Raw genomic sequence first — 55,846 nt, 5'->3', positions numbered from 1 at the left:
TCCTGATTCGCGCTCGTGCTCGAGACCGAGAGGCCGTACGAGCCTCCGCCCGACGGGTGCGTGCCGTCGATGGACGGAACCTCCGTGACGTCCCAGTCGACGTCCTTGAGCGTCTCGCGGAAGCCCGCGATGTTGGCCCGGGAGGTGATACCCATCGCCACCTTCCCCGAGGAGAAGTCGTAGGCCGGATCACCGCCGGTGGACGTGTAGCCGCCGGAGCCCGTGCCGTAGAAGGCGATCATCGACTTCCACGCCTCGATGGCCTCCGGTGAGTCGATGTCGACGTCGTTCGTCTCCGGGTCGTAGACCTTCGCACCGTGGGCGACGAGGACGGGGCCCCATTCGACGATCCCCGAGCCGTCCGCGCCCGGAGGCACGGTGCCGAAGATGCTCCCGCCCGACTTGGTCTGGATCTCGGTGGCGACCCGGAGGAAGTCGTCCCACGTCCAGGTCTCGTCAGGGAGCTCATCCACCCCGGCTTCCTCGAAGAGCGTCTTGTTGTAGACGAGCGCCGTGGAGTCGGCACTGACCGGTAGCCCCGTGATCTGGTCCGGGGTCTCCATCGGACGGTACTGGCCGAGGAACTGCGGGAGGAAGAAGTCCTCCTCGAGCCCCTCGCCGTCGTTGAGCCGATCCGCGATGTCGAGCGAGACACCGTTGGTCGCGAACTCGTTCGCGGCGAAGTCCACGTTGAAGAAGATGTCGGGGAGCTTCTTGCTGATGAGCTGGGTGGCGAGAATCTGCGAGTACTTGCTGAAGTCCTCGCTGACCCCGATCACCTTCACCTTCCGGTCGGGGAACTCCTTCGTGTAGGCCTCCGCGTACTGCTCGAACTGACCGAGCAGCGGCGAGAAGGTGCCGATCGTGATCTCGCTGCCGTCGACCTCGCCCGCACCGCCACCCGGGGTCGCGGCGCTGCAGCCGGCGAGTGCGAAGATCCCCACAGTGACGGTTACAGCCGTGAGCCGTCGTGCCGTGATGCCAAACGTCATTGTTCTGGTCCTTGTCTCTTGGACGACATCGGTCCGCAATTTGACCGGTCCATTTTGTCGTTGCAGTGACTATCTCCTGCCGAGCGTGGGCGTGTCAAGAGTCAGGACTATCCGGTTTTGCAACCGTGCGTGCAGCTCCGTCGCCACGCATCCCGCGCCTGACACGTTGACGATGGTCCGGCACTGCCGTACTCTGACGTGAACACATTGAACCGGTCCACATTCAGCGCACGTGTCCGTGCCCTCTCGTAGCCCGGCGCACGCCACTCGACCTGGCCTCGGCCGGACAGGATCTCGATGCAGTCAGAGCAGGCTCGACCACCGCGCGAACGTCGGGGTGTGACGGTTCGCGATGTGGCGCGACTGGCCGGGGTGTCGCATGGCACCGTGAGCAACGTGCTCAATCGTCCCGATCGGGTGGCTGTCGATACCCGCGAACGAGTCGAGGAGGCGATGCGCCTGCTCGCCTTCGTGCCGAACGGCGCGGCACGAGACCTCGCCGTGGGCAGGTCGCGATCGATCGGCCTGGTGCTGCTCGATCTGGAGAACCCCTTCTTCCTCGAGGTGGCGCGCGGGGTGGAGGACACCGCCAGCGAAGCCGGCTACGTCGTGATGCTGTTCAACTCCGCCAACTCCATGGAACGGGAGACCCGCGCTCTGGGCGCTCTCGAGGCTCACCGTGTGAGCGGGGTGCTGATGAGCCCCGTCGCTCGAGTGTCCGACAACCTGAGCCGACTTCGCGACCAGGGCACGCACATCGTGTTCCTGGATCGCCGCGCTCCCCGCACACAGTCGTGCTCCGTCGCCGTCGACGACCACCATGGCGCCGCCGAGGCGATGAGGCACCTCCTCGCCGGCGGCCACACGCGCGTGGCGTTCGCGTGCGGCGCCAGCCACGTCCGCCAGCATCAGTCGCGTCTGAGCGGCATACGCTCGGCCGCATCCGCGGCCGGCCTGGACCCTGGCGAGATCGCCGTCTACCGCGAGGAGATCTCGGTTGCCGGCGGTGAGCGTGCTGCCGAACGCATCCTCGCCGCCGGCGACCTCCCGACTGCCGTGGTCTGCGCGAACGACCAGCTGGCCCTCGGAGTGGAGCGGACGATGATGGCGCACGGACTGCGCGTCCCCGAGGACATCGCGATCGTGGGATACGACAACGTCGACCTCGCCTCGCACGCGAACGTTCCGATCACCAGCGTGAGCCAACCGATGTACGAGATGGGAAAAGCCGCCACGCGACTGCTCATCGATGAGATGGAGAACGAGGAGCACGTGCACGAGCAGGTGCTCTACACGCCCACGCTGATCACCCGCGCGAGCTCCTGACCGCCGAGTCGGACGCGCTTCGACGGGAGACCTGACGGTCACCCGGGGCCATCGCTCGCCGCCGCGAGCAACGGCACCACGACGTCGCTGACCGGTGTCGCGATGCCGTAGGTCCGACCGAGGCGGCGGACGACGCCGTTGCGGATGTCCCACTCGAGCGGTCGACCGGCTTCCCGATCGGTGAGGATCGACGTTCCCATATCGGCGGGGAAGCTCTGGAAGGTCTGGAGGATCTCGGCCGTCACTTCGTCACCCAACACGGCGCCGTCGGCACGGGCCACCGCCAGGCACTCCCCCAAGTACGACTCGGCCAGTTCAGCGATGTCGTCGCGGGCGAACATGCCCGCTCGCCGCCCCGCGAGGACCATGAGTCCGGCGACGGCGTTCTGCAGGAGTTTGCGCCAGGCGACAGTGGCGAAGTCGGTGGTCAGCTCGACCGCACAACGGCTTCCACGAAGGGCTTCGCGCACCCGGTGGGCGCCGGGAACATCGGGCAGGCTCAGGCGCGCATCACTCCTCAGCCACACCGAGCCATCCGCCTGAGCCTGCGCGGGGAACCACACCACCGCGGGTACCACCGGGCTCCCGGGGGTGTGCGGGGCGACGGCCGCCGTCTGCTCGATGCCGTTCTGTAGAACACAGACCACGGTGTCCGGGCGACACAGAGCCGACAGCCACGGCGCCGCCGCGTCGACCTGCGTCGCCTTCACGGCCAGGAAGACGACATCGACGGTCGTCACGACGTGCGCAGGGTCGGTCAGCACGGGGCCCGGGACGATCACCGTATCGTCGCTGCGCCGCAGCTCCAGCTGGTCTCGCGCGGTCCGGCCGCAGAGAATCGGCGTGCGTCCCGCCTCGTGAAGTGCGGCCGCGACGGTGGTCCCGATCGCCCCCGGCCCCACGACGGCAACCGTCTTCACCCCGGGTGTCGCCGCCCGTTCCCGATCGCTGAGCTGTTCCACGAAAATCACGCTACTGCACCCCGGTGACGTGGCGGAGCGCGCTCACGACGGGTCGGGTGAACGCCTCAGCCGCGGGGTGCTGCGGTGGACGCGCGGACGATGAGCTCGGAGGAGAGGGGTGGGATGTCTCCGAGTTCCGTGCCCGAGATCGTCTTCAGCAGAAGGTCGACCGCCAGGGCACCGCATCGCTCGATGGGCATGCGCACGGTGGTCAGTCCGGGGGTGACGGCACCTGCCAGATCGATGTCGTCGATCCCGACGATGCTGATGTCCGACGGGCAGTGCCTTCCCAGCTCGGACATCCCCGCCTCGATACCGAGCGCGACGAGGTCGTTATAGGCGATGACCGCCGTGGCGCCGCTGGCGGCGGCGAGAGCCGCAGCGGCCCGGCCACCCTGGATGGAGGCTGCTTGATGACTGAGACGTGTGAGGCGGGTGCCGTGGCGCTCACAGGCCGCAGCGATGGTCTCGAATCGGCGGGCGTCGGCCCAGGAACCGCGTGGGCCCGAGGCATACGCGATGTGATCGTGCCCGAGCGCGACGAGGTGTTCGATCGCCTGGGCGGGTCCGTGCTCGGTGTCCATGAGCACGCACGCAATGCCGTCGATCTGGCGGTTCACGACGACGACGGGCACATCGCGGACCAGGTCGAGCACGTCGGCGTCGGGCAGTCGCGGAGAGCACAGCAGCATCCCGTCGAGCTTGCGGGCCTGCTCGATCTGCTCATGCTCGCGCCGACGGTCTTCGTCGGCGTCGAAGAGCACGATGCGGTGGCGACCGTGCCATGCCTGCCCCTGGATGGCTTTGAGCAGCATGCCGTAGACCGGGTTGGCGACATCGGGGACGACGACGCCGAACGTGCGGGTGGCGGTTCCCGCCTGAGTGGTGGCATACCCCAGCTCGGCTGCGGCTTCGAGCACACGCTCGCGGGTGGTCGGCGCGAGCCGGTCGGGCTCACCGAATGCGCGGGATGCGGTGGCGATGGAGACGCCGGCGCGCCGTGCCACGTCCGTCAATGTCGCTGCCACATCGCCTCCCCCGTTTCTCCGCAATCCTAGATCATCACTCCCGACCATGTAATGACTTGACAAGTTTGTACAAACCATTCACACTGCTTTACATGACGATCAACGCCGATCTGCGGATCCTGAGCCGGGCCGAATCCACGGCCGCCGTTCCGCTGGTCTCCCCCGCGGGTGCGGGCATCCTTCACCTCGGTCTCGGCAGCTTCCACCGGGCACACCAGGCCGTCTACACCGCCGCCGCGCTCCAGGCCTCAGGCGGCGAGTGGGGCATCATCGGGGTCGCCTCGCGGTCGCGCTCGATCGTCGACGCCCTGCACGCCCAGGACTTCCTCTACTCCGTCGCCACCATCGCGCCCGGCAGCACCTCGCTCATGATCCCTGGGGTGCACACCGACGCGTTCGTCGGCGCCGAGCAGCCCGAGCGCGTCGTCGCGCAGATCGCCGACCCCGGCATCCGCATCGTGACCCTCACGGTCACCGAGAACGGCTACAGCTACTCCCCCGCGACGCAGCACCTCGACCTCGACGACGAGACCGTGCGAGCCGACCTTCGAGGCGGCGCACCCCGCTCGATGATCGGACAGCTCGCCCGCGGCCTCCAGGCTCGCGCCTCCGCCGGCGGAGCCCCGATCACGATCCTCAGCTGCGACAACCTGTCGGCCAACGGCGCCCACACCGAGAAGCTCGTCCGCGAGTTCCTGCATGAGCTGCCCGGCTCCGAGGGTGTGGACGCCCTGGCTTTCCTCGGCCGTGCGGTGTCGTTCCCCTCGAGCATGGTCGACCGGATCGTGCCCGCGACCACCACCGAGATGCGCACCCGCGTCAGCGCGCTGCTCGGTGCCCGCGACGACATCCCCGTGCCGGCCGAGCCCTTCACCATGTGGGCGATCGAGGACCGCTTCGCCGGTGGACGCCCGGCCTGGGAGGCAGGCGGCGCGGTGTTCACGGACGAGGTCGGACGCTACGAGCAGATGAAGGTGCGACTCCTCAACGGCACGCACTCGCTCATCGCCTACCTCGGCGCTCTCAGCGGTGTCGGCACGATCCCCGAGGCCATCGGGCTCGACGGCATCGAGAGCGCCGCCCGCGCGGTGCTGCGCGACGAGTACGAGCCGTCGATCGAGGTCCCGTCCGGCGTCGATATCCGCGCCTACGAGAGCGAACTCTTCGAACGGTGGGCCAACAGCGCCCTGGGTCACCGCACGAGCCAGGTCGGCACCGACGGCTCGGTCAAACTGCGCCAGCGCATCCCCGAGCCCGCACTTCTCGTCCTGCGTGATGGCGGGATGCCGCACCTGATCGCCCTGACCGTCGCCGGCTACCTGTCGTGCATCGCCCCGCTGCCCGGATTCGACCCCGGTCTGCACGCTGCGGCGATGACCGACGGCGCCCGCGAGCGCCTCGCCGGATTCGCGGCGACCGCCCGCAACGGCCGCGAGCTCGCGCAGCGCGTGATCGGCGAGCTGCACCTCTTCGGTGATGAACTCGGATCACAGGATGCGTTCATCGCGCGCGTCGGCGAGCTCGTCGACATCATCCAGCGCCGCGGCGTCGATGCCGCGATCGGCGACGCCGTCTCGTCATCCCGGACCACCACATCATCACGCACCAGCGCAGAGGAGTTGCAGCCATGAAGGCTCTCGCCATCCACGGCAAGGAAGACATCCGCTGGGAAGACCGTGAGGCGCCCACCCCCGGCGACGGAGAGGTCCGCCTGCGCGTCAACTACGTGGGCATCTGCGGATCCGACCTGCACTACTACTTCCACGGCGCCAACGGCGAGTACACGATCCGTGAGCCCCTGACCCCCGGTCATGAGCTCTCCGGTGTCGTCGACCTCGACCCGTCGGGCCGTCTGACGCCCGGCACTCCCGTCACGGTGCACCCCGCGCGCTACGGAGCCGAGGTCCCCGGCCTCGAGGACCACCCGCACCTGCGCCCGGGTGGCGACTACTTCGGCAGCGCCGCGGCGGATCCGCACCGTCAGGGCGGGGCATCCGAGCTGCTGATCGTCGAAGACCACATGGTCCGCGTGCTCCCGGCATCCCTTCCGCTCGAGCGCGCCGCCCTGGCCGAACCGCTGGCCGTCGCGATCCATGCCGTGAGCCTTGCCGGAGACATCGCCGGCAAGCGCGCCCTCGTGATCGGCGCCGGACCCATCGGCCTGCTCGTCGTCGCCGCCGCGATCAAGGCCGGCGCCGCGGTCGTGGGCGCCAGCGATGTGCGCGAAGAGCCCCTCGACCGGGCGAAGTCCCTCGGCGCGACCGAGGTCTCGCTCGTCGGCCGCGACACGATCGAGAACGAGTCGTACGACGTGGTCTTCGAGTGCTCCGGGGTCGGAGTCGCGCTCACCCAGGCAGTGCGCGCAGCCCGCCGCACCGCGACGATCGTCCAGGTCGGGATGCTCCCGAACGCCGACATCGGAGTGAACCTCGCCCCGATGCTCGCCAAGGAGCTGACCATCCGCGGCGCCTTCCGCTTCTCCACCGAGATCGATGATGCCGTCGCGCTGCTGGCCGAGTCCGACGCCCTCGATTCCGTCATCTCCCACGTGCTCCCGGCATCCGATGCCGTCCAGGCGTTCGAGCTCGCCCGCGACTCGTCCGCCTCGGCCAAGGTCCTCCTGGCCCTCTAACGACTCACCCCCACCCGGCGGCTCGCCGCACCGATACACCCACCCTGTTCCTGGTCCGAAGGAGTACCTCCCATGTCCGAACCGCAGACGACGGCCGCGGCCGCCGATCCCGCCGCGAAGAGGTCTGTACGCGACCTCGTGCGCGCCGCCATCTCCGGATGGCTCGGCACCGCCCTCGAGTTCATGGACTACCAGCTGTACTCGCTGGCAGCCGCACTCGTCTTCGCCGATCTGTTCTTCTCCTCCGAGAACCCGGCGGTCGCCGTCGTCGCCGCGATGGCCACGTACGGCGTCGGCTACGTCGCCCGCCCGGTCGGCGCGTTCTTCTTCGCACGCCTCGGGGACAAGACCGGCCGCACGAAGGTGCTGTTCTACACGATCCTCCTGATGGGTCTCGCCACCACCCTCATCGGCTTCCTGCCGACGTACTCGCAGGTGGGCGTGCTCGCACCGATCCTCCTCGTGCTGCTCCGCATCGCGCAGGGCTTCGGTGCCGGAGCCGAGATCTCGGGTGCCGGTGTCATGCTCGCCGAGTACGCACCGGCCAAGCGCCGCGGCATCATCGCCTCGCTCGTCGCCCTCGGCACGAACTGCGGCACGCTGCTCGCCTCGGGCATCTGGGCCATCCTCCTCGTCGCCTACAGCGAGGACGAGGTCATCGCCTGGGCCTGGCGCATCCCGTTCATCGCGAGCGCGGTCATCATGCTCTTCGCGATCTGGGTGCGCTTCAACCTCAAGGAGACCCCGGTCTTCGAGGAGCGCGATGACGTCGTCGACGGCAAGGCCCTCTCCCGCGACGAGGCGATCCAGCTCGCCACCGAGACCAACGACATCCGCACCCTCGAGGCGATGCAGCGCAAGCCCTGGAAGGCGTTCTCGATCGCTCTCCTGCTGCGCTTCGGCCAGGCCGGCAACTCCGGCATGATCCAGACGTACCTGCTCAGCTACATCACCGTCGTGCTGCTGCTCGACCGCTCGATCGGCGTCAACGCGGTGATCGTCTCGTCGCTCGTCGCCTTCATCACCGTGCCGCTCTCGGGCTGGCTCGGTGACCGCTTCGGCCGCAAGCGCATGTACATGGTCTGGTCGATCATCGCGCTGATCATCATCGTCCCGACGATGCTCATGATCAGCAGCAAGGACACCGCACAGGTCTTCGTCGGATACGTCGTGCTGCACAACCTCGCGGTGATGAGCTTCGCGTCACTCGAGAACCTCACGCTCCCGGAGCTCTTCGGATCGCGCAACCGCTACACGTTCACGGCCATGGCGCGCGAGATCGCCGCCATCGTCGCGACCGGCGCGGGCCCCGTCATCGCCGCGGCGTGGGTGTCGGCCGTCACCGGCTCGTTCATCCCGATCATCATCATGCTGTTCATCTTCACGCTGAGCGCGCTCATCGCCTCGATCTGGATGCCCGAGGTCGCCGGTCGCGACCTCACGGATCCGCGCGACGCGATCTGACCTCACGGCTGATCACGACCAGGGGTGCGGGCGCCCGAACGCCCGCACCCCGCACCTCGACCCGCACCTCGCACCGCACCACCAGGAGAACGACATGACCATCGAGATCGTCGACGTCAACATCACCAGCCCCGGACGCAACTTCGTCACGCTCAAGATCACGACCTCCGACGGCATCACCGGGCTCGGCGACGCGACCCTCAATGGGCGCGAGCTCGCCGTCGCCTCCTACCTCTCCGACCACGTCGCGTCGATGCTCGTCGGCCGCGATGAGGACAGGATCGAAGACACCTGGCAGTACCTCTACCGCGGCCCGTACTGGCGCCGCGGACCCGTGACCATGGCGGCGATCGCCGCCGTCGACATGGCGCTCTGGGACATCAAGGCCAAGAAGGCCGGGATGCCGCTCTACCAGCTGCTCGGCGGTGCCAGCCGCGAGGGCGTCCGTGTCTACGCGCACGCCTCCGGCACCGACTACGCCGCCCTCAAGAACGCGATCACCGGCTACGAGGAGCTCGGCTACACCGCCGTGCGCGTGCAGACCGGCGTGCCCGGCCTCGGCCAGATCTACGGTGTCTCATCGACCGGACCGGGCGTGCGCTACGACTACGAGCCCGCCAAGCGCTCGGGTGACCGCCCGAGCGAGGAGACGTGGGACACGCGCAACTACCTCAACCACATGCCCGGGATCTTCTCGCAGATCCGCGAGGACTTCGGCACCGACCTGCGTATCCTGCACGACGGGCACCACCGGATGTCGCCGATCGAGGCCGCGCGCTTCGCGAAGGACATCGAGCCCTACGACCTCTTCTGGCTCGAGGACTGCACCCCGGGTGAGGACCAGACGGCGCTGCGCCTCGTGCGTCAGCACTCGACCACTCCACTCGCGATCGGCGAGGTCTTCAACTCGGTCTTCGACTACCAGACGCTCATCACCGAGCGCCTGATCGACTACGTGCGCTCGGCGGTCACCCACACCGGTGGCATCACGGCCATGAAGAAGCTGCTCGACTTCGCCGCGATCTACGGCATCAAGTCCGGCATCCACGGCCCCACCGACATCTCCCCCGTCGGCATGGCCGCGGCCCTGCACCTCGACCTCGCGATCCACAACTTCGGCATCCAGGAGTACATGCCCCACAACGAGCAGACGCTCGAGGTGTTCCAGACCTCCTTCACCTTCGACAAGGGCTTCCTGCACCCCGGCGACAAGCCCGGACTCGGTGTCGACCTCGACGAGGATGCCGCAGCCGGTCACGAGTACACCAAGGCGTACCTGCCGGTGAACCGTCTGCTCGACGGGACCGTCCATGACTGGTGAGGCCATGACCGGTGAGGTGCGACGGGTCGCGCTGCCGCCGCGAACCGTCGACTCGCGACTGATCGTCGTGGCTCGGGCGAAGCGTGCCGTGGACTACGACGCCGTGCTCGACGTGCTCGTCGACGCCGGCATCCGCAGTGTGGAGCTGACCCTGACCACACCGGGCACGTTCGAGCACTTCCCGCAGCTGCTCGCGCGGTTCGGGGAGGCGATCGACCTCGGCATCGGCACCGTGACGAACTCCGTCGACCTCGCACGGGCGATCGACGTGGGCGCGACGTACCTCGTGACCCCGATCACCTCGAGCGACTTCGTCACCCAGGCGACGGACGCCGGTGTGCCGATCGTGCCCGGAGGACTCACCCCGACCGAGCTGTTCGCATCGTGGTCGGCCGGGGCCTCGGCCGTGAAGATCTTCCCCGCGGGGCAGGTCGGTCCCGGCTACCTCAAGGACCTGCGCGGCCCCTTCCCCGATCTGGTCGCGGTCCCCTCGGGCGGCGTCGACCTCGCGGGCGCTTCGGCGTGGCTGCAGGCCGGCGCGGCGGCCGTCAGCGTGGGCGGTCCACTGCTCGGCGACGCCTTCTCGGGCGGCGATCTGAGCGCGCTGCGTGATCGGGCGACGGCGTTCGTCGAGGTCTGCGCACGCCCCTAGGCACTACGCAGACGCGGCGCCGGGTCTGAACGTCACCGCATATCGGAACGTCGCCGGCAGCATCGCCTGCGCCGGGAGCACCCCCGGCCCGCACGACCCCGACCCCAGGCCGCCCTGTCCCGCGTCGAGATTCAGCCACACCCGGTCGGAAGGCTGCAGATCGTACGGATGCTGGGCGGCATCCAGATCTTCGGAGCGCCACCGCCTCACGGTGAAGTCCACGTGCGGATGCGCGTCGATGCGCAGCAGGCGCTCTCCGTCGCTCAAGCACAGCCAGCGTGCATCGATGCGGTTGCCGTTCTCCTGCGGCATCATGTACGGCGTCTGCATCTCGTCGATGCTGCGCTGCCAGCGACCGATCCGAGCCGCCTGCCTGCTGTCGGAATAGGCCTCGCCGGGCCCCGGTCCGTACCACTCGACATCGGCGAAGCCTGCGGGAAGAGCGAGACGAAGGCCGAATCTCGGCAGCGGAATGTCCCAGTTGCCGAGGGGCTCGGCTTCGACCGCCAGAGAGACGGCTCCTTCCGCCGCCGTCCAGCGCATCGTCGTGGCGTAGCCGAGATCACTGCCGTCGAAGCCGAGGCGTCCGCGCACAGCGATCCCCTCTTCGGAGACCTCCACGGCGTGAACGACGTGTCGCGGGTGATCGAGCCCGATCTGTCGCCAGCGGGACTCGCGCGGCTCCCAGGAGAAATCCCGGTCGTTGTCGATGACCGCGCGCCAGGTGTCGAACGCCGGCGCCTCGATCTCGATGCCGGCGAGTGAGATCAGGTCACCGCTGCGACGGTCGAACAGCGCCTCACCGAGAGCGATACGATCCCCCACGTTTCGAGGGGACTCGCTCGACTCGACGGGTGCACCCGCTGCAGGGACCAGTACGGACTGACCCCACGCCACCTCGTGACCCGCATCGGCCCAGTCGGTGCTCGCGGCCAGGACGGCACGCACCGTCAACACCAGTTCCGCGGTGCCGTCAGACCGAGCGGGAACGTCGAACGCGGGCACATCGAGAGCACCGGACTCGCCCGCAGCGACGTGCCCCACGGCGAGGTCACCGCCGTCGACACGCACACCGTCACGGTGCAGTTCCCACGAGAAGCGGAGGTGCGACAGGTCGCGGTGGTCGTACTTGTTGTGCACGACCGTCTTCCCGCGCACGAACGAGAACGCGACCGGCTGGAACACCTTCTTCAACTCGTGCAGGGCCGGGCTGGGGGTGCCGTCGGGGAAGACGATGCCGTCGGCGATGAAGTTGCCGTCGTGACGCTCCTCACCGAAGTCGCCGCCGTAGGCGAAGTACTCCTCACCATCCGCTCGGTGCGCACGCAGGCCGTGATCGAACCACTCCCAGGTGAAACCGCCTGCCAGCCGGGGATACTGCTCGAAGATCTCCTGGTATTCGAAGAGACCGCCGGGTCCGTTGCCCATCGAGTGCACGTACTCGCACAGGAGGAACGGCATGTTCCGGCGACGGGCATCCAGGTCCGCGTCGGGGAACGGCGCCTCTTGGCGCTGTCCGAGCAGGTTGAGCTCACGGTGCGTCGAATACATGCGGCTGTACACGTCGACGTACTCGCACGACCAGTCGCGTTCGTAGTGCAGAAGCCGTGACGGATCGCGCAGCTTGGCCCATCGGGCCATCGCCCCGAGGTTCTGCCCCGTGCCGCACTCGTTACCGAGCGACCACATGATGACGCTCGGGCTGTTCTTGTCGCGTTCGACGAGCCGCTGCATCCGATCGACCAGCGTCGCCTCCCAGCGCGGGTCCTCGGCGGGGTTGCCCGGCAGCTTGTGGAACCAGTCGACCGGGAAGAAGCCGTGGGTCTCGAGGTCGCATTCGTCCATGACCCACAGTCCGAGCTCATCGCAGAGCTCCAGGAACCGCGCCTGCGGAGGGTAGTGGCTGGTGCGCACGGCGTTCACGTTGAACTGCTTCATCATGACGATGTCCGCGCGCATGCGCTCCTCGGAGATGACGCGGCCGGTGTCGGGATCGTAGTCGTGCCGGTTCGTGCCGCGCAGCAGGATCGGCACCCCGTTGACGCGCAGCTCTCCATCTGCGACCTCCACGCGACGGAAACCGATACGCAACGCGATCGCCTCCCCCTCGGACACGAGTTCGCCCGCATACAGCCGCGGCAGCTCCGCCGACCAGGGGTCGACCGGGATCCGAGCGACCTCTCCGGCCGCGATGTCGATGCCGAGCTCCGGCACTCGCACGCGCGCCGGAGCGCCGCCCGCCACGACGGCGTCCACGCGGAGCTGTCCCTCGCCCGTCGCCGCCTCGTAGTCGGCGTGCACGAAGTGATCCTCGATCGCGCCCACCGGGCGTCCGAGCAGGGTGACGCTGCGGAAGATCCCGGACAGCCACCACATGTCCTGATCCTCGAGGTAGCTGCCGCTGGACCACTGGTGCACCCGGACGGCGAGGACGTTCTCCGCGCCGCGTCGGAGGAGCGCCGTCACGTCGAACTCGTTACGCAGGCGGCTGCCGGCGGCGATGCCGACCTGTTCGCCGTTGAGCCAGATCGTTCCCAGCGAGTCGATGCCGTCGAAGCGCAACAGCACCCGCTCCACGTCCCAGTCCGCAGGAACGGTGAAGGTGCGGCGATAGTCGCCGGTGGGGTTCTCGCGCGGCACGTACGGCGGGTCGACCGGGAACGGATAGACGCGGTTCGTATAGATCGGGGAGCCGAAGCCGTTCAACTGCCAATGTGCCGGAACGGCCAGCGTGCTCCATCCCTCAGCCGATGTCTGCGCGTCGAGGGCATCGCCGAGGAAGTCGACCGGCGCGTCGCCGCCGGGCGAGAACCGGAAGTCCCAGACGCCGTCGAGGCTCAGCTCCGGGGCATCAGACCGGGCGTGCGCCCGCGGCGGCAGCACGTTCCGAGACGGGGACAGTTCTTCCCAGTACTCGAGCGGTCGGTCCATCGACACGAGGGCATGGGTGATCCCGCGCTCGCGGTCTTCTGCGGCCAGATCACAGGCGATCCGGTCATTCATCGCGCTGAGGTTGTTCACTCTTTGACTCCTCCGGTCGTGAGGCCCGATGTCCAGTACTTCTGCAGGTAGAGGAACACGATCACGAGCGGCACGATCGACACGAGCGAGCCCGTGATGACGGTCGAGAACTGTGCGGATGCTCCGCCGCCCGCCTCGCTGGCCGCTTGCAGTTGCGCGAGACCCAGAGTGAGCGGGAAGAGGTCCGGGTCGGTGAGCATGATCAGCGGGAGGAAGTAGTTGTTCCAGGTGTGCACGATCGCGAACAGCAGCACTGTCACGATGCCGGGCGTCATGATCCGCAGTGCGACCTGCCAGAAGATCCGGAACTCGCTCGCACCGTCCAGCCGGCCCGCCTCCAGAAGGGTGTCGGGGATCGCTTCCTCCGCGTAGACACGCATGAGGTACACGCCGAACGGGCTCACCAGCGAGGGCAGGATGATGGCCCAGATCGTGTTCGTCAGCCCTGCTCCGGCGAAGAGCAGGTAGGTCGGGATGGCGAGCGCGGTGGTCGGGATCATGATCGCGCCGAGCACGACGGCGAACAGGAACTTCTTGCCAGGGAAGTCGTACTTCGCGAACGCATATCCGGCGGCGGCCGACAGCAGAGCCGATCCGACACCGGCCACGAGCGCATAGAGCACCGTGTTGCCGATCCACTGGACGAAGACGCCGTCGCGGGTCGTGAACAGGGTGGTGAGGTTGTCGATGAAGTGGTTCTCGCCCGCGAACCACAGGCCGAAGCTGGAGAACAGCGACGAGTTGTCCTTCGTCGAGGCGACGATGAGCCAGAACAGCGGAAGCAGGAAGTAGCCGGCCGACACCCAGAGGACGATGGTGAGGATGCTGCTGCGCTTCTCCCCCGGGACGCGGGACTTCGGGCGGCGGCGGGGTGCGGAACTCGTGACGACGGCACGAGTGGCGTGCGTCTCGACGGTGGCGGTCATGCGCGCGCTCCCTTCTCCCGACGCGCAGCCGAGAGCTGGAACACGTACGAGACGATCATGATGATGAAACCGAGCAGGAACGCGATCGCTGCCGCGTAGTTCATGTCCTGGTTCGTGAAGGCCAGGTTGTAGGCGTAGAGGTTCGGCGAGAACGACGAGCCGATCGCATTCGGGGCGATTTCGTACAGCAGCTTCGGTTCGCTGAACAGCTGGAACGCTCCGATGACGGAGAAGATCGTGCACAGCACGATCGAGTTGCGGATCGCGGGGATCTTGATGCTCCAGGCGATCCGGAACTGACCGGCCCCGTCGATGCGGGCCGCTTCGTACTGCTCGGTCGGGATGGCGCGCATCGCCGAATACATGATCACCATGTTGTAGCCCACGAACTGCCAGGTGACGATGTTGATGATCGAGCCGAGGATGTTGTCCGAGGAGAGCAGCTCGGGAGAGCCGAGCCCGATGGCCCGCATGAACTGTGCGATCGGCCCGAAGTTGTCGCCGTACAGGTAGCCCCACATGAGGGTCGCCACGACACCGGGGACGGCGTACGGGACGAAGATGGCGAGCCGGGCGAACTTGCCGCCCCGCACCCGCGCGCTGTCCAGCGCCAGCGCGAAGAACAACGCAAGCCCCAGCATGATCGGCACCTGGATGAGCAGGAACACGAACATGCGCATCACGCTGACGAGGAATCTCTCGTCGCCGAGCGCGCGGACGTAGTTGTCGAACCAGACGAACGAATCGCCGCCGACGAGCTGCACCTTGAACAGGCTCAGATAGCCCGCATAGAGCAGCGGCAGCAACAACATCGTCGCGAAGAGGATCATGAACGGGGCGATGAAGAGGTACGCCGCGGTGTTCTTGCGGCGCTTGTCACTCCAGCGCTTGCGTCCGAGAGCCGTGGTGCTCATCGACGGGGCCTTTCTGATTCGGTGCGATGGTTCTGCGGGGGCGGATCCCGATGGGCTCCGCCCCCACACGTGCTACGGGGTGACGACGGTGAAGCCCTGGGCCTCGCCGTAGCTGACGAGCTCGTCCTTCCAGTCCGCCAGAGCGGCGAAGAGGTCTTTCTTCTCCGTGATGGCGGCGCCCAGCGTCTCCTTGAAGCTGCTGCTGGCGAAGTCGTTGTACGGCAGCCACTGCCAGTCGCTGTCGACGGTCTGAGCGATGTCGGCGAACACGCCGTTCACCTTCTGCCCGGCGTAGAACTCCATCTCCTGGTCGCGCACCTCCGGCGAGTCGAGGGTCTCGATCCGCGACGGGAAGATGAACTGCTCGGTGGCGAGCGTCTGAGTCGCTTCGGCATCGGTCGCCAGGAACTTGACGAACTCGGCGGCGACGATCTTGGCGTCGGAGTCGGCCGTCACCGTGATGGCCGATCCGCCCTGGTTGCCGGAGGCGGGCTCCGACGCATCCCACTGCGGCATCTCGGTGGCCTGCCACAGACCACTCGTGTCCGCGGCGGTGCCCTGCAGGAACACGGGGCCCCACGCGGCGGCGAGCCAGCTCGCATACTTGCCGCTGGAGATGCTCTGGTACCAGTTGTCGTCCAGCTGCGGTGCGGTGTCGACGAGGTCGGCCTGGATCAGGTCGTTCCAGTAGCCGATCACCTCGGTGACCTCGTCGGAGTCCAGGTCGATCGTGACCGTCTTGTCGCCGTCGTACCCGAACGGACGAGCGCCGGCCTGCCACAGCAGGGCGAGGATCGGCGAGAAGCTGTTGCCGGGGAGGTCGGAGATGTACGAGCCCGTCTTCTCCTTGATGGCGGCGGCGGCCTCTGCGTACTCATCCCAGGTGGTGGGAGCTTCGACGCCGGCGGCTTCGAAGATGTCGGTGCGGTACAGCTGACCGGTCGGGCCGAGGTCCTGCGGCAGACCCCAGACGGCGTCGTCCGTGCCGACCATGGCCCACGCGCTGTCCACGAACTGGTCCGACAGCTCACCGGCGCCGTAGGGCGCGAGGTTCTCGAGGCTTTCCGTGATCGTGAACGACGGCAGGAACGAGTACTCGATCTGCACCGCGTCGGGCACATCGCCGGACTTCACCGCGGCGCGCAGCTTCTGGTACTGCGCCGTGGCACCGCCCTGGTTCGACAGCTTGACCGTGATCTCCGGGTACTTGGCCTCGAACAGGTCGATCTGGTTCTGGATGTCGGGCACCCAGGACCAGAAGTCGATCGTGGTCGGCGTGCTCATCGCCTTGTCGATCTCCGCCTGGGAGACCGTCTCCGCCGATCCACTGCTGCCGGGGGCTGCGGGGGTTCCACAGGCGCTGAGCATGACGGCTGTCGCGGCGACGACGGCACCCGCCACGACCCTGCGGCGACGCTGCACTCTGGTCATTTCTGTCCTCCTCGTTGGGGGCCGGTCTCCTCGGGCACGCCGATCGGCGGCCGGGGATCCGGCGGTGGGGCAAACGCAACCGTCAACTCGGCGAGGACGACCGGGAAAGACGACTCAGTCGATCTCGGCACCTACGACGACGGTGACGCTCTGAGCACGTTATCACAGCAAATCGAGAGAACGTATGCTTTTTGAATCAGCGGGATTCTTCCGGCAGACTTCCGCGCTCGGCAGCGACGGACAGGATGTCGATCTCGTCGAGGGCGGCCACGAGGATCGAGCGCATGATTCCGTATGCGGCATCAGGGTCGCGCCGCTGGATCGCGCCGGCGACGTCGACATGCAGCTGCAGCGCGACATCCGCCGGTCGATCCGGCACCAGGCCATGCTCAGTGCGACTGACGAGCACCTGCCCGATGAGTCCGTCGAGCCGGGAGAACATCGCATTGCCCGACAGGCGAAGAATGAGCGCATGGAACTGCACGTCGAGTTCCAGGAACCGATCGTCATCGCCCTGCTCACCCGCGGCCCACAGCTCGCCGGACAGGGCGATCAGCGCACTGACCTCCTTCGCCGTAGCTCGCGTCGCCGCCAGCCGAGCGGCCTCCGGCTCGATGGCGGCACGCAGCTCCACCATCGCCGACAGCTGTTCCGCGCGATCCGGCGAGTCGAGGCGCCACCGGATGACCTGCGGGTCGTAGAGGTTCCATTCGGACTCCGGCAGCACGACCACGCCGATCCTGCGGCGGGACACGACCAGGCGCATCGACTCCAGCACGCGTACCGTCTCTCGCGCCACCGAGCGGGAGATCCCGCAGCGCTCTTCGATCTCCTCGAGAGTGAGGCTCGACCCGGCGGCGAGCTCTCCCGCGCAGATCGCGAGACCCAGCTCGTCGAGAGCACGAGAATGCAGGCCTGCCAGCGAAACGAGCGGGGTGTCCTGAGGCTTCAGCGTCATTCTTGTAAGTTACCAGCCACCACGTCGCCAAAAGGCATACGTTATAGTGCATCTGAGAAGAAAACTTCCGATCGACGTGTCCGTCGATCGGTTCCGCCGAAACCGATGGGGTTCCCTGTGCAGATCGCACGCATCGAGACATTCCTGATTCCGCCGCGATGGCTGTTCGTCCGCGTAGAGACCGACACGGGCATCGTCGGCTGGGGCGAGCCGGTCGTCGAGGGGCGTGCCGAGACCGTGCGCACCGCTGTCGAGCAGCTGTCAGAGCTGCTCATCGGGCAGGACCCGCTGCGCATTCAGGACCACTGGCAGGTCATGACGAAGGGATCGTTCTACCGGGGCGGCCCCATCCTCTCCTCCGCCGTGTCCGGGCTCGATCAGGCCCTGTGGGACATCGCCGGTAAGAGCGCCGGGCTTCCCGTCCACCAGCTGCTCGGCGGGCCGGTGCGCGACCGCATCCGCGTGTACGGGTGGATCGGCGGGGACGAGCCGAACGAGGTCGCCGACGCGATCTCCGCGCGGCTCGAGCAGGGACTCACCGCCGTCAAGATGAACGCCTCCGGACGGATGGAGCGGATGTCGACCCTGCGCGACCTGGACGGTGTCGTCGCCCGCGTCACCGCCGCCCGCGAGGTTCTCGGTGACACCGGGGACGTGGGCGTCGACTTCCACGGCCGCATCGGCCTGGCGGACGCGCGGCGCCTGATGCCGGCGCTCGAGCCGCTGCGGCCGATGTTCGTCGAGGAGCCCGTCATCCCGGAGAACAGTCATCTGATCGGGCGCATCGCCGACATGACGTCTATCCCGATCGCGACCGGCGAGCGGCTGTACAGCCGACAGGAATTCCTGCCGGTGCTGCAGTCGGGAATCGCCATCGCCCAGCCCGACCTGTCGCACGCCGGAGGCATCTCCGAGACGCACCGCATCGCGAGCCTCGCGGAGGTCTACGACGTGCAGCTCGCGCCGCACTGCCCGCTGGGCCCGATCGCTCTGGCCGCCTCTTTGCAGATCGGCTTCGCCGTGCCGAACTTCTTCATCCAGGAGCACAGCATCGGCATCCATTACAACGAGGACGGCGAGGTGCTCGACTATGTCGCCGACACCTCCGACTTCGACTTCTCGACCGGATTCATCGAGCGGCTGACCAAGCCGGGACTCGGCATCGACATCGATGAGACCGCCGTCCGCGACGCCGACAAGCGGGGGCACGCCTGGCGCGGTCCCATCTGGCGCCATGAGGATGGGAGCTTCGCGGAATGGTGAGCTCCGCAGAACTCGTCCAGCTGCTCCGCGCGGAGCGGGTCATGCCGATCATCCGCAGCACCGCGAGCGAGGATGCCGTCGCCATCGGGCGCACGCTCATCGACGCGGGCTTTCGCGTGCTCGAGGTCTCACTGACCACACCCGGCGCTCTCGATGCGATCGCCGAGCTCTCCGAAGACCCGCGAGCCGAGATCGGTGCCGGCACCGTGCTCACCGCCACCGATGTCTCGGCTGCCACCGCAGCCGGGGCATCCTTCATGGTCACCCCGGCGGTCACCGCGTCGATCGAGGTGTCGGCCGCAGCGGGCATCCCCGTGCTCGCGGGTGCCCTGACGCCGACAGAGGTTCTGGCCGCTCTCGAGCGCGGCGCCACCGCGGTCAAGCTCTTCCCCGCCGAGTTCGGCGGACCGTCCTACCTGTCGGCGCTGCGCTCACCGTTGCCGGATGCGCCGATCATCCCGGTCGGTGGTGTCGACGTCGAGAGCGGACACGAATACCTGCGCCGAGGCGCCCTGGCCGTGGGCGTCGGCTCACCGCTCACCGGCACGGGACCCGTCGACCTCACCGCGATCTCGTCCCGTGCCGCGGCCTTCCGCGCTCTGGCTTCCGCGCCGTAAGACGCGGCCGTCTGGTCATCCGATGACCTTGCCGGGGTTGAGGATTCCGGCGGGGTCGAGGGCGGTCTTGATGGCTCGATGCATGTCGAGGACGGCAGGAGAGAGCTCTGACACGAGTCCTTCCCGCTTGAGCAGACCCACGCCGTGCTCGCCCGTGACCGTGCCCCCGAGCGCGAGGGCGGCATCGATGATCTCCGTGAACGCCTTCTCCGCGCGAGCGCGCGCCTCGTCGTCACCGGTCGGGACCACGAGGAGCGGATGCAGGTTGCCGTCGCCCGCATGCGCGATGTTGGCGATGAGCACGTCGTTCGCGAGCCCGATGGCCTCGATGCGTCCGAGCATCTCCGCAACGGCGGCTTTCGGGACGCACACGTCTTCGGTCAGGACGGGACCGAGGCGTTCCAAGGCCGGATAGGCCAGTCGTCGGGCGGCGAAGAGCGCCTCCCCCTCGGCCTCGTCCGTGCTCCGGTCGGCCCACGTGGCACCGCCGCGCTCGAAGGCGGCCAACAGTGCGGCGGCCTCTTCCTCCCCCGCGGCACCCGGGGTGTCCACGCGCCCGAGCAGCACGACCGCGGCATCGGCCGAGAGCCCCATGTTCTTCCAGTCGTCGACCGCGCGCAGACAGTTCCGGTCGATCAGCTCCAGCGCCGACGGCGTGAGCCCGGCAGCCGCGACCTCGCGCACCGCCTCGCCCGCGTCGGTGAGCGAGTCGAAGAACCCGGCGATCGTCTGCTCGGGCGGGCGCGCCGGCCGCAGTCGCACCGTGACCTCGGTGACGATACCGAGCGTCCCCTCGGATCCGACGAGAAGACCGGTCAGGTCGTATCCCGCGACGCCCTTCGCGGTGCGGCGTCCCAGGCGGACGAGCTCTCCCGTCCCGGTCACGACCTGCATCCCGAGCACGTAGTCCCGGGTGACGCCGTACTTCACGCAGCAGACTCCGCCGGCGTTCGTCGCGACGTTGCCGCCGATGGTCGACCAGGGCGAGCTCGCCGGATCCGGCGGATACCAGAGGCCGTCCTCGGCGACGCGGGCGCGGAGGTCGTCGTTGACCACCCCGGGCTGCACGACGGCGAGGCGCTCGAGCTCGTCCACCTCGAGCACGGCGTTCATCCGCTCCAGGGAGATCACGACGCAGCCGGGGAGCGCGTTGGCACCGCCGGAGAGCCCGGTGCCCGCCCCACGGGCGACGACCGCGGTGTCATGGCGCAGGCATGCCCGGACCACCGCCTGCACCTCCTCGGGGGTGCGCGGTCGCACGAGACAGGCCGGCAGCGACCACTCCGCCCACTCGGCGTCATCGTGCGCGTAGCTCTCGAGCACATCCGGGTCCGTCGTCAGACGGTCGGCGGGCAGCACCGCGGCGAGGTCGGCGAGGAGCGCGGACTCAGTCACGGGCATCGTCGCCGTGGATGGACCCCGAGCGCGTGTGGCAGGTCTTGAGGTAGCTCAGGAACGAGGCCTGCAGCCCGGTGAGGTGGGTCTCGTGCAGCATGGCCCTCGAGACGTCCCCCGCGCGCCCCCTCGCATGCAGTTCTTCCAGGACGGTGAGCAGGTTGCGCCCGATCTCCCGGTAGATGGGAATCTCTCCGAACAGCTCGGCTTCGTTCAGCGTGACGTGCAGCCGCCGAGCGGAGGACGCGGGATCGTGGTCCGAAAGCGCGGCGATCAGGGGGAACACCTGGCTGTCCGTGGCGGCGACACCCGGGCTGCCGGCGCCGAACGTCGCGAACGGAGACGTCGCCTGCAACCAGGCGTACAGGGCGAAGAGACCTCCGTAGGAGTAGCCGAAGAGGCCATGACCGGTCTCGCTCACACGGAACTTCGACTGCAGGAGGGGGTGGAGCTCCTCCGTCAGGAATTCGAGGAAGACGTCGGCGTGGGTGTCCGCCAGCTGGGCGAGGTAGGCGTCGACGTGCTCCGGGGTCATCGCTCCGGAATCTCGGGCGGCCGTGAGTGTCCTCCGCATCTCGTCGCCCACGGGTTCTCCCGGCGGCACGAGGTCGCGGTTGCGAAGCTGGGCCCACTGCGCGGCCTCGTCACCGGCATAGCCGACGCTGACCTGGATGTAGGGGGCGATCGTGAGGTAGGGGTCCGCCTGGGTGACGATGAGCGGGGCGGTGAGCCCGACGGCCCAGTTCCCGTCCGTCACGTAGATCAGGGGCAGGGACTCGGCGGATTCCGCGTAGCCCGGGGGCGTCGTCACCCAGACCGCGTAGCGATGTCCCGACCGTGCCGTGACCTCGAGGTACTCCGTGTCGGCCAAGCAGCTGTTCAGCATCGCGCTCACTGGGTGTCTCCCTTCATGATGCGGCCGGCCTTCACGACGAAGGCGGCCATGTCCGGATCCGCGAAGACGCGGGCATCGTCGAGCGGGTTCCGCTCCCACGCGACCATGTCGGCCGCCATCCCCACGCGGAGCGTCCCGACGGTGTCTCCGATGCCGAGGATGTCGGCATTGACGCGGGTAGCCGAGACGAGCGCCTGCATGGGCGACTCCAGCTCGGCGCGCAGTCGCAGCTCCTCGCCTCTGCGGTATTGCTCGGGTCCGAGGAGGTCGGAGCCGAGGCCGATCCGCACCCCCGCTGCGCGGGAGATCTCGAGCGCGTTCGCCATGCGGCGACGAGCACCGGCCAGACGGTCGCGCGTCGATGGGTCCACGTCGAGGCTCCCAGGGTCCATGATCTGATCGACCACCGCGAAGGTGGGAACGAGCGCCACATCGTTATCCCGCATGAGCTGCGCGGTCGGCTCATCGATGTCCGTGCCGTGCTCCACGCAGCGCACGCCCGCCTGCACCGCATTACGGATGCCGGCGTTGTTGTGCGCATGCACGGTCACGTAGGTGCCGCGCGCGGCGGCCTCCTCGACGGCGACCGCGATCTCCGCCGTCGTGAACTGCGTGTCGTCGAGGCGGTCGTGGCCGCCGACGACACCGCCCGTGACGCACAGTTTCAGGAAGGTCGCCCCGCGCCGGAACGACTCCCGCACATTGCGCCGCAGCTCGTCGGCGTTACCCGACATGAGGGACAGGGCCGTGAGGCCGGGAATGTGGTGCGTCTCCCACAGCTCGGTCGGCTCCCACGCCGCCCCGTAGTAGCCATGTCCGCCGGTCTGGCACTGCACCGGGCCGCACGACAGCACCCGCGGACCGCGCACCTTGCCCTTCGCGATGACGTCGACCACTCCCCCGTCGATGCCTCCGGTGTCGCGCACCGTGGTGAAGCCCGCATCGAGGGTGCGGCTCGCGGTGTGGAAGATGTCGGCGGCGATCTCGGCGGCCGAGAGCTGGAAGCCGAACTGCGCGCGGATCGGGCTCGAGAGGCCGAAGTGCACATGGGCGTCGATCAGGCCCGGCGTCACCAGCATGCCGTCGAGGTCGACGGTGGTCGCGCTCGCCGGAGCCGCTCCGATCCGGGTGATCACGCCGTCCTCCACGCAGACGTCCGCAGGCGAAGGCTCGGCGCCGGACCCGTCGACGATGATCCCGCCTGCGAACCAGATCTCGGTCATGACGCCTCTTCCGAGAACGACTGCGTCCTCAACAGTGGTGAATTGGTTGTGCGCTAACGTACTCAACAGTGGTGAAGAAGTCAACGGAGGCAACATGCGAGCACCGGTGGGCGAAGGAAGGGCGCGCCTCCTGCAGGCGCTGTTCGACGAGTTCGGCGAGAACGGTCCCAGCCCGAACCTGTCGATGCGGCAGGTGGCCGAGCGGCTCGGCGTGCACCACACGCTGCTGACCTACCACTTCGGTTCGCGGCCGGGTCTGCTCAGCGCGGTGCTCTCCGAAGCACGCGGCCGCGACAATCTCATGATCGCGGCGACGAGTGAGGGGCTCGGATTCAGCGAGCTGTTCCGATCGATCTGGGACTTCTACTCGAGCGCAGCGCAGGAGGAGCGGACCCGCGCCTTCTTCCATCTGATCGGCCTGGCCGTCTATGAGCGTGGCGCCTACGACGAGTTCGTGGCCGATCTCGACGATCTGACGCGTCTCCTCGAAGCGGCTGCCCGTCGCGACGGATCCTCGGCGACGGATGCCGCGCAGTCGAGCCTCGTCGCCGTCGCCGGCATGCGTGGGCTCCTGCTGCAGCGACTACTCAGCCCCTCGGCGGAGGTGGATGCCGCCGCAGACCGTTTCATCGCATCGTTCACGAAGGAGTCGACGACATGACCCAGGGCTACTCTCACATCGTCATCGGTGCCGGAGCCATCGGATCCGCGGCCGCCTATTGGCTGGCGCAGGCCGGCGCAGAGCGCGTTCTCGTACTGGAGCAGTTCGAGCTCGGCCATGCCTTCGGCTCCTCCGGCGACCATTCTCGGATCATCCGCCGCGCCTACCATCGCGAGGAGTACACCCGGCTCACGGATGCGATGTTCGCCGCCTGGGCCCACGTCGAGGAGCGGTCGGGCCTGAAGGTCTACACGAAGACCGGCGGGATCGACCTCGCGGCCGCGGGCAGCCCCGGCGCGGCGGAGATCGACGGGTACCGTCGGGCGATGGATGCCGCGGGGATCCCCTACGACGAGCTGACGATCGACGACATCCGCACGCAGTACCCGCAGTGGAACGTGAGCGACGACACGATCGGGATCCATCAGGCCGATGGCGGCATCCTCGACATCCGCCGGTCGGTGTCCGCTCATGTGTCGCTTGCCCGGGCCGCCGGAGTCGAGTTCCGCTCGGGGGTGGTCGTGACCGGCGTGCAGATTACCTCTGCAGGCGTCACGGTCACGACGTCGGAGGGATCGTTCGACGGCGGCCACCTCGTCGCCGCCGCCGGTTCGTGGCTCGGCGACCTCATGCCTGACCTCGGCCTCTCCTTCGAACTCACGCTGAGTCAGGAGCAGGTCGGGTACTTCTCGTCATCGCACCTCGCGGACTTCACTCCGGACAGGTTCCCCATCTGGATCCATCACGCCGACGAGGTGCACTACGGGTTCCCCGTCTACGGCGAAGCGGCGGTCAAGATCGCGCGGGACATGCGCGGCCACTTCATCTCGTCATCGGAGCGGACGTTCGTGCCCGACGACACGGAGCCGCTGCTGCTCCGTGACTTCCTCCGGGAGCACCTGCCTGCCGCAGCCGGCCCGCTCCTGATGAGCAAGACCTGCGTGTACGACATGCCCGCCGACCGGGACTTCGTGCTCGCCACCATCCCCGGCCATCCCCATGTCGCGGTGTTCAACGGCGCCGGCCACGCGGGCAAGTTCGCGAGCCTGATGGGGCGGATCCTCGCCGAGCTGCTGACCGTCGGCCGCACGGAGCACGACATCTCCGCGTTCAGCCTGCGGCGCCCGGCGATCGTCGACCCCGACTTCGTGCCCGTCTTCCGGCTGGGACCGGGCGACGGGGCGGTGGGTGCGGGACCGGGCGGGGTCTGACGCGTCCCGCGGAAGCCCGCTCGGAACACCCCGAGCAAAACCGGCGGCCCGTCGTGGTATCCCTTCCACACCACCCCGGGCCGCCAGCCGCGCAGTGCCCCGTTCCCTCCCCGGGCATCGGCGGCTACTGCAGCGAGCCACGCTAGCCCCGCGCAGAGGAAACCATAAGGGGGTGTCCAAGCCGGGCGTTCGAGGTTAGGTTGTACCGGATCGCAAGTGACAGCGGTCACGGGCCGGCACAGTCCCCAGCTGAGCCAGCCGGTGGTCCCGAGGGTTCCCCAGACCTGGCGGGGCCACCCTCACGGGATTCTCTTGCGAATCACAGATGCGTGTCGGGGTGGGGACGACGTCTCCTGCCGCGTCCTGGATGGCGACGGCGCGTCCTACCCGGGGATGACACTCGGGAGGAGTCGCGGCGAAGGGGGTAGCGGCCCGTGCCGATCGGACGCGCGCAGCCCGTCGATCACGAGCGCCGCGTAGCGGCGCGCGGCACGGGTGCGCTCCGCCTCCGTCGTGCTCGAGAGTCCACGCGCCGCCAGCAGGACGATCAGGAAGTCGTCCACGACGAAGTCGGCACGCAGCGCGCCGGCATCGATGGCACGACGAGCGACCGCGACGATTCCCCGCACCGCCGCCTCGCGCTGTGCTCGGAAGTCGACGGCGTCGGGGTAGGCGGAGAGGAACGCATCGGTGAAGCCCTGATTCCGGGCGTTGAGCACCAATACCCGTTCGATGATGCCGCGGAAACCGCGCCACGGGTCGGGGTCGGCAACGGCGTCGACCACGATCGAGCGACAGGCGTCGAGTTCGTTCACGAAAGCGGCGCGGACGAGATCGGCCTTGGTGGGGAACCGCCGATAGAGGGTGGCCGGCCCCACACCCGCATGTCGGGCTATCTCTCGCATCGTCACGTCGAGGCCCTCGGTCGCGAACAACTCACGAGCCGCGGCGAGCACCCGATCACGGTTCTCTTTCGCGTCGGAGCGCAGGTCCTGAGGCAGAGTCGTGGACATGTGTCTCACTTTAGTCAAGTGGACGCAGGCGTCCGTTACGTTTCCGAAGGCGGGTTCGACCCTCCCGCCACGAAACGGAGTGCACCATGCGCGCAGTGATCATCCGGAGCTTCGGCGACCCGAGCGGGATGGAGTTGACGGACCTTCCCCTCCCGACGCCGGGAGTCGGCGAACTCCTCGTTCGAACGGAGGCGATCGGCGTCGGCGGGGTCGACGTCGTGATCCGCCGAGGCGGCATCGCTGAAGCGACCCGCGACTCGGGGATGATCCCGGGAAGCGAGGCAGCCGGGGTCGTGACGGCGACCGGCGCCGATGTCGACCCCGCCTGGCTCGGTCGCCGCGTCTGGGCGTTCACGGGAATCTCGGGCGGGTATGCCGAGTACGTGATCGCACGCGCCGACGACATCGTCGCACTGCCTTCCGAGCTCTCGTCCGTCGACGCGGTGACCTTCGGTAGCGCGGCACCGGTCGCGCATTTCGCGCTCGAACGCGCCCACCTCGTCGAGGGCGAATCCGTGCTCGTGCGGGGCGCCGCCGGGAGCATCGGTTTGGCCGGTGTCGAGCTGGCCGCTCGCACCGGCGCCGCGACCATCGCCGTCACCACGTCGTCTCGCGAGCGCGGGGAGCGGCTGCGGGCGTTCGGCGCCACGCACGTGCTCGACCGCGCCGGTGCGGGCGATCCAGAGGCCCCGTCCGAGTTCGACGTCATCCTCGACATCGTCGGCGGACCCGATCTTCCCCGGTTCATCGAGCGGCTCGCTCCCAACGGTCGCCTGATCGCCGTGGGCGTGGTCGGTGGATTCCCGCCCGCTGACTTCGGCACCGCGCTTCTGGCTGGCTTCCGCCGATCGATCACCTTCGGAACGCTCAGCCTCGACACCGTGCCACGCGCCGAGCTCATCCGAGTACGAGGCGAGATATTCGATGACGCCGTCCGCGGCATCCTCTCCTCCGTGGTTCACGACACCCTCCCCCTGAGCGCCGCCGCCGAGGCGCACCGGCTCATGGATGCCGGTGAGGTGTTCGGGCGCATCGTGCTCGTGCCCTGAATCCGTCACCACCAGGACACTTCTCGTAGAGTCGATCCATGCCTCACACGTTGACGGTGAACGGTCGTCCGACTCTCGAACATGTCGATCTGGAGCTTCTCGATTCGTACCGTTTCCCGGACGGAGGAGGGTTTCCCGAGTCGTATCGTGCGTTCATCCGGCGTGCGGGCTGGGCTCGACTCTTCGGCCTCTGGCTGATCTACCCACCCGTTCTTCCCGGCTTCGCCGACGGCCTTCAGGGGCGTGGGGAGAATCTCACCGCTCGGTTCCGTTCCGTGTATCGGGAGGGCGAGGAAGAGGAGTTCGAGTGGATGGTCGAGCCCGATGCCGATTGGCCGCGGCCGGTGTCGTTGCGAGTGTTCGGGTGGAGCGAGAACGGTGACGCGCTGCTGTGGGACACTTCGTCGCGCACCCCGGACGGGGAGTTCGTCGTCTGGGAGTCCCGCTCGCTCGATTCGCTCCACCGGCTCGGCGGAAGCCTCTCCGAAGCGTTGCCTCTGATCCAGGCGCGGGCGCGCGGATCATTCGGCGTCCGAGGCCACGACATCGAACCGCTGCCCGCCGTCCGCCTCTGAGATCCCCCGTGGTCCGCTCCTCAGCGCTCGACGGTGAACCAGGCCGTCGGGCCATTGGTGAGCAGCGGAGCATCCTTCGCCCCGAAACGGGATGCGGCGTCCGGCCACGCGACGAAGTTCCTCTCCGCGCGAGGCGCCACGCTCTTCGTCATCGGATCGACGGCGAACACGCCCCTCCCGCCGGTGCGCACCACGCGCATCAGTTCACGGATGTACTCGGCGGTGCGGGTGTCTCCTGTCGGCACGGATGCCCGTAGCTCGCCGTTCCGCAGGCTGTCGTCGTCGGAACGTGACCGCACGAGGCTCGCGAGGCCGGCACCGACGATCGCGTACACCCACCCCTGACCGGACGGGTGAGGCACCACATAGTCACGATGGAAGATGCTTTCGGAGACGATGCTCGTGTCCACGAGGGTGACGTGAGGGCCTGCGCACTCGCTCAGTAACGAGCGAAACGTCGGGGTGAGTGTCTCGGGTTGTTGAGTGGCGTCGACGAACCGCACCGCGGGAAGGCTGGTTCGCACCGCGTCGCTGAACTGTTCTTCATCGGCGGGTGTCATGAAGACGCAGAGCCGGTGGAGCTTCGACGGTGTGCTCATGACACCAGCGGTGACGTGATCTTGGTCGCCCGGTACGACTGCCCATCTTTCGTGGCACGCCACCGGCGCCAGTGCTTCGCCGACAGGCGGAAGGGCAGGTGCTTCTGCACGTGGGCGGCAGCATCGTGCAACCGGTCGTCGGCGGGGAACCCGAGCCAGAGCGAGAGGGAGGAGGCTGTCGTGCCGAACGTGGCACGCACCCCGGACGCGCCGAGGAGACGCCCGTAACCATCCACCGCGAACCCACCGAACGCGTCGGCGTCGATCCCTTCGTACGGCGCGCCTGTCGCGGGGTCGACGAGAGCCACCGGCGCGCTCCAGACCAGCGAGGCCAGCGGGTGCCCATGGGTGGTCACGGCTCCCGAACCCGCACCGCTCAGGGTGTCGAGCGTGGCATCGACGTCATCGGAGCGAACCCGCCACTGGGTGTGTGTACGCTGCCGGTTCTGCGGCCCACCGAGGTGCGCGGCCGCAAACGCTTCGAACCGGCCTGCGATGTCGGGCGGCCCTCCGGCCCAGAGCTGGAAGGACATCTCCGGCGCACCGATGGTCACCACGGCGGCGTCGAGAAAAGCCTGCACGCTCTCGTAGGCAGTGCGGGGATTCTTCGTGCGAAGCGAATGCGCGCCTCCCGCCGAGGCCGGCAAACCGTCGTAGGTCACGACCTCCTGAGTCAACGTCACCCCTCCATTATCCCGACGACCAGGACACGCGCGAAGCGTGCGGTGCGAGCGGGACCGGCCCGGCGCGGCAGAAGCGACGACAGCTCGCACAGCTAATCTGAGTTGTGCGGCGGGGACGACAGCCCGCGGACTCACGGATCAATGGACGAGGACATCATGAGCAAGCGGACCATGGTGCTGCACAGTGCGCACCAGGACCAGTTCGACGTGCCGGACAGGGACCTCGTCTTCTATGACCGGCCCTACGACGCCGAGCAGCTGTCGCGCATCACCGATGTGCACCTGTGGTCTCCGCTGGACGGACCGATTGACCGTCTCCCGGAGATCATCTCGGCGATGACGAGCTTGAAAGCCCTCAGCATCGGCCCGGGGCGGGTCCTCCCCACCATCGTCACCGAACTGCGGCAGGGCGATCTCCCCGAGAGTCTGGAAGACCTCTCGGTGCACATCGGCGATCGGACGCTGGTGTGGCCGGATGTGGTGGTGCCGAACCTGAAGACCCTCTACGTCGGCGAACCCTTCCGCTTCAAGAACGAACACTTTCCCCGGCTCCGGGCCCTCTCCCTCTACCCGCAGAGATCTCTGAACAATGTGCGGCAGGCGCTCGAACTCCCGCTGGAGGAATTGAACCTGTTGAACGTGCCCACTGACGAGGAGATCTTCCGCCTCGTCGAACCGGTCGGGCTTCGCCGGCTCGGGTTGATCGGTGGACGCACGCTGACGAGCCTCACCGGGATCAGCGTGCTCTCCCAGTTGGAATCGTTGCGGCTGAAGAACCTCACTGCCCTGGGTGACATCTCCGAGCTGGCTGCCCTCCAGCGACTCGAGATCGTGAACATCCAGTACTGCAAGAAGATCGTCGGCATCGCCGCCGTCAACGACCTCCCTCGACTGCGCCGGCTCACCCTGGTCGGATGCGGTCACGTCGGCCTCGAGACGATCGAGGCGAAGATGTCGACACTGGAATGGGCCAACACGGGCGCGACCACGTGACCATCTGCCTGGAGAGATGGCTCGGTAGCCTGGCAGCATGACGGAACTCTTCCGACGTGCCACCGGATGCCTGGAGGAAGCCGGGTGGACGGGTGAGCCGCCGCTGTCCACGGAAGACGGAGTTCCCTCCGCGCTGCGAACGGCACCCGACACAGTGATCCGCTGGGTGTCCTCGTTCTCGCAGCTGTCGAACTCGGACGAGACGGTGTGGTTCTTGTCCCGCCACGACTACTCGACCGGCGCGGAGGATGCCTTCGCGTGGAACGAGTTCGAACAGCTGAGCATCCAGGCGGCGACAACGGATGACGAGGTGGTCGCGGTCTCCCGTTTCTGGAAGCGCCACCTACCCATCCTGCTTTCCGTTCGCAACGGATACGAGTACCTGGCAGTGCGCGACGACGGAGCAGTCGTCCACGGAACGGAGCCGGAGTTCGAAGAAGCGGTGGTCGTGTTCCCTCAATTCGAGGATCTACTGAGGTACATCATCGCGCGGCCGGCAGCACGGAACGACGTCGTCGAGAGACTCCTGTTCGACGGCATCAGCATGCCTGACACGACGCTAGGCCGCTAGCTCTCGACCTCCGGGTCCAAGGGCAGATCGTCCGCACGCCCCGCGGCCGCGGCACGCGCATAGCGCTGCGCGTACGCTTCACGTGCGGCGTCGGCGTGCTCCTCGTCGTCCCATTGGTCCGGCAACGGCTCGCCCTCACGGTGGGAGCGTGTCACGCGCGCGAGACCGAACGCGATGGACGTGTTCAGAAATGTGCACCGGGTGAAGCTCGTGCCCGCTGAGAAGGTGGCATCGACGAAAGTGCAGTCCGTGAAGGTGGCATCCGAGAAGTCAGCGCCACTGAGGTCGGCACCGTCGAAGATGCAGCGTTCGAATCGAGTGTTCGGCAACGATCTCACCGTGCGCAGGTTCGCGCCCGAGAAGTCGCACTCGGTGATCTGCGTGCCGATCGCCAGCCCCTTCAGCGACGCTGCCCGGAAACTGCATCGCACGAAGCTGCGGTCGAAACGGGGCTGCCCGGTCAACGACACAGAATCGAACAGGCAGTCGGAGAGCTCGGACTCGAAGAACATCAGGCGGCCTCGCGCACGGCGGAAATCAACGCGGGACAAGGTGACGAACCGGAACTGCAGACCTTCGCGCCCCGACTTCACGCCGCGCAGATCAAGCAGTCCCTCGTCCGTCGCCGGCCAGTCGGTATCGAACCGATGCGGACCCTTCAGGATGCGCGCCTGCTCCAGGATCTGCTCCTGCAGCGCAACCAGCCGATCAGGTGTCCACCGGCGTGACAGCTCGGCATCGCCAGGCGCTTTCACTCGCGCGTCCTCTCGGCAGCAGGCGTCTCCGCAGCGGGAACGGCCTGAGCGTCGACGGTGGCCTCGTCGTCGATGAGGAAGGCGATCTTCGCTCGCTCCGCGTCCGCGTCGAAGGCAGGGTCACGGGCAGCGATGCGACTCATGAGGTCGGCGATCGCCCGGTGGATCGTCTGCCGCAGGAAGGCTACGGGATCAGCCGCGACGCTGACGTCGTCGTTGCTGATCCGGATCTCTCCCGTGGCAGTGCATCGCGACAGGAACACCCGCGGTGTTCGCAACCCGGACGGCCCCGGCACGGGCGTGATCTCGCCGCCGACCGTCAGGAAGAGGTCGAGCTGATACGAGAATTCGACCGTGCGCAGGCGCTGCTTGATCCGCGCGACCTCCTCGATGAAGCCCGTCTGCGGCGAGGGGCCACCCCACACCGTGCGGAACGTGAGCCGGCCATTCGGTACGCCGTCGATTCCGGAGGGATCAGTCATCGTGCGGCCCCACCTGGATCGGGTCGGTGGCGCCGTCCGGCGTCACGACCTCATATTCGACGGTGCTCACCGTGGCAGTTTATCGATCGCGCTTCGAGGGCCGCGAGCGGTGTTGTCGCGTTCGGCTAGAAATCGAGAAAGCCTGCGACGACGTCGCGCACGATCCCGTCCGCGCCCGGTGTGCCGTAGAAGTACACCGAGCCGTATCCCCACAGATACTCCTCGATGAGGTCTTCGAGCTCGCCCTCCACAGGCCACCCGTCCTCATCGATCTGAAAGAGGAAGCGATGCCCGTCGGCGCGCACGGCATCAGCGAACGCAGGCTCGCTCTGGATCAAGACGGGTTCGTCATCGATCCGCACCAGAGCCGGTGTGGAGGCGGCGTCCGGTCGTTGGATCAGCGCTGTCGAACGCAGTCCCGGCCACCCCAGGTCGTCCCGTCCGCCACGCGGCGAGGGGTCATGGACGATCGCCCGCATCGCCATGTCCGGATAGACGACATCCTCGTCTTCGATGCCGAAGCCGGCACGCAGCACCACCGACACCTCGCGTCCGCCAGTCCACGAAGCGCAGCCCGCGGCGAGAGTCAGCAGATACCGATGCGTCTCCAGAAGCGGATGCGTCTCGATCGCCGATGGCGGAGCACCACCCAACCGCGCCCCATCCCCGCGATCCGGCAAGGCGGGGTACAAGAACGCAGGCATGCGCCCAGCCTATGGGCACGCCGACGGGGGTCACCGGACCCCCAGTCGGGACAACGCCCAGCTCGGCGCATCGAGCGTGGCCGCAACCCTTCGGAGGGGGTTCTTGGAGATGGTCGGCGTCCCCCGGACACGCGAGGTGGGGGTCTCTCAACGTATCTAGTTCTCGCTGGGCATGTCTGTAGGGCGAAGAGGGGACATCGCTGCGCCCAGGCAGGTTGATAGGTTGACCGCGAACGCCCTCGGCCGCGGGTCCCACTCCAACTTTTAGGAACTGAAAATGAAGAGAACTCTGGCGCCTCGTCGCGCCCGAATTGGAATGCTGGCGGCGCTTGCGGTTGCAATCGGCGCGCTGACCCCGTTCGTAGCGGAGCCGCCCGCCGCGCAAGCCGCGTATGGCGCGATGGTCCAGCCGGCCTCTGGGAAGATTCTTTCGCGCGTCGACGATGGATGCGGCAACCCACGGGATCACGAAGGCATCGACATCTCCAACAACGGGGGAACACCGATTATCGCTGCCTACGGTGGGACAGTCAGCGCTCGCACGTATAGCAGCGGGTATGGCAATTATGTGGTGATCTCCCACCCCGGTGGATATACGACCCTGTATGCGCACATGGTGTCGCCGGGATCGGTGAATCTTGGTCAGGCTGTAACCAAGGGACAGCAGATCGGCGTCGTGGGGAGCACCGGAAACTCAAGCGGACCTCACCTGCACTTCGAACTGCGCCGCGACGGCGCCAATATCGCAAACCAGGGGTACACGTGCAACACGAACGTCACCCGAGGCAACGCGATTCCCATGGACTTCCCCGGCCTCGGTGCGGGTGGCGGTGGAGGGTACGACATCAACTCAGACGGACACGATGACGTCTTAGGTGGAGACACCGACATGACCGCCTATTACGGAAACGGTGCCGGTGGCCTGACCGGCCAGACGCTCGGCAGCGGCTGGGGTACGACCACTGCGATCGTTCGCGGCGACTTCAACGGGGACGGCAACGGAGACATCGTTACCGTTCGAAACGACGGCAACCAATGGTTCTATCGAGGCAACGGGGCGAGTTCGTTCAACCCGACGCAAGTCGGCCATGGATGGGCCAACATGTCATTGATCACGGGCGGTGCGGACTTCAACAGTGACGGCCGCGCAGATATCGTCGCTCGAGCGGCTGACGGCAACCTCTACGCGTACCGGGGTAACGGCAGCGGGTCTTTCCCCGAACCCCTGAAGATCGGCAACAACTGGTCCGGTATCACCGCCGCCGTGGCGGGCTACTTCAACGGAGACGCGTATGGCGACATCATCGCTCGCAACAGTGCTGGCTTGCTGTTTCTCTATGCTGGCACCGGCTACGGCATCGGAGCGGGAACCCAGATCGGTAACGGCTGGAACGGGATGAGCGTGATCACCGGCGGAGGCGACTACAACACTGACGGCAAGGCCGACATCATCGCCCGAGACGCGAGTGGAAACCTCCTGCTCTACCCGGGCACCGGAAGTGGAGTCTCCAACCCGACGCAGATCGGTCATGGCTGGAACAATCAGCGACTGATCGGCTGATCAACGGCAGAAGACCCCCGCCCAGCCTGAAGGCTGGGCGGGGGTCCTCTCGGTTCAAAGCCCGAGGCGATCGTTGTGACCAGAGATCGCCGTGCAGAGCTGCGTCGTGTCGTCAGTGCACGTGTCCGTGTCCGTGTCCGATACAGCGAGCATCGCGCGCCACTGCCAAGGACGCGACGCAGATGCTGAACACTGACTCGCACCTATGGCCGAACGGGTGAACGAGGCGATCGCAGCCGTCGAGCTTCGTCGGACCGAGGCGCTCGAGGCCGCCCGTCATCTCGCTGCCTCGGACGCATCTCTCGTCGTCGTGTGAGACGTATGCGAGACGCCGCCGGCTCAGCCTTCGGGCGGGCATAGAAAAAGCCCCGGAGTTCCGCGTAATCCTGCGGTTCTCCGGGGCTTTGTGGTCGGGCTGACAGGATTTGAACCTGCGACCCCTTGACCCCCAGTCAAGTGCGCTACCAAGCTGCGCCACAGCCCGTTGTTCTGCACTCTCGCGCAGGCAACTCCCCTATCTTAGCCGCAACCCGAGCCCCTCCGCGAACCGAGCCGTTGCGGGTTGTCGGATGCCGCGCGTACCGTCGCGTGCATGGTGACGATCACGACCGAGGTAGCGACGACCGACCGCTGGGACGATGTGCAGCACGCTCTCACCGGCGGCGGCGACGGCGCGAGCTGCCAGTGCATCTGGCCCGTGCTGAGCAACAAGGACTGGAACACGACCACGACCCCGCAGCGCACCGAGATGTTCCGCGCCGAGATCGCCGGCGGGCCTCCGCCCGGGATCATCGCCTACGTCGACGGCGAGGCGGCCGGGTGGATCAGGATCGGGCCACGCACCCGTCAGGCTCGCATCCCGCGCACGCGCATCATCGCCGCGGCGACCACCGAACCGTTCGACGATGAGTCCGTCTGGGCAGTCACGTGCTTCGTCGTGCGGCGCGAGCACCGCGGCGTCGGGCTGAATCACGCACTCCTGGAAGCCGCTGTGGACTACGCCCGTGAATCCGGTGCTCGACTGATCGAGGGCTACCCGGTCGACACACGCGGCGAGAAGCAACGAGCCAACGATCTGTTCCACGGCACGCTCGGCACGTTCCTCGCGGCCGGCTTCACCGAGAAGACCGCACTCAAGCCGGGGCGCACCCTCGTCGCCCTCGACCTGACCCCATGATCGTGCCGCGCGCCCGAGCCACTAGCGTGAAGGCATGAGCGACGCGAGCCCGACCATCGACGATCCCGAACTCGGCACCTTCACCCGCGCCACTTCCGAGCTCACCGACGGCTCCGTGCTCACGCATGACTGGTTCGTCGGCACGGTCTCGGTCGAGGGCACGGAACTCGAGCTCATGCTCGAGGGAACAACTCCCGACGAGGTCACGCTGCTGCTCCCCCGCACGCGCGAGGTCGTCAAGCGGCTGCACACGCTGCGCCGGATCGCGACGGATGCCGTCGTCACGAACTTCACCACGGGCGAGCCCGACCCGCAGGACCTCGAGGGCGCCGCCTCCGATCTCGCACTTGAGGCGATCGAGGCCACCCCCGACGGCACGGTCATCCTCCACTTCACCGACAGCTGCGGCGAGCACTTCCCCGAGGGATACTGGCCGGCCGTGCACCTGGGCATCGACGATGCCGTCCAGCAGGTCACCGTCGAGTCCTGAGCCCGCGCATGCCTCATCCGACAGCGCGCCCGGCAATCGGCCGAGCCTACGATGGGGAGATGCAGCGCCGCGCCCCGTCCTCGCTCCTCGCCTGGACGTTCCTCCCCTACGTCGCGGTCTCCGTTCTCCACGTCATCCTGCTCGCCGTCGGAAGCCCGCTCGCCGGACCGACGAAGCTGCTACTGATGCCGATGCTCGCCGTCCCAGTCCTGGCCGCTGCCCGGTGGATCAAGCCGCCGATGACCCTGGCCCTGCTCCTCGCGGCGGTGCTCTTCTCCTGGCTCGGCGACGGCGTGGGCGCGTTCTTCCCCGCGGCACCGGAACTCCCCCTCATGCTGCTGTTCTTCGGCATCGCCCATGTGGCATACATCCTGCTCTTCGCTCGCCGGCTGAGCGCGCGACGGATGCCCTGGTGGGCCCTGATCTACGCGCTCTGGTGGGTGGCGATGATCGCCGTCCTCGGCCCGCACACCGGCGGCCTGCTGATCGCGGTCGCCGTCTACGGACTCGTCCTCGGCGGCACGGCGGCATTCTCGGCGCGGTGCCACCCGCTGATCGCGGTCGGTGGAGCGTTCTTCCTCGCCAGCGACACACTGCTCGCGTTCCGGCTCTTCCTCCCCGACGGGCTCCCGGCGTGGAGCAGCCCGGCCGTGATGCTCACCTACACGCTCGGCCAAGGCCTCATCATCGCGGGCGCGCTGGTCACGCTGCGAAAGCGGGCTTCCTGATGGATGCCGCACGCGTCGACAGCTGGCTCTGGGCGATCCGCGTCTACAAGACTCGATCGGCCGCGACCACCGCATGCCGCGCGGGGCATGTACGGGTGAACGGCGACAAGGTGAAGGCTGCACAGCAGATACGGGTGGGCGACGAACTGCGCATCCGCATCGCCGGATTCGACCGGATCCTCTTCGTGCGTCAGGTTCTCGTCAAGCGAGTCGGCGCTCCTGTGGCGGCGCTCGCCTACGAGGACAAGACGCCCGAACGGGAGCCCCAGGCGGCACTCGGTCTGCGTGACCGCGGGGCCGGGCGACCCACGAAGCGGGAGCGTCGGGACATCGACAAGCTGCGCGGGCGGAACCATGACCCAGAGGATTGATATGCCGTCATCCTCGCCTCGATCTTTCGAATATTTGTTCTAAAATCGGGGTATGGCTACTCGGACCGACATCGACCTCGAACTCGCGGAGCGACGCCGCGTGCTCGATGCCTGGGCCGAGATGCGACGGCTCATCGCCGCGCTCGAAGCGGAGGCCGCCGAGCTGCTGGTGGAGCAGATCGCTCTCCACGATGCCGAGGTGTCAGCGAGTCCGTTCCACCGCGACGCGATTCACCGCTCCATGATCGCGGAGTTCTCCGCCGCCGGTCATGTCTCCCGCGGGTCGATGGACTTCGCATTCGCCGACGCACAGGCACTTCACGACCACCTCCCCGCGGTCCGTGCAGCGTTCGCCGCGGGTTCCCTGAGCGCCGGCCATGTCCGCGAGATCGCCCGCGCGAGTGCGCTCGTGGCCGAAGCCATCCGCAACAAGAAGGTCGATGCCGGCGTCATGGCCCTGTTCGAGACGGCGGTCCTCGTCGTCGCCGAGCAAGACACGGCTGCCCGCACTCGCGCGCACGCGAGACAGGTCGCCAGCGCACTCATCGGCGAGAGCGTCGGGGAACGGCATCGGCGAGCGGCGAAGGAACGCTGCGTGACCGTGAAGTCGCTCGACGACGGCCTCGCCCTGCTCACGGCTATGCTCCCCGAGTGGATCGCGACGGCCATCTCCGACAGGCTGAGCCGGATGACACGGGAGGTCGTGCGAGCGCGGGAGGATCGTATCCCCGAGTTCCTGACCTGGTGGTCGGACGACGATATCGATGCTCTTCACCCCGAAGACTTCGCACTCGACGACCCAGCCTTCGACGCCTACGCCGAGACATGCGCCGACGGGAGAATCTTCGGCGCCGACGGCGACACGTTCGCGACCGACCCGGAGACCGAGCACATCCCTGCCGACACACGCACGTGGGCGCAGGTCCAGGCAGACCTCTTCACCGACCTCCTGCTCGCCGGCGCCCCATCCCTCGCGCACGGCGACGGCCTCGGTCGCATCCAGGGACGCGTCCAGGTCACGGTCGCCGCGACCACGCTCGCAGGCATGGACGACCGACCGGCCGAGCTCGACGGGCACGGCCCGTTGCACCCCGACGTCGCCCGCGCTCTTGCCGGATGGAACAGCGGATGGACCCGCCTGTTCCTCGACGCCGCCGGAATGCTCGTCGAGACCGATACGTACTCCCCGACCGAGGGCATGCGACGGTTCCTGCGTGCTCGTGACCAGCACTGCCGCTTCCCCGGCTGTCGCATGCCGGTGCACCGCTGCGAGATCGACCACCAGCACGACCATGCCAAGGGCGGGAAGACGCGCCTCGACAACCTCGGGCATCTCTGCCGCGCGCACCACACTCTCAAGCACCCCGACATCCCCGACCCGCATCGGTGGGCAGCACAGCAGGAACGAGACGGCAGCATCACCTGGCACAGCCCGCTCGGACGCGCCTACACCGATCCGCCACCCCGACGGGTCATGTTCGTCTGACGCCTGTTCGGTAGATGAACCCTGGCCCCCGGAGGGACGTCAGGCTCAGTGATCGATCAGATCGCGCAGCCATCCGGCCGATCGCACACGCTCGGCGCCGGCGTGCTCGACCCGTTCGCGCAGGCCACGGTCGCTGGTCACCGCGACCACGGTGTGCTTCGCGGCCACCAGACGCTCGACTTCGGTGACGATCGCATCATTGCCCGCGGCGTCGGCGCGGATGACGGAGACCACACTCGAATCGGAGTCGATGCCGCGAGCCTGCCCCTCGACCACCATCGACACCTCTGGGAACCACGCGGATCCCTCGAGTTCCAGGTCAGCGGCAGGCACGGTCAATCCCTCGAGGCGCGCACGCAGCCGCCGGGCCGCTCCCGCGCGGTCCTTCCACCACCCGTCCGGCACCGATCCGACGACGTTCGCCGCGTCGACGACGACCACCGGCCGTACCTCGAGCAGGGCGCGCAGCGCCGACCACGACGCACCGAAACCCGGATGCAGCGGCAGCTCGGCGACCTGCTCGACCGGCACCCACTCGAGCGCCACGCTCTCCGGATCGCTGATCACCGGGTCGAACGGCACGCGCACATCAGCGACGACCGTCGTGTATGACCAGATGTCCAGATCGAGGACGCTCGTGAAGCGAGGCCGCACGACGCCGTCCGGCACGCCCGCTTCCTCCTGCGCCTCGCGGATGGCGCCCACGATCGCACTCTCGCCCTCGTGCAGCGCACCGCCGGGCAATCCCCACGTGCCGCCGAAATGGCTCCACGCCACCCGGTGCTGCAGCAGGATGCCGCGAGCAGGGTCGTACGCCAGCAGACCGGCAGCGCCGAAGCGCCCCCAGTACCGCTCCCCCGACTCGGCGACCACCCACGCATCGCCCGGATCCCGCGGCCCCTCGGGGCGACGCGGTTCACCGGCAGCAGGAGGTACGACAGTCACCCCCTCAGCCTTTCACAGCATCGGGGCCTCGGCACCACGGCGCGACATGCGCCGGAACAGATCAGCGCTGGCGCTTCTCGCGCACGCGCATGTTGACGACGATCGGCGTGCCCTCGAACGAGTAGAGCTCGCGCAGACGCCGCTGGATGAACCGACGGTATCCCGGGTCGAGGAAACCGGTGGTGAACAGGACGAACGTCGGCGGGCGCGTCGACGCCTGCGTGCCGAACAGGATGCGCGGCTGCTTGCCACCACGAAGCGGGTGCGGGTGCTCGGCGACGAGCTCGGCGAGGAACGCGTTGAACTTGCCGGTCGGGATACGACGGTCCCAGTTCTCCAGCGCCGTCTCCAGCGCGGGAACCAGCTTGTCGAGGTGACGACCGGTCTTGGCCGAGATGTTCACGCGCGGGGCCCAGGCGACGTGCGCCAGGTCCTGCTCGATCTCGCGCTCCAGGTAACGACGGCGGTCGGCGTTCTCGAGGTCGTCGTCGTTCAGACGGTCCCACTTGTTGAACGCGAGCACGAGAGAGCGCCCCGACTCCAGCACCAGGTCGATGATGCGCACATCCTGCTCGCTGATCGACTCCGACACGTCGAGCACGACGACGGCCACTTCGGCCTTCTCGAGCGCGGCCGACGTACGCAGCGAGGCGTAGAAGTCCGCGCCCTGCGCCATGTGCACGCGACGACGGATGCCGGCAGTGTCGACCAGACGCCACATCTTGCCGCCGAGCTCGACGACCTCGTCCACCGGGTCGCGGGTGGTGCCGGCGAGGTCGTTCACGACCACGCGCTCTTCGCCGGCCGCCTTGTTCAGCAGCGACGACTTGCCCACGTTCGGGCGACCGAGAATGGCGACACGACGCGGTCCGCCGATCTCCTGCTTCGCGACGGCCGAGATCTCGGGAAGCTTCTTCAGCACGGCGTCCAGCAGGTCGGCGACGCCGCGGCCGTGGATGGCCGAGACGGGATGCGGCTCACCGAGACCGAGGCTCCACAGAGCCGCGACCTCCGGCTCCTGACGGGCGTCATCGATCTTGTTGGCGACGAGGAACACCGGCTTGCCGCTCTTGCGCAGCAGCTTGACGACGTGCTCGTCGGTCGAGGTGGCGCCGACCATCGCGTCGACCACGAACAGCACCATGTCGGCGAGGTCGATCGCGACCTCGGCCTGCATCGCGACGGAACGGTCGATGCCGCGCGCGTCGGGCTCCCACCCACCGGTGTCGACGAGGGAGAACCGCCGGTCCGCCCACTCGGCCTTGTACGTCACGCGGTCGCGGGTCACACCCGGGGTGTCCTCCACGACGGCCTCACGACGGCCGAGGATGCGGTTCACGAGCGCGGACTTGCCCACGTTCGGTCGACCGACGATCGCCACGACGGGAAGCGCCGGGCTGAACAGGATGCCGTCTTCGCCGAGCGTGATGCCGGCGAGCAGCGCCGCGTCCTCATCGTCCAGGTCGTAGTCGGCGAGCCCGGCGCGCAGGGTCTCCGCCCGCTGCTCGGCGAGCTGCTCGTCGATCTGTTCCATCTTCTCGGCGAGCTGGTCGGGGCCGCCTTCGTATTCTTCGTCAGCCACGGTGTGCTCCTTGGATTCGTTCGATCACCGTGAGGACGGCGTCGAGGGTCTGGGGGAAATCGAGTTCCGTCGAATCGACGACCTCGACGCCTTCTGCGGCGTTGAGGAAGTCGACGACGGCGCTGTCTGAGGCGTCGCGCTTGTGCAACGCCGCGGCGACAGCGGCCGCGTTCTCGCCGGCGAGTTCACCGGCACGTCGAGCGGCCCGTACTTCGGGGGCCGCGGTGAGGAGGATCCGCACGGGAGCGTCCGGTGCGACGACGGTCGTGATGTCGCGGCCTTCGACCACGACGGCCGGGTACGCCGACTCGGCGACGAGCGTGCGGAACAGCTCGTTCACCTGGGCCCGCACCGCGGGCACGCGTGCCACGCCGCTCACGGCACCGGAGACCCGCGGGTCCCGGATGGCTTCGGTGACATCGGCATCACCGACGCGCACGGTGCGGTCATCGGGGTCGAGCCCCAGTCGCACCGGGAAATCGGATGCCGCGGCGAGAACCTCGTCGGCATCGGAGGTGTCGGCGCCACGGTCCAGCACGTGCCAGGCGAGTGCGCGGTACGCGGAGCCCGTGTCGAGGTAGCCGAAACCGAGCGTGCGGGCGACGGCCTTCGACACGCTGGACTTGCCCGAACCGGCCGGGCCGTCGATGGCGATGAACTTGTGGGCGTCGGTCGCAGAAGCCGGTGCCGCAGACGGGGTGGTGGTGTCAGTCATTCGTGTTCCCCGCAATCCGCCAGCCGCGTTCCTGGAGCCCGGTGATCGCCCCGTGAAGTGCGGCAGGGTCGACGCTGATCTCGGCCAGGCCGAACTGCGCCCCGGGCGAATGCTCGAGTCGGAGATCCTCGACGTTCACGCCGAGTTCTCCGAGCTCGCCGAACAGGCGACCCAGTTGACCGGCGGTGTCGTCGATCATGACGACGAGCGACTCGAAGCGCTGGTTCTGTCCGTGCTTTCCGGGAAGACGGTCGACGCCGTCGTTGCCCTGACGGATCGTCTCCGCGACGATGCGCCGGGCACCGGGAGCACCCGGCTCACGCAGTGCGGCGGCGACATCGGCGAGATCGCCCGCGAGAGCGTCGAGGATCTCGACGACGGGACCGGCGTTGGCGCCGAGGATCTGCACCCAGAGCTCGGGAGCCGAGGCGGCGATGCGGGTGGTGTCGCGCACTCCCTGGCCGGCGAGGCGCAGAGCGCCCTCCTCGGCATCCGCGAGACGGCCGGCGAGCAGGCTCGCCACCACCTGCGGCACATGGGAGGTGAGCGCGACGGAGCGGTCGTGCTCCTCCGGCGTCATCTCGAGCGGCATGGCACCCACGTCGAGGGCGAGGGCTTCGACCAGGGCGAGATCGGCGGCCTTCGTGTCTTCGTCACGGCACACGACCCAGGGGCGACCGACGAAGAGGTCGGCGCGCGCCGAGATCGCTCCCCCGCGCTCGCGCCCGGCGAGCGGGTGGGAGCCGATGTAGCGGGTGAGGTCCACGCCCCGCGACTGCAGGGTGCGGAACGGCTCGAGCTTCACACTGGCGACGTCGGTGACGACGGCCTCCGGGAAGCGCTCCAGCTCGGCCTGGATAACGTCGGCGGTGACGTCGGGCGGCACGGCCACCACGATCAGCGCGGGCTCGTCATCGTCGGCGGCGAGGCGACCGGCACCGTAGTCGACCGCGAGGCGCAACTGCGCGGGCGAAGCATCCGTCAGGACGACGTCGATGCCCTTCGATCGGAGCGCATGTCCGACGCTCGACCCGAGCAGACCGGCACCGACGACGCGGACGGTACCGGAGAGCCGCGGCGCGACGGCGCCTGCCCTCCGCGCCGTGGGCGCACTCGTCGTATCGGTCATTCGTTCTCCTGCTCGCCTGGCGCCTCGGCGACACCGGAATCACGGCGCGACAGGGTGAGAAGCGCGCCAAGTTCGATTTTAGTCAGTTCCCGCGTCTTCCCGGCCGGGAGGGTTCCCAGGTGGAGCGGTCCGAACTGCCGACGCACCAGTTCGGTGACCGGGTGGCCGACCGCGGCGAGCATCCGGCGCACGATGCGGTTGCGTCCGGAGTGCAGCGTCAGCTCGACCAGGCTCGACCCGCGCGAGGTGTCCAGCAGACGTGCCTTGTCGGCCGCGATCAGACCGTCCTCGAGCTCAATGCCCTTCGTGAGCTTCGAGATCGTCTGGGCCAGCACCATGCCCTCGACCTTGGCGATGTACACCTTGGTCACGCCGAACGACGGGTGCGCCAGCACATGGGCGAGCTCGCCGTCGTTGGTCAGGATGAGCAGGCCGCTGGTCTCGGCGTCGAGGCGTCCGACGTTGTAGAGGCGCTCCTCGTAGTCCTCGGTGAAGCGACGGAGGTCGGGACGACCGCTCTCGTCCTTCATGCTGCTGACGACCCCGGTGGGTTTGTTGAGCATGACGTAGCGCTTGGAGACGTCCAGCTGCACGGCGCTGCCGTCGACGTCGACGAGGTCGTGCTCCGGGTCGATGCGTCGGCCGAGCTCGGAGACGACGACGCCGTTGACGCGGATGCGCCCCTCGGTGATGTACTGCTCGACGACGCGGCGCGAAGCCACCCCGGCGGCGGCGAGCACCTTCTGCAGACGAACGCCCTCGGGGGCGCCCTCGGAGTCGGTGGTGGCCTCGAAGCCGGTCATCGGATGGTCCCTTCGTCGAAACCGTCTGCACCGTCATCGAGCAGAGGGGAGATCGGGGGCAGCTCGTCCAGCGAGTTGATGCCCAGGTGCTGCAGAAGTGCGTCGGTGGTGCCGTAGTTGATCGCGCCGGTCTCGGAGTCGGCGAAGAGCTCGGTGATCAGACCGCGGGCGAGGAGGGTGCGCACGACGGAGTCGACGTTCACCGCACGGATGGAGGCGACCTGACTACGCGTCACCGGCTGCTTGTACGCGATGACGGCCAACGTCTCGAGCGCCGCCTGTGAAAGGCGCGCGGGAGCCTGTCCGCCGACGAACTCGGCGACCAGCGAATCGAGGTCCTCGCGCACATACAGACGCCAGCCACCACCGACCTCGCGGAGTTCGAACCCCCGGCGAGGGCCTTTGCCGTTGCCGTCGTAGTCGTCGACAAGCGTCTCGAGTGCCTGCCGCACGGCAGGCACCGGAGAGCCGACCGCGGCGGCCAGTGCCACCAGTCCGAGCGGCTCGTCGACGATGAGGAGGATGGCCTCGATGCGTTCGGACAGCGGGATCTCGGTCGCCTCGGTCGCCTCGTCGACGGTCTCGGTCATGTCATCGGTCATAGTCGGCCCCCAGGGTCGCAAGAGTCTCGTCCGACCAGGAGTCGGCGGCCCAGCGCAGCGTGAGCTCGCCGAGCGGTTCCAGTTGTTCGAAAGACAGGGCCGCGTGGCGGTACAGCTCCAGCACCGAGATGAAGCGCGCGACGACGATGCCGGGCTCGCTCACCCCCGAGACCAGCTCGCGGAAGCTCAACGACTCCGTGCCGCGCAGCAGTGTGACGACGATCGCCGCCTGCTCGCGGATGCTGACCAGCGGCGCGTGCAGATGATCGAGGCCGACGTGCGGGATCTCCTTGGGCGCGAAGGCCAGCAGCGCGAGTGCGGCGAAGTCGTCGGCGGTCAGCGACCACACGAGCTCGGGCGTCTGCTTGCGGTGCTTCTCGTCGAGGCGTGCCGCGCGGACGTGTCGGCGGTCCTCGCGCTGTAGGCACCGGGCGAACCACGCCGAGACCTCCTTGAAGGCGCGGTACTGCAGCAGACGGGCGAACAGCAGGTCACGTGCCTCCAGCAGCGCGACGGCCTCGGCATCCACCAGTTCGCCCTGCGGGAGGAGGCCGGCCACCTTCATGTCGAGCAGCGTCGCCGCGACGACGAGGAATTCGGACGCCTGGTCCAGCTCCTCATCGTTCTCGAGCTGACCGAGGTAGGCGATGAACTCGTTCGTGACCGCGCTCAGCGAGACCTCGGTGATGTCCATCTCGTGCTTCGAGATGAGGTTCAGGAGCAGATCGAACGGGCCGTCGAAGTTGGACAGCGAGACCCGGAAGCCGGGCTCGGCCGTATCGCTCGCGCTCTCTTCGAGCGTCGCGTCGACGGATCCCTCGCTAGGCGACAGCGCCACGGGCGACCAGCTCCCGCGCCAGCCGCAGGTATGCCTGAGCGGCCGCGTGCTCGGGGGCGAACTCGGTGATGGGCACACCCGACACCGAGGCATCGGGGAACTTCACGGTACGGCCGATCACGGTCTCCAGCACATCGTCTCCGAAGGCCTCGACCACGCGCTCGAGGACCTCGCGGGAGTGCAGGGTGCGCGGGTCGTACATCGTCGCCAGCAGACCGTCCATCGTGATGGAGGGGTTCAGTCGGTCGCGCACCTTGTCGATCGTCTCGATGAGCAGTGCCACACCGCGCAGGGCGAAGAACTCGCACTCGAGCGGGATGATCACGCCGTGTGCGGCCGTGAGGGCGTTGACCGTGAGGATGCCGAGCGAGGGCTGGCAGTCGATGAGGATGACGTCGTACTCCCCCGCGACCTGGCGCAGGACACGGGCGAGGATCGTCTCGCGGGCGACCTCGTTGACGAGGTGCACCTCAGCAGCCGACAGGTCGATGTTCGCGGGCATCACGTCGAGGCCCTCGACGCTGGAGTGCACGATCGCGTCGTGGGCGTCGCGCTTCGTGTCGAGCAGGAGGTCGTAGATCGTCGGTACGTCGTGCGTCGGGATGCCGAGACCGGCGGACAGCGCGCCCTGCGGGTCGAAGTCGACGGCGAGCACCTTCCGGCCGTACTCCGCGAGAGCTGCGGCCAGGTTGATGGACGTCGTCGTCTTGCCGACGCCGCCCTTCTGGTTGCACAGCGCGATGATGCGTGCAGGACCGTGGGACTTCAGCGGTTCCGGGATCGCGAACCCGTGATACGGACGGCCGGTGGGTCCCATGGGGGTCTCGTCGGCCTTCTGCGCCTTCGCCCTGGACTTCGCCACTTTCTCAGCCACCGATTCTCCTGCTCCTTCGTGCTTGGTCGATTGTACCGGTCGGCCCGTTCCTCAGCCGCCTCGGCACGCGGCACGGCGCCTCTCCCGTGTCGGCCGACCTCAACGCGCGCGCGGGTGCGAAGTGGCGTAGATGTCCCGCAGGGTGTCCACCGAGACGTGCGTGTAGATCTGCGTCGTGGCGACCGACGAGTGCCCGAGCAGCTCTTGCACCACGCGCACGTCGGCTCCGCCCTGCAGCAGATGCGTCGCGAAGGAGTGCCGCAGCGTGTGCGGCGACACCTCAGAGGTGATCTGCGCCTTCTCGGCGGCCGCCCGGATCACGAGCCAGGCGCTCTGCCGCGACAACGGTGCCCCGCGCGCACCGAGGAAGAGCCGGGCCGATGCGCGCCCCTTCGCCGCGAGCGCCGGGCGGACGCGCGTGAGGTAGGCATCGACCGCCGCGCGCGCGAACGAGCCGATCGGCACGATGCGCTCCTTCGAGCCCTTGCCCCGCAGCCGCAGCACATCACCGTGTGCCAGGTCGTCGACGTCGAGCCCGATCGCCTCGGACACGCGGGCCCCCGTCGCGTAGAGCAGTTCCAGCAGGGCACGGTCGCGCACGCCGATCGGATCCTCCGGCGACGGCGCACCGAGCAGCCGCTCGACCTGATCGATGGTCAGCGCCTTCGGGAGGCGACGCGGGGCTTTGGGGGGACGCAGCCGTCCGCTCGGGTCGTCGACCTCGATTCCTTCACGGGCGAGGAATCGATGCCAGCCGCGGACGGACGATTGCAGCCGTGCGAGGCTCGACGACGCCGGGGCCGGCTCTGCCGAGGCGCGTTCCGCGATGAAGCGGTCGATCACCGCCGCCGTGACCTCCGAGGTGTCGGTGATGCCTTCGGCCGCCAGCCACTCCGTGTAGCCCCCGAGATCGCGCCGGTAGGCGGCGATCGTGTGCTCGCTCAGGCCGCGCTCGATCGTGACGTGACGCAGGTACGCGTCGAGGGCGCGCTCGAGCAGCATCCCTCAGCCCCGATCGCGGAGCCTCTGCGCCGCGGCCAGCACGCCGATCGTGAGGATGCCGTTGTGCATGCGACCCTCGAGAACAGCATCCACGACGTCGGCCAGCGGCACCCACTCGACGCGGATGTCGGCTTCCTCGTCCTCCCGATCGTGCGCGCTCTCAGCCGAGGAGATGCCCGTCGCGAGGAAGATGTGGATCATCTCGTCGTTACCGCCGGGGGTGGTCCACGAGGAGACCAGCGGCTCCCAGTGGGCGGCCACCAGGTCGGCCTCCTCCGCGAGCTCGCGTCGGGCGGCCGCGAGCGGCTCCTCCCCCTCGACATCGAGCAGACCCGCGGGCAGCTCCCAATCCCGATGACGGATCGGATGCCGGTACTGCTGGATCAGCAGGACACGGCCATCGTCGTCGAGCGCGAGGATCGCCACGGCGCCCGTGTGGTCGACGTACTGCCGCACGATCTCGCCGTCGCCGTAGCGCACGCGGTCGGAGCGCACGTCCCAGACCCTGCCTTCGTAGACGAGGTCGCTCTGGAGCACCTCCGGCTCGAACGGCTCGTCCCGGAGGGGCTCGATCGACTCAGGCATCGGCCGTGACGTCATCGCTCACGTCGAACAGTTCGCTCGCACGGTGACGCTCGATCGCGGCGCCGACGAGCCCGCGGAACAGCGGGTGCGGCGCGGTCGGACGCGAGCGCAGTTCCGGGTGCGCCTGCGTGGCGATGTAGTACGGGTGCACGTCGCGCGGCAGCTCGACGTACTCGACCAGGTCGAGCTCGGGGTTGAGGCCCGAGAAGACCAGGCCGGCATCCGTCAGACGGTCGCGGTAGGCGTTGTTGACCTCGTAGCGGTGACGGTGCCGTTCGGAGGCCTCCGGCGCACCGTACAGCTCGCGGGCGAGCGATCCTTCGGCGAGAGCCGCCTGGTACAGGCCGAGGCGCATCGTGCCGCCGAGGTCGCCGCCATCGAGGATGTCGATCTGCTCCGCCATCGTGGCGATGACGGGCTCGGAGGTCTCCGGGTCGAACTCGCTCGACGAGGCGCCGACGATGCCGGCCACGTCACGCGCGTACTCGATGACCATGCACTGCAGGCCCAGGCACAGACCGAGCGTCGGGATGCCCTGCTCGCGGGCGAACTTGAGGGCGCCGAGCTTGCCCTCGATGCCGCGGATGCCGAAGCCGCCGGGCACGCAGATGCCATCGAGCTCGGCCAGCTGCTCCTGAGCGCCTTCCGGCGTCTCGCAGAGGTCCGAGGGGATCCAGCGGATGTTGACCTTGGTCTCCTGCGCGAAACCGCCGGCCTTGAGGGCCTCGGTCACCGAGAGGTAGGCATCGGGCAGGTCGATGTATTTGCCGACCAGGCCGATCGTGACCTCGTGCTTGGGGTTGTGCACGGCGTGCAGCACCTTGCTCCAGCGGGTCCAGTCGACCTCTTCCGCGGCCTTCTGGTCGAGGCCGAGGCGGCGCACGATGTACGAGTCGAGCCCCTGGTCGTTGAGCGTCGACGGGATGTCGTAGATGCTCGGCAGATCGACCGTGTTGATGACGCCTTCGACGTCGACGTCGCACATGAGCGCGATCTTGTTGCGGTTGCTCGCGCTCACGGGGCGGTCGCTGCGGAGCACGAGCGCGTCGGGCTGGATACCCACCTGACGGAGCGCCGCGACGGAGTGCTGCGTGGGCTTGGTCTTCTGCTCCCCCGACGCCCCCATGAACGGAACGAGCGACACGTGCACGAAGAACACGCTGTCGCGACCGAGCTCGTGACGCAGCTGGCGGGCGGATTCGAGGAACGGCTGCGACTCGATGTCGCCGACCGTGCCGCCGACCTCGGTGATGATCACGTCGGGGCGCGGGTCTTCGCTGGCCTGCAGGCGCATGCGGCGCTTGATCTCGTCGGTGATGTGCGGGATGACCTGCACGGTGTCGCCGAGGTACTCGCCGCGGCGCTCGCGCGCGATCACCTGCGAGTAGATCTGGCCGGTGGTGACGTTCGCGGCCTCGGACAGGTTGATGTCGAGGAAGCGCTCGTAGTGGCCGATGTCGAGGTCGGTCTCGGCACCGTCGTCCGTGACGAAGACCTCACCGTGCTGGAACGGGTTCATCGTGCCGGGATCGACGTTCAGATAAGGGTCGAGCTTCTGCATCACGACGCGCAGACCGCGGGCCGTGAGGAGGTTGCCGAGGCTGGCCGCCGTCAGTCCCTTGCCCAAAGACGAAACGACACCACCAGTCACGAAGATGTGCTTGGTCGTGTCGTTCTTGGGTGCCGCGGAAGAAGAGTTCATCACGGGCTTCGATCCTATCAGGCGGTGGGGACGCGGAGGCTGAGAAGTTCACGCGCGTGGGTCAATGCGGCGTCGGAATCGGTGAGTCCGGACAGCAGACGGGCCATCTCGGCCTCTCGGTCTTCGCCCTCGAGACGCCGTACGCTCGAGGCCGTGACCGCGCCATCATTGGCCTTCACGACCGACAGGTGATTGTTCGCGAACGCCGCGACCTGTGCGAGGTGCGTCACCGCGATGACTTGCGATTTCTCTGCGAGCCGGGCGAGTCGCCGGCCCACTTCGATGGCGGCAGCACCGCCGATGCCGGCGTCGACCTCGTCGAAGACGAACGTCGGGACCGGGTCGGTCGCCGCGATGACGACCTCGATGGCGAGCATCACTCGAGACAGCTCGCCGCCGGAGGCGCCCTTGGAAACGGAGCGGGGCTCAGCGCCCGGATGCGGGGCGAGGAGGATGGCGACGTCGTCTCGACCGTGGGTGCTCTCGGGACCCTCGGAGACGGCGACCTCGAGGCGCGCATCCGGCATCGCGAGGGCGTGCAGCTCGTCGGTCACGGCTTCGCCGAGGCGGACGGCGGCGTCGGTGCGCGTCGCGGTCAGCGCGGCGGCATGCGCATCGAGTTCGGCGCGCGCGGCGTCACGTTCGGCGATGAGTCGTTCGATGCGATCGCCGTCGTCGTCGAGTTCGGCCAGGCGGGCGGAACCCGTCTGCCACAGCGCGAGAGCCTCGTCGAGGGATCCGTGCGCACGGATCAGGGTCCCGAGCGCCGCGCGGCGCTCTTCGACGGCAGCGAGCTCGTGAGGGCCCGTCTCGTCGAGGTCGGCCAGGTACGCGGACAGAAGCCCGGCGGTGTCGGCGATCCGGTATCCGATGTCGGCGATGCTCTCGCCGATCTCGGTGAGCTTCGCATCGGCCGTGCGCTCGAGCAGACGGCGCGCCTCAGCGACGAGGGCCGATGCATCGGGTTCGCCGTCTTCGCTCGAGAGCGCGCCATGCGCGAGGGAGGCGGCGAGGCGCAGCTCTTCGGCGTTCGCAAGCCGCTCGGCACGTTCGGCGAGGTCCTGATCCTCCCCGGGTTCCGGTGCGGTCGCCTCGATCAGGGCGAGGGCTTCACGCAGTCGAGCTGCCTCTTCCGCACGGCGGTCGCGGTTCTCGGTGATCTCGGAGATCTCGGCATCGAGTGTCCGCCAGCGGGCGAAGGAGCCGGCGTACGTCTCGAGCGCCTTCGCGATCGGAGCACCGCCGAAGCGGTCGAGCGCATCACGCTGCGCAGCGGCGGATCGCAGACGCAGCTGCTCGGACTGTCCGTGGACCACGACGAGTTCCTCGGCCAGAGCCGAGAGCACACCTGCCGGTGCGGCGCGGCCGCCGACGCTCGCGCGGCTGCGGCCCTCGGCGCTCAGCGTGCGCGAGACGTACAGCTCGGCGTTGCCCGCCCCTGCGGGCTCCAACTCTCCCCCGGCATCCGCCACGATCTCGGCGACATCGCCCTTCTCGGGGACGATCCACACCCCAGCGACCGATGCCTGCGCAGCGCCGGCGCGCACCGCGCCGGAATCAGCGCGCTGGCCCAGCAGCAGCCCGAGCCCCGTGACCACCATCGTCTTGCCGGCACCGGTCTCACCGGTGATCGCCGTGAACCCAGGACCGAGCGGCAGCACGGCGTCGGCGATCACGCCGAGACCCTGCATCCGCATCTCTTCGATCATGACGGCGTCCCCGGAGTCTGGCCGCGCCATCCTTCGACGGGCAGCTGGAACTTGCGCACGAGACGGTCCGTGAACGCCGTGGGGTGCAGACGTGCGAGGCGCACCGGACGTGAGGACCGGCGGACGACGACACGCGCGCCGGGAGGCAGGTCGTGCGAGCGACGTCCGTCGCACCACAGGATGCCGGAACCGTCGGTGCGCTCGAGCATCTCGATGGCGACGGAGGCATCGGGGCTCACGACCAGGGGCTTGGCGAAGAGCGCGTGCGCCGACAGCGGCACCACGGCGATCGCCTCGACGCTGGGCCAGATGACCGGTCCCCCGGCGGAGAAGTTGTACGCGGTCGAGCCGGTCGGAGTGGAGATGACCATGCCGTCGCAGCCGAAGCTCGACAGCGGGCGGCCGTCGATCTCGAGGACCACCTCGATCATCCGCTCCCGGCTCGCCTTCTCGACCGTGGCCTCATTGAGGGCCCAGGTCTCGTAGACGACCGCCCCTGCGGCGTCTTTCACGCGCACGGAAAGCGCGAGTCGTTCCTCGACCTCGTAGTCACGATCGATCACGCGGCGGACGGCCTTGTCCATGTCGTCGCGATCGATCTCGGCGAGGAAACCGACGTGACCCATGTTGATGCCCAGCACGGGGGCACCGCTGTCACGGACCAGCTCGGCCGCGCGAAGGATGGTCCCGTCCCCACCCAGCACGATGGCCAGCTCGAGATCGGCCGGGTCGACGGACGTGCCGAGGACGTCGGCATCCGCGAAGAACTCGTCCACGGCCACGAGAGCCTCATGATCGTCGGCGGCCAGCACCGGCCGGGCTCCGGCTTCGCGAAGGGCTCCGATCACGCGGCGGGCGGCGTCGACCGTGTCGACTCGGCCGGCGTGGGCGACGACCAGGATGCTGCGCACGTTCATCGTCCTCCTGCCAGTCGGTTGATGCTGTCCAACCATTCTGTCGGATTGCTGCCCCGACCCGGCGCGAGGTGCACCAGATACTCGGCATTCCCGTGCGTTCCGAGGATCGGGGAGGGCAGGATGCCGAGCATCCCGAACCCGAGGTCCCAGGCGGTCCACACGGTGCGGGCGACGGCGTCCGCGCGAGTGGCGGGATCGGTGACGAGACCTCCGCGCACTGCGGTGCGTCCGACCTCGAACTGCGGCTTCACGAGCAGCAGGACGTCGGATCCCGGCTCGGCGATGACCGCCACCGCGGGCAACACGAGCTCGAGCGAGATGAACGAGAGGTCGCCGACCACGAGGTCGGGCGCCTCGCCCTCCCCGGTCGCCTCTGCGAGGTTCTCACGCGTCATGTGACGGACGTTGTAGCCCTCGACAGCGACGACGCCGGAGTCGGCCGCGATCGACGCGGCGAGCTGTCCGTGTCCGACGTCGACCGCCAGCACTTTTCGTGCGCCGCGCTCACGGAGCACCTGCGTGAATCCGCCGGTGGACGCCCCCATGTCCAGCGCGAGTCGCCCCTCGACAGGGATGGCGAATCCGTCGAGCCCGGCGATGAGCTTGTGGGCCGCGCGGCCCACGTAGTGGTCGGCGCCCGCGATCGTGATCTGCGCCTCGTCGCCGACAGCGGTCGAGGCCTTCACCGCCTGGCGGCCATCGATGCTCACGAGCCCGTCGGCGATGAGTGTGGCGGCATGGCTGCGCGAACGGGCGAGTCCTCGGGCGGCGAGGGCGGCATCGAGTCGCGTCATCGGGATCCCGGAGTCTCCCGTTGGTCGAGCTTCGCGCCGCTCTCGAGGCGTCGGGAGAGCTCGTCGTGCAGGCTCGCGTACGCATCGGCTCTCGCCGGAAGGGGCTGCCCCTCGATCAGACGCAGACGGCTCCACAGGCCGTCGGTCGGCGCACTCGTCGTCTCTTCGCTCACGGTTCCACTGTACGCGGCGCCTCCGACGGCGGCCGGAGCGACGCGAGCTGCCTCAGGGCCGGTGGAAGGGGTCGTCGTAGAGGCGCTCGGGAACGCGCAGCACGAACACGGGTGTCCCCGATGCCCAGATCGCGGCCGCGCCGGCGCGCAGCAGGTCGATCTGCGATCCGGAATCCGCCACGATCTCGACGTCCGCCCCCACGACCCGCACGGCGGCGCCGTTCACGTCGAACACGCCGTCCCGTTCCGTGACCTCCGGATACGGAACATGCAGCTCACGCAGGTCGCCGAGGATGTAGGTCGGGCGCGAGCCCTCGGGAGCCGCCAGCACATGCTTGGGACGGTCGATTCCGGTGAGGACGAGCACCGAGTCGATCCCGACCCGGCTCGCGCCCATGATGTCGGTGTCGAGTCGGTCGCCGATGAACAGCGCCTTCTGCGCGCCGAACCGGGCGAGCGCCTCTTCGAAGATCGGGGCTTCGGGCTTGCCGGCGACGGTCGCCAACCGACCGATGGCCGTGTGCACCGCGGAGACGAGAGTGCCGTTACCCGGTGCGACACCGCGCTCGCGCGGGATCGTCCAGTCCGTATTCGTGGCGATCCACGGGATCCCGCCCTCGTCTTCGGGAAGCTTGAGGGCGAATGCGGCCTCGGCGAGGTCGGTCCACGCCACCTCAGGGGCGAACCCCTGAACGACGGCGCTCGGCGAATCCTCGGCGCTGCGCGTGACGGTGTATCCGGCCTTCTGCACCTCGTCGACGAGACCATCGCCACCGACGACCAGGATCGTCGCCGGCGCGGGCACGATCTGCGCCATCAGACGCATGGCCGCCTGCGGGCTCGTGACCACGTCTGCCGCATCGACGCGGAGCCCCAGGCTGCTGAGGTGCTCCGCGACGGATGCATCGGTGCGAGCCGCGTTGTTGGTGATGTAGCCGAGTCGCGCGGACTTCGCGGCCTCATTGAGACTGTCGACCGCGTGCGGCAGCGCACCGGGGCCCGCGTAGACCACGCCATCGAGGTCGGCGAGGATCGTGTCGACGCCGTCGAGCGGCGTGCGCAAGGCGCGCTTACGCGAGAACAGCGCCACTACGCCTCCGGATCCGCGTCGTCGGCCTCGTCCTCACCGAGGAGTTCGCGAACCTCGTCCTCGACCGTGGGCTCTTCCGCATCAGTCTCGTCAGCAGCGGGCGCTTCAGACACAGGCACTTCAGACGCTTCCTCGTCCGCTTCGTCTTCCGACTCGTCGGCGTCTGCATCGGGCTCGACGGCGTCGGCCTCGTCGGCCTCGTCGGCGTCGTCGGCGTCGTCGGCGTCGTCGGCCTCATCGACCGGTTCGGCGACGTCGTCGTCGAGGAACTCGCCCTCGATCATGCTGTCCTCGATGAAGATCTCCTCGTCACCGGCCTCGTCGATACCGAGTGCCTCGGCGGCGACCTCCGCACGATGTGCCCAGAACTCGGCTTCGTCGGTGCGTCCGAGGTCTTCGAGCACAGCAGCGCGAGCGGCGAACAGTGCAGGGCTCCACTCGAATGCCCGATCCGGGTCGAGTTCGGGAATCTCGAGCTCGCCGAGCGCGAGTTCCAGGTCACCCTGGTCCAGACGAGCGCCCGACATCGCGATCGCCAGTGCGACGCGTACAGGGGTCTCGAGGGCGGTGCGGTCGACGGCGCGGCCGGTCTCGAGCGCGCGATCGGAACGTCCGATGCCACGCTCGCTATCGACCATCAGCGCGATCTGATCGTCCTTGCCCGAGATGCGTCGGTACGTACGGAGCTCGCGGAGCGCGAGGGCGAAGTCACCCGTCGCGTAAGCAGTGATGCCGAGCGTCTCGCGGACGATCGCGATACGACCTGCGCGTCGAGAAGCGGCCAGCGCGTGCTCGTGCGCGAGCGCGGGGTCCTCGTCGATGAGCTTCGAAGCCATCGCCAGGTGGCGCGCGACGTGCTCGGCGTTCTCCTTGCTCAGAGTCTTGAGCTCGTTACGAGCTCCACCGTTGAGGTCGCGCGCGGTGACCTCGTCGGGAATCTGCGGCTCGTCGAACCGCGGACGCTCATTCGTCGCCTGAGCCGGACGCTCCCGACCGGCGCCTCCGCGCTGCGGGAACGAGCGGGACTTGTCGCGATCGCCACCGTCACGGCGGGGCGCGGAATCGCGGTTGTATCCGCCGCCCTCACGGCGCGGAGCTGCACCGTCACGGTTGTAGCCACCACCCTCACGGCGTGGAGCTCCACCATCACGGTTGTAGCCACCCTCGCGACGGGGAGCTGCACCATCACGGTTGTAGCCACCACCTTCACGACGGGGAGCTCCGCCATCACGGTTGTACCCACCACCCTCACGACGGGGAGCTGCACCACCATCACGGTTGTACCCACCCTCACGACGGGGAGCTGCACCGTCACGGTTGTACCCACCACCTTCACGACGCTGGGCTCCACCATCACGGTTGTACCCACCCTCACGACGGGGAGCTGCACCACCATCACGGTTGTAGCCACCACCCTCGCGACGCGGAGCTGCACCGTCACGGTTGTAGCCACCACCCTCGCGGCGCGGGGCTCCACCATCACGGTTGTAGCCACCCTCGCGACGGGGAGCTGCACCATCACGGTTGTAGCCACCGCCTTCACGACGGGGAGCTCCGCCATCACGGTTGTACCCACCACCCTCACGACGCTGGGCTCCACCATCACGGCTGTAGCCACCACCTTCACGGCGCGGGGCTGCACCACCATCACGGTTGTACCCACCACCCTCACGACGGGGAGCTGCACCACCATCACGGTTGTAGCCACCACCCTCACGGCGCGGGGCTGCACCGTCACGGTTGTAGCCGCCACCCTCGCGACGCGGGGCTGCACCGTCACGGTTATAACCACCGCCTTCACGACGAGGGGCTGCACCATCGCGGTTATAACCACCGCCTTCACGACGAGGGGCTGCACCATCGCGGTTATAGCCACCCTCGCGGCGGGGAGCTGCACCATCACGGTTGTAGCCACCACCCTCACGACGGGGAGCAGCACCATCACGGTTATAGCCGCCACCCTCGCGACGCGGGGCACCACCATCACGGCTGTTTCCGGGGCGTCCGCCAGAAGCGCGATTACCGCGCGATCCGCTGTCGTCGTTGCGACGCGGACGGCGCTCTTCCTCTTCTGGCATGATGCTCCCTGTTCTTTTCGTGTAAACGCAAAATGGCCACCCAACGATGGGCGGCCATTTTGTCTAAAAGGAGTCCGGCGGTGTCCTACTCTCCCACAGGGTCCCCCCTGCAGTACCATCGGCGCTGTGAGGCTTAGCTTCCGGGTTCGGAATGTAACCGGGCGTTTCCCTCACGCTAT

The 55,846-nt window shown here is 68.1% G+C and carries 55 protein-coding genes, 1 tRNA gene and 1 rRNA gene (1 of these 57 cut by a window edge); 20 read left to right on the top strand and 37 right to left on the bottom strand.

The genetic code is table 11. The features are described from left to right. A protein-coding gene (locus tag HCX50_RS05755; protein ID WP_091037436.1) for an ABC transporter substrate-binding protein crosses the window boundary here: on the bottom strand, positions 1-992 show its 5' portion. 334 nt of this gene lie to the left of the window's left edge; the window shows 992 of its 1,326 coding nt (coding positions 1-992); the start codon lies at positions 990-992; its stop codon lies off the left edge, out of view. Positions 993-1,289: 297 nt separating this feature from the next. On the opposite strand from HCX50_RS05755, the gene HCX50_RS05750 reads away from it, so the two are divergent. Beyond that, positions 1,290-2,318, top strand: a complete 1,029-nt coding sequence (locus HCX50_RS05750; protein WP_091037439.1) for a LacI family DNA-binding transcriptional regulator — start codon at positions 1,290-1,292, stop codon at positions 2,316-2,318. 38 nt (positions 2,319-2,356) lie between these two features. On the opposite strand, the gene HCX50_RS05745 is transcribed toward HCX50_RS05750, so the two are convergent. Then, a complete protein-coding gene (locus tag HCX50_RS05745) occupies positions 2,357-3,280 on the bottom strand; it encodes an oxidoreductase (RefSeq protein ID WP_167633302.1) in 924 nt (307 codons plus the stop codon). Between the two features lie 65 nt (positions 3,281-3,345). Further along, a complete protein-coding gene (locus HCX50_RS05740) occupies positions 3,346-4,287 on the bottom strand; it encodes a LacI family DNA-binding transcriptional regulator (RefSeq protein WP_337748990.1) in 942 nt (313 codons plus the stop codon). A 113-nt stretch (positions 4,288-4,400) separates the two neighbouring features. On the opposite strand from HCX50_RS05740, the gene HCX50_RS05735 reads away from it, so the two are divergent. The 5 genes from HCX50_RS05735 to HCX50_RS05715 all read left to right on the top strand — a co-directional run bounded on the left by HCX50_RS05735 (position 4,401) and on the right by HCX50_RS05715 (position 10,377). Further along, on the top strand, positions 4,401-5,939 hold the full coding sequence (locus tag HCX50_RS05735) for a mannitol dehydrogenase family protein (protein WP_167633300.1): 1,539 nt from the start codon (positions 4,401-4,403) through the stop codon (positions 5,937-5,939). Beyond that, entirely contained in the window at positions 5,936-6,940 is a 1,005-nt protein-coding gene (locus HCX50_RS05730; protein WP_091037450.1) for an L-idonate 5-dehydrogenase, read from the top strand. The genes HCX50_RS05735 and HCX50_RS05730 overlap by 4 nt, the downstream gene beginning before the upstream one ends. Before the next feature lie 72 nt (positions 6,941-7,012). Further along, positions 7,013-8,404, top strand: a complete 1,392-nt coding sequence (locus tag HCX50_RS05725; RefSeq protein WP_091037451.1) for an MFS transporter — start codon at positions 7,013-7,015, stop codon at positions 8,402-8,404. Between the two features lie 94 nt (positions 8,405-8,498). Further along, entirely contained in the window at positions 8,499-9,725 is a 1,227-nt protein-coding gene (gene manD, locus HCX50_RS05720) for a D-mannonate dehydratase ManD (RefSeq protein WP_091037452.1), read from the top strand. Further along, the gene (locus tag HCX50_RS05715; RefSeq protein ID WP_237682367.1) at positions 9,715-10,377 is read left to right on the top strand and encodes a bifunctional 4-hydroxy-2-oxoglutarate aldolase/2-dehydro-3-deoxy-phosphogluconate aldolase; all 663 of its coding nucleotides are present in this window, start codon (positions 9,715-9,717) and stop codon (positions 10,375-10,377) included. Before manD ends, HCX50_RS05715 begins: the two co-directional genes overlap by 11 nt. A gap of 3 nt (positions 10,378-10,380) precedes the next feature. Here the strand turns inward: HCX50_RS05715 and HCX50_RS05710 are convergent, their stop codons facing one another. The 5 genes from HCX50_RS05710 to HCX50_RS05690 form a co-directional block, all read right to left on the bottom strand. Then, entirely contained in the window at positions 10,381-13,398 is a 3,018-nt protein-coding gene (locus tag HCX50_RS05710; RefSeq protein WP_205828837.1) for a glycoside hydrolase family 2 TIM barrel-domain containing protein, read from the bottom strand. Continuing rightward, positions 13,395-14,324, bottom strand: a complete 930-nt coding sequence (locus HCX50_RS05705) for a carbohydrate ABC transporter permease (protein WP_167633299.1) — start codon at positions 14,322-14,324, stop codon at positions 13,395-13,397. The genes HCX50_RS05710 and HCX50_RS05705 overlap by 4 nt, the downstream gene beginning before the upstream one ends. Next, complete coding sequence (locus HCX50_RS05700) at positions 14,321-15,238, bottom strand: carbohydrate ABC transporter permease (protein ID WP_091037455.1); 918 nt, start codon at positions 15,236-15,238, stop codon at positions 14,321-14,323. Before HCX50_RS05700 ends, HCX50_RS05705 begins: the two co-directional genes overlap by 4 nt. A 72-nt stretch (positions 15,239-15,310) precedes the next feature. Continuing rightward, positions 15,311-16,669, bottom strand: a complete 1,359-nt coding sequence (locus HCX50_RS05695) for an ABC transporter substrate-binding protein (RefSeq protein WP_167633298.1) — start codon at positions 16,667-16,669, stop codon at positions 15,311-15,313. Positions 16,670-16,865: 196 nt separating this feature from the next. Further along, positions 16,866-17,627, bottom strand: a complete 762-nt coding sequence (locus HCX50_RS05690) for a FadR/GntR family transcriptional regulator (RefSeq protein WP_167633297.1) — start codon at positions 17,625-17,627, stop codon at positions 16,866-16,868. Between the two features lie 117 nt (positions 17,628-17,744). On the opposite strand from HCX50_RS05690, the gene dgoD reads away from it, so the two are divergent. After that, the gene (dgoD, locus tag HCX50_RS05685) at positions 17,745-18,890 is read left to right on the top strand and encodes a galactonate dehydratase (protein WP_167633296.1); all 1,146 of its coding nucleotides are present in this window, start codon (positions 17,745-17,747) and stop codon (positions 18,888-18,890) included. Next, positions 18,884-19,507, top strand: coding sequence for a bifunctional 4-hydroxy-2-oxoglutarate aldolase/2-dehydro-3-deoxy-phosphogluconate aldolase (locus HCX50_RS05680; protein ID WP_167633295.1), 624 nt, complete (start codon positions 18,884-18,886; stop codon positions 19,505-19,507). The genes dgoD and HCX50_RS05680 overlap by 7 nt, the downstream gene beginning before the upstream one ends. Before the next feature lie 15 nt (positions 19,508-19,522). Here HCX50_RS05680 and HCX50_RS05675 read toward each other — a convergent pair whose 3' ends face one another. From HCX50_RS05675 to HCX50_RS05665, 3 genes are read right to left on the bottom strand one after another with little or no spacing between them, the layout of a single operon-like run. Further along, the gene (locus HCX50_RS05675) at positions 19,523-20,902 is read right to left on the bottom strand and encodes an FAD-binding oxidoreductase (RefSeq protein ID WP_337748986.1); all 1,380 of its coding nucleotides are present in this window, start codon (positions 20,900-20,902) and stop codon (positions 19,523-19,525) included. Further along, positions 20,895-21,788 (bottom strand): alpha/beta hydrolase, encoded by an 894-nt coding sequence (locus HCX50_RS05670; protein WP_205828850.1) that lies wholly within the window; start codon positions 21,786-21,788, stop codon positions 20,895-20,897. The genes HCX50_RS05675 and HCX50_RS05670 overlap by 8 nt, the downstream gene beginning before the upstream one ends. A 5-nt stretch (positions 21,789-21,793) precedes the next feature. Next, positions 21,794-23,020: a metal-dependent hydrolase family protein gene (locus HCX50_RS05665; RefSeq protein ID WP_167633292.1), complete on the bottom strand. Its 1,227-nt coding sequence runs from the start codon at positions 23,018-23,020 to the stop codon at positions 21,794-21,796. A 94-nt stretch (positions 23,021-23,114) separates the two neighbouring features. On the opposite strand from HCX50_RS05665, the gene HCX50_RS05660 reads away from it, so the two are divergent. Together HCX50_RS05660 and solA are read left to right on the top strand one after the other, a co-directional pair. Continuing rightward, on the top strand, positions 23,115-23,681 hold the full coding sequence (locus HCX50_RS05660) for a TetR/AcrR family transcriptional regulator (protein WP_091037475.1): 567 nt from the start codon (positions 23,115-23,117) through the stop codon (positions 23,679-23,681). Further along, positions 23,678-24,892 (top strand): N-methyl-L-tryptophan oxidase, encoded by a 1,215-nt coding sequence (gene solA, locus HCX50_RS05655; protein WP_167633291.1) that lies wholly within the window; start codon positions 23,678-23,680, stop codon positions 24,890-24,892. Before HCX50_RS05660 ends, solA begins: the two co-directional genes overlap by 4 nt. Before the next feature lie 383 nt (positions 24,893-25,275). Here solA and HCX50_RS05650 read toward each other — a convergent pair whose 3' ends face one another. Beyond that, positions 25,276-25,905, bottom strand: coding sequence for a TetR/AcrR family transcriptional regulator (locus HCX50_RS05650; protein WP_237682366.1), 630 nt, complete (start codon positions 25,903-25,905; stop codon positions 25,276-25,278). Between the two features lie 86 nt (positions 25,906-25,991). Between HCX50_RS05650 and HCX50_RS05645 the strand changes: the two genes are divergently transcribed. Together HCX50_RS05645 and HCX50_RS05640 are read left to right on the top strand one after the other, a co-directional pair. After that, the gene (locus tag HCX50_RS05645) at positions 25,992-26,954 is read left to right on the top strand and encodes a zinc-binding dehydrogenase (RefSeq protein ID WP_167633290.1); all 963 of its coding nucleotides are present in this window, start codon (positions 25,992-25,994) and stop codon (positions 26,952-26,954) included. A 38-nt stretch (positions 26,955-26,992) separates the two neighbouring features. After that, positions 26,993-27,529 carry a hypothetical protein gene (locus HCX50_RS05640; protein WP_167633289.1) on the top strand — a complete coding sequence of 179 codons (537 nt, stop codon included), beginning with the start codon at positions 26,993-26,995 and terminating at the stop codon, positions 27,527-27,529. A gap of 20 nt (positions 27,530-27,549) precedes the next feature. Here the strand turns inward: HCX50_RS05640 and HCX50_RS05635 are convergent, their stop codons facing one another. Together HCX50_RS05635 and HCX50_RS05630 are read right to left on the bottom strand one after the other, a co-directional pair. Next, entirely contained in the window at positions 27,550-28,128 is a 579-nt protein-coding gene (locus HCX50_RS05635; protein WP_167633288.1) for a hypothetical protein, read from the bottom strand. Further along, a complete protein-coding gene (locus tag HCX50_RS05630; RefSeq protein ID WP_167633287.1) occupies positions 28,125-28,811 on the bottom strand; it encodes a hypothetical protein in 687 nt (228 codons plus the stop codon). The genes HCX50_RS05635 and HCX50_RS05630 overlap by 4 nt, the downstream gene beginning before the upstream one ends. Before the next feature lie 156 nt (positions 28,812-28,967). Between HCX50_RS05630 and HCX50_RS05625 the strand changes: the two genes are divergently transcribed. After that, a complete protein-coding gene (locus HCX50_RS05625) occupies positions 28,968-29,804 on the top strand; it encodes a leucine-rich repeat domain-containing protein (protein WP_167633286.1) in 837 nt (278 codons plus the stop codon). 37 nt (positions 29,805-29,841) lie between these two features. Continuing rightward, a complete protein-coding gene (locus tag HCX50_RS05620; protein WP_167633285.1) occupies positions 29,842-30,375 on the top strand; it encodes a hypothetical protein in 534 nt (177 codons plus the stop codon). Here HCX50_RS05620 and HCX50_RS05615 read toward each other — a convergent pair. The 3 genes from HCX50_RS05615 to HCX50_RS05605 form a co-directional block, all read right to left on the bottom strand. After that, positions 30,372-31,130, bottom strand: a complete 759-nt coding sequence (locus HCX50_RS05615) for a pentapeptide repeat-containing protein (protein WP_167633284.1) — start codon at positions 31,128-31,130, stop codon at positions 30,372-30,374. The two genes, HCX50_RS05620 and HCX50_RS05615, sit on opposite strands and share 4 nt — an antisense overlap. Next, positions 31,127-31,612 (bottom strand): hypothetical protein, encoded by a 486-nt coding sequence (locus HCX50_RS05610; protein WP_205828835.1) that lies wholly within the window; start codon positions 31,610-31,612, stop codon positions 31,127-31,129. Before HCX50_RS05610 ends, HCX50_RS05615 begins: the two co-directional genes overlap by 4 nt. 125 nt (positions 31,613-31,737) lie before the next feature. Next, positions 31,738-32,316, bottom strand: coding sequence for a hypothetical protein (locus HCX50_RS05605; RefSeq protein WP_167633283.1), 579 nt, complete (start codon positions 32,314-32,316; stop codon positions 31,738-31,740). Between the two features lie 277 nt (positions 32,317-32,593). On the opposite strand from HCX50_RS05605, the gene HCX50_RS05600 reads away from it, so the two are divergent. Beyond that, positions 32,594-33,877, top strand: coding sequence for a VCBS repeat domain-containing M23 family metallopeptidase (locus tag HCX50_RS05600; RefSeq protein ID WP_167633282.1), 1,284 nt, complete (start codon positions 32,594-32,596; stop codon positions 33,875-33,877). Between the two features lie 407 nt (positions 33,878-34,284). On the opposite strand, the gene HCX50_RS05595 is transcribed toward HCX50_RS05600, so the two are convergent. Continuing rightward, positions 34,285-34,361, bottom strand: a tRNA-Pro gene (locus tag HCX50_RS05595). Positions 34,362-34,469: 108 nt separating this feature from the next. Between HCX50_RS05595 and HCX50_RS05590 the strand changes: the two genes are divergently transcribed. Genes HCX50_RS05590 through HCX50_RS05570 form a run of 5 tightly spaced genes read left to right on the top strand, consistent with a single transcriptional unit; the run spans position 34,470 to position 38,129 of the window. Next, positions 34,470-35,054, top strand: coding sequence for a GNAT family N-acetyltransferase (locus tag HCX50_RS05590; protein ID WP_167633281.1), 585 nt, complete (start codon positions 34,470-34,472; stop codon positions 35,052-35,054). A 34-nt stretch (positions 35,055-35,088) separates the two neighbouring features. Continuing rightward, positions 35,089-35,544, top strand: a complete 456-nt coding sequence (locus HCX50_RS05585) for a hypothetical protein (protein WP_167633280.1) — start codon at positions 35,089-35,091, stop codon at positions 35,542-35,544. Positions 35,545-35,603: 59 nt separating this feature from the next. Continuing rightward, a complete protein-coding gene (locus HCX50_RS05580) occupies positions 35,604-36,272 on the top strand; it encodes a lysoplasmalogenase family protein (protein WP_167633279.1) in 669 nt (222 codons plus the stop codon). Then, positions 36,272-36,643, top strand: coding sequence for an RNA-binding S4 domain-containing protein (locus HCX50_RS05575; RefSeq protein ID WP_205828834.1), 372 nt, complete (start codon positions 36,272-36,274; stop codon positions 36,641-36,643). Before HCX50_RS05580 ends, HCX50_RS05575 begins: the two co-directional genes overlap by 1 nt. Positions 36,644-36,695: 52 nt before the next feature. Next, on the top strand, positions 36,696-38,129 hold the full coding sequence (locus tag HCX50_RS05570) for an HNH endonuclease signature motif containing protein (protein ID WP_167633278.1): 1,434 nt from the start codon (positions 36,696-36,698) through the stop codon (positions 38,127-38,129). A 45-nt stretch (positions 38,130-38,174) separates the two neighbouring features. Here HCX50_RS05570 and HCX50_RS05565 read toward each other — a convergent pair whose 3' ends face one another. The 19 genes from HCX50_RS05565 to rrf all read right to left on the bottom strand — a co-directional run. Next, positions 38,175-39,074 carry an NUDIX domain-containing protein gene (locus HCX50_RS05565; RefSeq protein WP_167633277.1) on the bottom strand — a complete coding sequence of 300 codons (900 nt, stop codon included), beginning with the start codon at positions 39,072-39,074 and terminating at the stop codon, positions 38,175-38,177. Positions 39,075-39,135: 61 nt separating this feature from the next. Continuing rightward, entirely contained in the window at positions 39,136-40,608 is a 1,473-nt protein-coding gene (gene der / locus HCX50_RS05560) for a ribosome biogenesis GTPase Der (protein WP_205828847.1), read from the bottom strand. Between the two features lie 40 nt (positions 40,609-40,648). Then, positions 40,649-41,371, bottom strand: coding sequence for a (d)CMP kinase (gene cmk / locus HCX50_RS05555; protein WP_167633276.1), 723 nt, complete (start codon positions 41,369-41,371; stop codon positions 40,649-40,651). Beyond that, a complete protein-coding gene (locus tag HCX50_RS05550) occupies positions 41,364-42,500 on the bottom strand; it encodes a prephenate dehydrogenase (RefSeq protein ID WP_091037535.1) in 1,137 nt (378 codons plus the stop codon). The genes cmk and HCX50_RS05550 overlap by 8 nt, the downstream gene beginning before the upstream one ends. Further along, complete coding sequence (locus tag HCX50_RS05545) at positions 42,497-43,303, bottom strand: pseudouridine synthase (RefSeq protein ID WP_167633275.1); 807 nt, start codon at positions 43,301-43,303, stop codon at positions 42,497-42,499. Before HCX50_RS05545 ends, HCX50_RS05550 begins: the two co-directional genes overlap by 4 nt. Beyond that, complete coding sequence (gene scpB / locus HCX50_RS05540; RefSeq protein ID WP_167633274.1) at positions 43,300-43,905, bottom strand: SMC-Scp complex subunit ScpB; 606 nt, start codon at positions 43,903-43,905, stop codon at positions 43,300-43,302. The genes HCX50_RS05545 and scpB overlap by 4 nt, the downstream gene beginning before the upstream one ends. Further along, entirely contained in the window at positions 43,895-44,737 is an 843-nt protein-coding gene (locus tag HCX50_RS05535) for a segregation and condensation protein A (protein WP_205828846.1), read from the bottom strand. Before HCX50_RS05535 ends, scpB begins: the two co-directional genes overlap by 11 nt. Further along, entirely contained in the window at positions 44,727-45,560 is an 834-nt protein-coding gene (locus HCX50_RS05530) for a ParA family protein (protein WP_167381670.1), read from the bottom strand. The genes HCX50_RS05535 and HCX50_RS05530 overlap by 11 nt, the downstream gene beginning before the upstream one ends. Before the next feature lie 156 nt (positions 45,561-45,716). Further along, positions 45,717-46,619, bottom strand: a complete 903-nt coding sequence (gene xerD / locus HCX50_RS05525) for a site-specific tyrosine recombinase XerD (protein WP_167633272.1) — start codon at positions 46,617-46,619, stop codon at positions 45,717-45,719. A 3-nt stretch (positions 46,620-46,622) separates the two neighbouring features. After that, the gene (locus HCX50_RS05520) at positions 46,623-47,204 is read right to left on the bottom strand and encodes an NUDIX domain-containing protein (protein ID WP_167633271.1); all 582 of its coding nucleotides are present in this window, start codon (positions 47,202-47,204) and stop codon (positions 46,623-46,625) included. Then, a complete protein-coding gene (locus HCX50_RS05515; protein WP_091037554.1) occupies positions 47,197-48,906 on the bottom strand; it encodes a CTP synthase in 1,710 nt (569 codons plus the stop codon). The genes HCX50_RS05520 and HCX50_RS05515 overlap by 8 nt, the downstream gene beginning before the upstream one ends. A 17-nt stretch (positions 48,907-48,923) precedes the next feature. Next, a complete protein-coding gene (gene recN, locus HCX50_RS05510) occupies positions 48,924-50,615 on the bottom strand; it encodes a DNA repair protein RecN (protein WP_167633270.1) in 1,692 nt (563 codons plus the stop codon). Then, positions 50,612-51,532, bottom strand: coding sequence for an NAD kinase (locus HCX50_RS05505; protein WP_167633269.1), 921 nt, complete (start codon positions 51,530-51,532; stop codon positions 50,612-50,614). Before HCX50_RS05505 ends, recN begins: the two co-directional genes overlap by 4 nt. Continuing rightward, the gene (locus tag HCX50_RS05500; RefSeq protein ID WP_167633268.1) at positions 51,529-52,326 is read right to left on the bottom strand and encodes a TlyA family RNA methyltransferase; all 798 of its coding nucleotides are present in this window, start codon (positions 52,324-52,326) and stop codon (positions 51,529-51,531) included. Before HCX50_RS05500 ends, HCX50_RS05505 begins: the two co-directional genes overlap by 4 nt. Next, complete coding sequence (locus tag HCX50_RS05495; protein WP_167381665.1) at positions 52,323-52,499, bottom strand: hypothetical protein; 177 nt, start codon at positions 52,497-52,499, stop codon at positions 52,323-52,325. Before HCX50_RS05495 ends, HCX50_RS05500 begins: the two co-directional genes overlap by 4 nt. A 52-nt stretch (positions 52,500-52,551) precedes the next feature. After that, positions 52,552-53,589, bottom strand: a complete 1,038-nt coding sequence (locus HCX50_RS05490) for an HAD-IIA family hydrolase (RefSeq protein ID WP_167633267.1) — start codon at positions 53,587-53,589, stop codon at positions 52,552-52,554. Then, positions 53,589-54,425, bottom strand: coding sequence for a hypothetical protein (locus tag HCX50_RS05485; RefSeq protein ID WP_167633266.1), 837 nt, complete (start codon positions 54,423-54,425; stop codon positions 53,589-53,591). Before HCX50_RS05485 ends, HCX50_RS05490 begins: the two co-directional genes overlap by 1 nt. 38 nt (positions 54,426-54,463) lie before the next feature. Then, the gene (locus HCX50_RS05480) at positions 54,464-55,573 is read right to left on the bottom strand and encodes a hypothetical protein (protein ID WP_167633265.1); all 1,110 of its coding nucleotides are present in this window, start codon (positions 55,571-55,573) and stop codon (positions 54,464-54,466) included. A 166-nt stretch (positions 55,574-55,739) separates the two neighbouring features. Next, positions 55,740-55,846: ribosomal RNA gene (rrf, locus tag HCX50_RS05475) — 5S ribosomal RNA — on the bottom strand; the annotation flags it as partial.

The organism is Microbacterium sp. B19(2022) (genome assembly GCF_012030385.1).
Classification (GTDB): domain Bacteria; phylum Actinomycetota; class Actinomycetes; order Actinomycetales; family Microbacteriaceae; genus Microbacterium; species Microbacterium oxydans_B.
Note: the sequence above shows the minus strand (reverse complement) of the source record. Positions and strands in the feature narration are given on the sequence as shown.

Coding starts and splice junctions, on each gene's coding strand:
- solA (WP_167633291.1), top strand. CDS start 23,678: ATGACCCAGGGCTACTCTCACATCGTCATCGGTGCCGGAGCCATCGGA.
- HCX50_RS05730 (WP_091037450.1), top strand. CDS start 5,936: ATGAAGGCTCTCGCCATCCACGGCAAGGAAGACATCCGCTGGGAAGAC.
- HCX50_RS05670 (WP_205828850.1), bottom strand. CDS start 21,788: ATGCTGAACAGCTGCTTGGCCGACACGGAGTACCTCGAGGTCACGGCA.
- manD (WP_091037452.1), top strand. CDS start 8,499: ATGACCATCGAGATCGTCGACGTCAACATCACCAGCCCCGGACGCAAC.
- xerD (WP_167633272.1), bottom strand. CDS start 46,619: ATGCTGCTCGAGCGCGCCCTCGACGCGTACCTGCGTCACGTCACGATC.
- HCX50_RS05550 (WP_091037535.1), bottom strand. CDS start 42,500: ATGACCGATACGACGAGTGCGCCCACGGCGCGGAGGGCAGGCGCCGTC.
- HCX50_RS05650 (WP_237682366.1), bottom strand. CDS start 25,905: ATGTCCACGACTCTGCCTCAGGACCTGCGCTCCGACGCGAAAGAGAAC.
- HCX50_RS05640 (WP_167633289.1), top strand. CDS start 26,993: ATGCCTCACACGTTGACGGTGAACGGTCGTCCGACTCTCGAACATGTC.
- HCX50_RS05665 (WP_167633292.1), bottom strand. CDS start 23,020: ATGACCGAGATCTGGTTCGCAGGCGGGATCATCGTCGACGGGTCCGGC.
- cmk (WP_167633276.1), bottom strand. CDS start 41,371: ATGACTGACACCACCACCCCGTCTGCGGCACCGGCTTCTGCGACCGAC.
- HCX50_RS05570 (WP_167633278.1), top strand. CDS start 36,696: ATGGCTACTCGGACCGACATCGACCTCGAACTCGCGGAGCGACGCCGC.
- HCX50_RS05705 (WP_167633299.1), bottom strand. CDS start 14,324: ATGACCGCCACCGTCGAGACGCACGCCACTCGTGCCGTCGTCACGAGT.
- HCX50_RS05660 (WP_091037475.1), top strand. CDS start 23,115: ATGCGAGCACCGGTGGGCGAAGGAAGGGCGCGCCTCCTGCAGGCGCTG.
- HCX50_RS05515 (WP_091037554.1), bottom strand. CDS start 48,906: ATGAACTCTTCTTCCGCGGCACCCAAGAACGACACGACCAAGCACATC.
- HCX50_RS05600 (WP_167633282.1), top strand. CDS start 32,594: ATGAAGAGAACTCTGGCGCCTCGTCGCGCCCGAATTGGAATGCTGGCG.
- HCX50_RS05680 (WP_167633295.1), top strand. CDS start 18,884: ATGGTGAGCTCCGCAGAACTCGTCCAGCTGCTCCGCGCGGAGCGGGTC.
- der (WP_205828847.1), bottom strand. CDS start 40,608: ATGGAACAGATCGACGAGCAGCTCGCCGAGCAGCGGGCGGAGACCCTG.
- HCX50_RS05610 (WP_205828835.1), bottom strand. CDS start 31,612: ATGACTGATCCCTCCGGAATCGACGGCGTACCGAATGGCCGGCTCACG.
- HCX50_RS05505 (WP_167633269.1), bottom strand. CDS start 51,532: ATGAACGTGCGCAGCATCCTGGTCGTCGCCCACGCCGGCCGAGTCGAC.
- HCX50_RS05480 (WP_167633265.1), bottom strand. CDS start 55,573: ATGGTGGTGCCCCGCGTCGCGAGGGTGGCGGCTATAACCGTGATGGTG.
- scpB (WP_167633274.1), bottom strand. CDS start 43,905: ATGACCGATGACATGACCGAGACCGTCGACGAGGCGACCGAGGCGACC.
- HCX50_RS05625 (WP_167633286.1), top strand. CDS start 28,968: ATGAGCAAGCGGACCATGGTGCTGCACAGTGCGCACCAGGACCAGTTC.
- HCX50_RS05485 (WP_167633266.1), bottom strand. CDS start 54,425: ATGGCTTCGAAGCTCATCGACGAGGACCCCGCGCTCGCGCACGAGCAC.
- HCX50_RS05635 (WP_167633288.1), bottom strand. CDS start 28,128: ATGAGCACACCGTCGAAGCTCCACCGGCTCTGCGTCTTCATGACACCC.
- recN (WP_167633270.1), bottom strand. CDS start 50,615: ATGATCGAAGAGATGCGGATGCAGGGTCTCGGCGTGATCGCCGACGCC.
- HCX50_RS05725 (WP_091037451.1), top strand. CDS start 7,013: ATGTCCGAACCGCAGACGACGGCCGCGGCCGCCGATCCCGCCGCGAAG.
- HCX50_RS05580 (WP_167633279.1), top strand. CDS start 35,604: ATGCAGCGCCGCGCCCCGTCCTCGCTCCTCGCCTGGACGTTCCTCCCC.
- HCX50_RS05530 (WP_167381670.1), bottom strand. CDS start 45,560: ATGGGACCCACCGGCCGTCCGTATCACGGGTTCGCGATCCCGGAACCG.
- HCX50_RS05575 (WP_205828834.1), top strand. CDS start 36,272: ATGGATGCCGCACGCGTCGACAGCTGGCTCTGGGCGATCCGCGTCTAC.
- HCX50_RS05500 (WP_167633268.1), bottom strand. CDS start 52,326: ATGACGCGACTCGATGCCGCCCTCGCCGCCCGAGGACTCGCCCGTTCG.
- HCX50_RS05690 (WP_167633297.1), bottom strand. CDS start 17,627: ATGACGCTGAAGCCTCAGGACACCCCGCTCGTTTCGCTGGCAGGCCTG.
- HCX50_RS05620 (WP_167633285.1), top strand. CDS start 29,842: ATGACGGAACTCTTCCGACGTGCCACCGGATGCCTGGAGGAAGCCGGG.
- HCX50_RS05645 (WP_167633290.1), top strand. CDS start 25,992: ATGCGCGCAGTGATCATCCGGAGCTTCGGCGACCCGAGCGGGATGGAG.
- HCX50_RS05520 (WP_167633271.1), bottom strand. CDS start 47,204: ATGCCTGAGTCGATCGAGCCCCTCCGGGACGAGCCGTTCGAGCCGGAG.
- HCX50_RS05590 (WP_167633281.1), top strand. CDS start 34,470: ATGGTGACGATCACGACCGAGGTAGCGACGACCGACCGCTGGGACGAT.
- HCX50_RS05715 (WP_237682367.1), top strand. CDS start 9,715: ATGACTGGTGAGGCCATGACCGGTGAGGTGCGACGGGTCGCGCTGCCG.
- HCX50_RS05545 (WP_167633275.1), bottom strand. CDS start 43,303: ATGACCGGCTTCGAGGCCACCACCGACTCCGAGGGCGCCCCCGAGGGC.
- HCX50_RS05605 (WP_167633283.1), bottom strand. CDS start 32,316: ATGCCTGCGTTCTTGTACCCCGCCTTGCCGGATCGCGGGGATGGGGCG.
- HCX50_RS05585 (WP_167633280.1), top strand. CDS start 35,089: ATGAGCGACGCGAGCCCGACCATCGACGATCCCGAACTCGGCACCTTC.
- HCX50_RS05700 (WP_091037455.1), bottom strand. CDS start 15,238: ATGAGCACCACGGCTCTCGGACGCAAGCGCTGGAGTGACAAGCGCCGC.
- HCX50_RS05735 (WP_167633300.1), top strand. CDS start 4,401: ATGACGATCAACGCCGATCTGCGGATCCTGAGCCGGGCCGAATCCACG.
- HCX50_RS05750 (WP_091037439.1), top strand. CDS start 1,290: ATGCAGTCAGAGCAGGCTCGACCACCGCGCGAACGTCGGGGTGTGACG.
- HCX50_RS05695 (WP_167633298.1), bottom strand. CDS start 16,669: ATGACCAGAGTGCAGCGTCGCCGCAGGGTCGTGGCGGGTGCCGTCGTC.